General features: G+C 61.8%; 42 protein-coding genes (1 of these 42 running past the window's edge). 20 read left to right on the forward strand and 22 right to left on the reverse strand.

The annotated features are described in order from the left end of the window. Positions 1 to 651 (forward strand): O-methyltransferase (locus ATO7_RS16980; protein ID WP_206044958.1); only part of this gene is annotated, 651 nt, incomplete at its 5' end. Here the strand turns inward: ATO7_RS16980 and ATO7_RS15355 are convergent. The 4 genes from ATO7_RS15355 to ATO7_RS15370 all read right to left on the reverse strand — a co-directional run bounded on the left by ATO7_RS15355 (position 638) and on the right by ATO7_RS15370 (position 5,572). Beyond that, on the reverse strand, positions 638 to 1,543 hold the full coding sequence (locus ATO7_RS15355) for a glycosyltransferase family 2 protein (protein WP_083563299.1): 906 nt from the start codon (positions 1,541 to 1,543) through the stop codon (positions 638 to 640). The genes ATO7_RS16980 and ATO7_RS15355 overlap by 14 nt on opposite strands. Further along, positions 1,540 to 3,333, reverse strand: coding sequence for a sulfotransferase (locus ATO7_RS15360; RefSeq protein ID WP_083563300.1), 1,794 nt, complete (start codon positions 3,331 to 3,333; stop codon positions 1,540 to 1,542). The genes ATO7_RS15355 and ATO7_RS15360 overlap by 4 nt, the downstream gene beginning before the upstream one ends. Then, positions 3,326 to 4,267 (reverse strand): sulfotransferase, encoded by a 942-nt coding sequence (locus ATO7_RS15365; RefSeq protein WP_083563301.1) that lies wholly within the window; start codon positions 4,265 to 4,267, stop codon positions 3,326 to 3,328. Before ATO7_RS15365 ends, ATO7_RS15360 begins: the two co-directional genes overlap by 8 nt. A 183-nt stretch (positions 4,268 to 4,450) precedes the next feature. Further along, entirely contained in the window at positions 4,451 to 5,572 is a 1,122-nt protein-coding gene (locus tag ATO7_RS15370; protein ID WP_083563302.1) for a polysaccharide pyruvyl transferase family protein, read from the reverse strand. Between the two features lie 181 nt (positions 5,573 to 5,753). Between ATO7_RS15370 and ATO7_RS15375 the strand changes: the two genes are divergently transcribed. After that, the gene (locus tag ATO7_RS15375) at positions 5,754 to 7,691 is read left to right on the forward strand and encodes a hypothetical protein (RefSeq protein WP_146680395.1); all 1,938 of its coding nucleotides are present in this window, start codon (positions 5,754 to 5,756) and stop codon (positions 7,689 to 7,691) included. Between the two features lie 17 nt (positions 7,692 to 7,708). On the opposite strand, the gene ATO7_RS15380 is transcribed toward ATO7_RS15375, so the two are convergent. From ATO7_RS15380 to ATO7_RS15395, 4 genes are read right to left on the reverse strand one after another with little or no spacing between them, the layout of a single operon-like run. Then, positions 7,709 to 8,506: a sulfotransferase domain-containing protein gene (locus ATO7_RS15380; RefSeq protein ID WP_083563304.1), complete on the reverse strand. Its 798-nt coding sequence runs from the start codon at positions 8,504 to 8,506 to the stop codon at positions 7,709 to 7,711. Beyond that, a complete protein-coding gene (locus tag ATO7_RS15385; protein WP_158523234.1) occupies positions 8,507 to 14,605 on the reverse strand; it encodes a glycosyltransferase in 6,099 nt (2,032 codons plus the stop codon). Between the two features lie 40 nt (positions 14,606 to 14,645). Beyond that, positions 14,646 to 15,668, reverse strand: a complete 1,023-nt coding sequence (locus tag ATO7_RS15390; protein ID WP_146680396.1) for a glycosyltransferase family 4 protein — start codon at positions 15,666 to 15,668, stop codon at positions 14,646 to 14,648. Then, a complete protein-coding gene (locus tag ATO7_RS15395; protein WP_083563307.1) occupies positions 15,665 to 18,841 on the reverse strand; it encodes a glycosyltransferase family 2 protein in 3,177 nt (1,058 codons plus the stop codon). The genes ATO7_RS15390 and ATO7_RS15395 overlap by 4 nt, the downstream gene beginning before the upstream one ends. Positions 18,842 to 18,914: 73 nt before the next feature. On the opposite strand from ATO7_RS15395, the gene ATO7_RS15400 reads away from it, so the two are divergent. The 5 genes from ATO7_RS15400 to ATO7_RS15420 are packed head-to-tail and all read left to right on the forward strand — an operon-like array spanning position 18,915 to position 24,868. Continuing rightward, a complete protein-coding gene (locus ATO7_RS15400) occupies positions 18,915 to 20,525 on the forward strand; it encodes a glycosyltransferase (protein ID WP_146680397.1) in 1,611 nt (536 codons plus the stop codon). Then, positions 20,522 to 21,349, forward strand: a complete 828-nt coding sequence (locus ATO7_RS15405) for an ABC transporter permease (protein WP_083563309.1) — start codon at positions 20,522 to 20,524, stop codon at positions 21,347 to 21,349. The genes ATO7_RS15400 and ATO7_RS15405 overlap by 4 nt, the downstream gene beginning before the upstream one ends. 5 nt (positions 21,350 to 21,354) lie before the next feature. After that, positions 21,355 to 22,026, forward strand: coding sequence for an ABC transporter ATP-binding protein (locus tag ATO7_RS15410; protein ID WP_083563310.1), 672 nt, complete (start codon positions 21,355 to 21,357; stop codon positions 22,024 to 22,026). Beyond that, positions 22,023 to 23,129: a hypothetical protein gene (locus ATO7_RS15415; protein WP_083563311.1), complete on the forward strand. Its 1,107-nt coding sequence runs from the start codon at positions 22,023 to 22,025 to the stop codon at positions 23,127 to 23,129. Before ATO7_RS15410 ends, ATO7_RS15415 begins: the two co-directional genes overlap by 4 nt. Next, a complete protein-coding gene (locus ATO7_RS15420) occupies positions 23,126 to 24,868 on the forward strand; it encodes a polysaccharide biosynthesis/export family protein (RefSeq protein ID WP_083563312.1) in 1,743 nt (580 codons plus the stop codon). The genes ATO7_RS15415 and ATO7_RS15420 overlap by 4 nt, the downstream gene beginning before the upstream one ends. Here ATO7_RS15420 and ATO7_RS15425 read toward each other — a convergent pair. The 9 genes from ATO7_RS15425 to metK form a co-directional block, all read right to left on the reverse strand. Continuing rightward, positions 24,863 to 25,642, reverse strand: coding sequence for a glycosyltransferase (locus ATO7_RS15425; RefSeq protein WP_146680398.1), 780 nt, complete (start codon positions 25,640 to 25,642; stop codon positions 24,863 to 24,865). The genes ATO7_RS15420 and ATO7_RS15425 overlap by 6 nt on opposite strands. Beyond that, positions 25,639 to 26,571, reverse strand: a complete 933-nt coding sequence (locus ATO7_RS15430; RefSeq protein ID WP_083563314.1) for a glycosyltransferase family 2 protein — start codon at positions 26,569 to 26,571, stop codon at positions 25,639 to 25,641. The genes ATO7_RS15425 and ATO7_RS15430 overlap by 4 nt, the downstream gene beginning before the upstream one ends. 12 nt (positions 26,572 to 26,583) lie before the next feature. Beyond that, positions 26,584 to 27,657 (reverse strand): glycosyltransferase family 4 protein, encoded by a 1,074-nt coding sequence (locus ATO7_RS15435; protein ID WP_083563315.1) that lies wholly within the window; start codon positions 27,655 to 27,657, stop codon positions 26,584 to 26,586. Between the two features lie 96 nt (positions 27,658 to 27,753). Then, positions 27,754 to 28,692: a glycosyltransferase family 2 protein gene (locus ATO7_RS15440; protein ID WP_083563446.1), complete on the reverse strand. Its 939-nt coding sequence runs from the start codon at positions 28,690 to 28,692 to the stop codon at positions 27,754 to 27,756. Between the two features lie 5 nt (positions 28,693 to 28,697). Next, a complete protein-coding gene (locus tag ATO7_RS15445) occupies positions 28,698 to 29,078 on the reverse strand; it encodes a GtrA family protein (RefSeq protein ID WP_083563316.1) in 381 nt (126 codons plus the stop codon). Positions 29,079 to 29,085: 7 nt separating this feature from the next. Then, positions 29,086 to 32,157, reverse strand: coding sequence for a phospholipid carrier-dependent glycosyltransferase (locus ATO7_RS15450; protein ID WP_083563317.1), 3,072 nt, complete (start codon positions 32,155 to 32,157; stop codon positions 29,086 to 29,088). A 165-nt stretch (positions 32,158 to 32,322) separates the two neighbouring features. Beyond that, positions 32,323 to 33,147 (reverse strand): methylenetetrahydrofolate reductase [NAD(P)H], encoded by an 825-nt coding sequence (gene metF, locus ATO7_RS15455; protein WP_083563318.1) that lies wholly within the window; start codon positions 33,145 to 33,147, stop codon positions 32,323 to 32,325. Positions 33,148 to 33,232: 85 nt separating this feature from the next. Next, positions 33,233 to 34,648 carry an adenosylhomocysteinase gene (gene ahcY / locus ATO7_RS15460; RefSeq protein WP_083563319.1) on the reverse strand — a complete coding sequence of 472 codons (1,416 nt, stop codon included), beginning with the start codon at positions 34,646 to 34,648 and terminating at the stop codon, positions 33,233 to 33,235. A gap of 47 nt (positions 34,649 to 34,695) precedes the next feature. Continuing rightward, entirely contained in the window at positions 34,696 to 35,886 is a 1,191-nt protein-coding gene (gene metK, locus ATO7_RS15465; RefSeq protein ID WP_083563320.1) for a methionine adenosyltransferase, read from the reverse strand. Between the two features lie 160 nt (positions 35,887 to 36,046). On the opposite strand from metK, the gene ATO7_RS15470 reads away from it, so the two are divergent. Further along, on the forward strand, positions 36,047 to 36,601 hold the full coding sequence (locus ATO7_RS15470) for a thioredoxin family protein (RefSeq protein WP_083563321.1): 555 nt from the start codon (positions 36,047 to 36,049) through the stop codon (positions 36,599 to 36,601). Here the strand turns inward: ATO7_RS15470 and galE are convergent. After that, positions 36,588 to 37,577 carry a UDP-glucose 4-epimerase GalE gene (gene galE, locus ATO7_RS15475; protein WP_083563322.1) on the reverse strand — a complete coding sequence of 330 codons (990 nt, stop codon included), beginning with the start codon at positions 37,575 to 37,577 and terminating at the stop codon, positions 36,588 to 36,590. The two genes, ATO7_RS15470 and galE, sit on opposite strands and share 14 nt — an antisense overlap. A gap of 65 nt (positions 37,578 to 37,642) precedes the next feature. On the opposite strand from galE, the gene msrA reads away from it, so the two are divergent. From msrA to ATO7_RS15505, 6 genes are all read left to right on the forward strand, one after another. Further along, on the forward strand, positions 37,643 to 38,266 hold the full coding sequence (gene msrA / locus ATO7_RS15480; RefSeq protein WP_083563447.1) for a peptide-methionine (S)-S-oxide reductase MsrA: 624 nt from the start codon (positions 37,643 to 37,645) through the stop codon (positions 38,264 to 38,266). A gap of 155 nt (positions 38,267 to 38,421) precedes the next feature. Then, a complete protein-coding gene (tkt, locus tag ATO7_RS15485) occupies positions 38,422 to 40,419 on the forward strand; it encodes a transketolase (protein ID WP_083563323.1) in 1,998 nt (665 codons plus the stop codon). 34 nt (positions 40,420 to 40,453) lie between these two features. Continuing rightward, entirely contained in the window at positions 40,454 to 41,452 is a 999-nt protein-coding gene (gene gap / locus ATO7_RS15490; protein ID WP_083563324.1) for a type I glyceraldehyde-3-phosphate dehydrogenase, read from the forward strand. Positions 41,453 to 41,464: 12 nt separating this feature from the next. Further along, positions 41,465 to 41,842, forward strand: coding sequence for a four helix bundle protein (locus ATO7_RS15495; RefSeq protein ID WP_083563325.1), 378 nt, complete (start codon positions 41,465 to 41,467; stop codon positions 41,840 to 41,842). A gap of 5 nt (positions 41,843 to 41,847) precedes the next feature. Then, positions 41,848 to 43,023: a phosphoglycerate kinase gene (locus tag ATO7_RS15500; protein ID WP_083563448.1), complete on the forward strand. Its 1,176-nt coding sequence runs from the start codon at positions 41,848 to 41,850 to the stop codon at positions 43,021 to 43,023. Between the two features lie 126 nt (positions 43,024 to 43,149). After that, the gene (locus ATO7_RS15505) at positions 43,150 to 43,716 is read left to right on the forward strand and encodes an HNH endonuclease (RefSeq protein ID WP_083563326.1); all 567 of its coding nucleotides are present in this window, start codon (positions 43,150 to 43,152) and stop codon (positions 43,714 to 43,716) included. Positions 43,717 to 43,758: 42 nt separating this feature from the next. On the opposite strand, the gene ATO7_RS15510 is transcribed toward ATO7_RS15505, so the two are convergent. Then, a complete protein-coding gene (locus ATO7_RS15510) occupies positions 43,759 to 46,416 on the reverse strand; it encodes a hypothetical protein (RefSeq protein WP_083563327.1) in 2,658 nt (885 codons plus the stop codon). A 214-nt stretch (positions 46,417 to 46,630) separates the two neighbouring features. On the opposite strand from ATO7_RS15510, the gene ATO7_RS15515 reads away from it, so the two are divergent. The 3 genes from ATO7_RS15515 to ATO7_RS15525 all read left to right on the forward strand — a co-directional run bounded on the left by ATO7_RS15515 (position 46,631) and on the right by ATO7_RS15525 (position 48,777). Next, positions 46,631 to 47,302 (forward strand): TetR/AcrR family transcriptional regulator, encoded by a 672-nt coding sequence (locus tag ATO7_RS15515; protein WP_083563328.1) that lies wholly within the window; start codon positions 46,631 to 46,633, stop codon positions 47,300 to 47,302. Continuing rightward, complete coding sequence (locus ATO7_RS15520; RefSeq protein WP_083563329.1) at positions 47,295 to 48,191, forward strand: metal-dependent hydrolase; 897 nt, start codon at positions 47,295 to 47,297, stop codon at positions 48,189 to 48,191. The genes ATO7_RS15515 and ATO7_RS15520 overlap by 8 nt, the downstream gene beginning before the upstream one ends. A 70-nt stretch (positions 48,192 to 48,261) precedes the next feature. Continuing rightward, positions 48,262 to 48,777 carry a hypothetical protein gene (locus ATO7_RS15525; RefSeq protein ID WP_083563330.1) on the forward strand — a complete coding sequence of 172 codons (516 nt, stop codon included), beginning with the start codon at positions 48,262 to 48,264 and terminating at the stop codon, positions 48,775 to 48,777. A gap of 11 nt (positions 48,778 to 48,788) precedes the next feature. Here the strand turns inward: ATO7_RS15525 and ATO7_RS15530 are convergent, their stop codons facing one another. Beyond that, positions 48,789 to 51,386: a serine/threonine-protein kinase gene (locus ATO7_RS15530; RefSeq protein WP_083563331.1), complete on the reverse strand. Its 2,598-nt coding sequence runs from the start codon at positions 51,384 to 51,386 to the stop codon at positions 48,789 to 48,791. A gap of 36 nt (positions 51,387 to 51,422) precedes the next feature. Continuing rightward, positions 51,423 to 51,986, reverse strand: coding sequence for an ECF-type sigma factor (locus tag ATO7_RS15535; RefSeq protein ID WP_083563332.1), 564 nt, complete (start codon positions 51,984 to 51,986; stop codon positions 51,423 to 51,425). A gap of 125 nt (positions 51,987 to 52,111) precedes the next feature. Here ATO7_RS15535 and ATO7_RS15540 point away from each other — a divergent pair, with 125 nt between their 5' ends. Further along, entirely contained in the window at positions 52,112 to 53,044 is a 933-nt protein-coding gene (locus ATO7_RS15540; RefSeq protein WP_083563333.1) for a DUF808 domain-containing protein, read from the forward strand. Between the two features lies 1 nt (position 53,045). Here ATO7_RS15540 and recQ read toward each other — a convergent pair whose 3' ends face one another. Beyond that, positions 53,046 to 54,866, reverse strand: a complete 1,821-nt coding sequence (gene recQ, locus ATO7_RS15545) for a DNA helicase RecQ (protein WP_083563334.1) — start codon at positions 54,864 to 54,866, stop codon at positions 53,046 to 53,048. A gap of 127 nt (positions 54,867 to 54,993) precedes the next feature. Between recQ and ATO7_RS15550 the strand changes: the two genes are divergently transcribed. Both ATO7_RS15550 and ATO7_RS15555 read left to right on the forward strand, forming a co-directional pair. Beyond that, on the forward strand, positions 54,994 to 57,300 hold the full coding sequence (locus ATO7_RS15550; protein ID WP_158523236.1) for an efflux RND transporter permease subunit: 2,307 nt from the start codon (positions 54,994 to 54,996) through the stop codon (positions 57,298 to 57,300). A gap of 54 nt (positions 57,301 to 57,354) precedes the next feature. Continuing rightward, on the forward strand, positions 57,355 to 57,671 hold the 5' portion of the coding sequence (locus ATO7_RS15555; protein WP_083563336.1) for an AAA family ATPase. It continues 526 nt past the right edge of the window; only the first 317 of its 843 coding nucleotides appear in the window; it begins with the start codon at positions 57,355 to 57,357; its stop codon lies beyond the right edge, outside the window.

Here is a 57,671-nt window from a genome sequence, read left to right on the forward strand (position 1 = left end):
CGTGCCCTGGGTATGCCGGTGACGTTGCCAGCGCTGTTTGACGGCATGTTCGTGCTCGCTCCGCAGCACGCGCCGTGTCATCTGCGCAGTCTGATGCCGGCCTATGCGCTGGATCAGCTGCGTCGGTTCTTCGCCCTGCACGCACGACGCGAGGTTGCGCAGCTGCGCGTAGCCGAAATCGGTGCGGGCATCGGCCACACGGCCTATCTGGCTGCTCATCTGGGCATGGCGCGATACAGCATTTTTGATCTGCCCGAGATCAATGTGGCGCAAGGCTATTTTCTGATGGCCAGTGTTGGGGCCGACAAGGTTCGGTTGCTGGGCGAGCCGGCTGGTCCGGCGCTGGAAGTGCTGCCACCCTGGGCCTACGAGCCGACCTTGCAACAGGGTTACGATGCCGTGCTCAACATCGACTCCATGCCGGAGATCGCGCGTGATGCGACCCAGCGCTATCTTGAAGGCATGGCTGGCTGCGCGGACTACTTCTTCAGCCTCAATCAGGAGGCGCCGCGTCCCGACCCGGTGCAAGGCGAACGTGCCGCGGTGCGGGCCATGGTTGAGGCACACACCGATTTCGTGCCGTTACAGCGCAACCGCAACTGGTTGCGGGCTGGTTACGTTGATGAAGTGTTCGGGCTTAGGGCGCGTTAGAGCAATCGAGAAAGCGCCGTGAGGCCGGCGTAACACGTCCGAAGTAGCTCATCTCGCGCTGCACCGGCGCATAGTCGTGACCGCGCAGCTGGCGGTATTCGGCCTTGTATTCGGCCAGCGGATGGCGGGCGGCGGGTACATTAGTTGAAACGCCGCCGTGAAACTGATGAAAAGTGGCTTCGCCCAGCAGCATCACAGGTTCGATATCCGCTTGTTCCAGCATGCGGTTGTGCATGTCCAGGTTGACGAGGCCGCCACCGGAGCATCGAAAGCGTTCGTCGAATCCGCCCAGTTGCAGCAGGCGCTCGCGCGCCAGGGTGAAGAAATTGCTCTCGTTGATCGGTTGCAGGAAGCCGCCGCGTGATGAGCCGGCCGGGACCGCGATGTCGAACAGGCGATAACCATCCTGCATCCAGTCGGTGTCATCCAGCATCTGGTCTTCAACGCCCTGGTTGTAGCCCTCGCTGATCGACAGCGTTTGCAGTTTGGGCCCCAGATGCATGCCCAGCGTGCAAACCAGCGCATTGGGCATGGCTGCGAGCAGCTTCAGCGTGGCGTTCACAATGCCGGGCGAAAGAATACGCGCGCCGTCGATGGCGCAGGCCACGTAGCGTCCGCGCGCGGCCCGAATGCCGGTGTTCATGGCCTGACATGGGGTTGGCGCATCCGGGCTGACTCGCAGCAGCCGAAACTGGCCGGCAAGGTCCTGCAACTGGTTGGCCGGAAATGCCGGTGTGGAACCGCTGTCGACCACAATCACCTCGTAGTCGTGCGCCTGCACCCCGCGCTGATAACGGGTCGACAGTGAATACAGCGTGCGCGGCGCTTCACGGGCCATATTGTGTATGACCACAACCACACTGAGCTGAGGTCGACGCCAGCTGCGGATCATGCTTTGGATCCAGCAGATTGCAGGGCCACATAGCGGCCGGGCTCGATGAACTGCAGGCAGCGCGCTTTGAGTTCCAGGCTCATGCTCACACCGCAGAAGCGTGCCAGTTCACGCAGCAGGGCGTTGGGGTTGTTGATGGCTTTCTCGTAGGAGATGGTCATCAACGGGTCCTCGCAATCGAGGCAGAAGCGGGTCAGCTTGTCGTATCGCCGCTGCGCATCTTTCAGGGCGATTTTCAGATCGGTGCCGTCGGCGCGCTGAAAGGCTTGCGCCACGCTCATGGCATCCCGGTAGATCACCACGAAATGAGGGTTGCGCAGTTGCCCGTGAATTTTGCCCAGGTAGTCCAGCGTGTGCGGATACTTCCAGCCCCACAGATCGTGCTGAGCATTGCGCTGGTCGACAAGCTTGCGCAGCGCGGCGACATCGCGGGTATGAAAAGCCGGGTCTTCGTGGCTGCCAGCCGACAAGGTTTCGCCCATGCTGACGCCGAGCAGGCTGAGCAGGCCGGCAACCATGGAGGTGCCGCCGCGTGAAACACCCAGCACGATGAGTGTTTTCTGCGCCGTGCCGGTTGCGGGGGTGAGCGTTGAGCAGGGTTGCCGACTGGGGTGTGTGGCGGTATCTACCGGCTGAAGTTGCGGCAGCAGATAGGCATGTGGTTTGGGCTGGCGGGCCAGTTCGTGCTTCTTGCCGGTGTCCTGCAGGCCGCGCCGCTGACGGACTCGGCGCAAAACATCCTTGTAGATCTCTCGATCGTGGCGGATGAACGGCAGTATCAGTTCCTCATCGAAGTCTTCCAGGCGCAGCGGGTTTTCGCTCGGTGCCCGGTTCAGGCTGGGCAGTGCGGTGCTTTCCTGGGTGTTCAGCAGCGTTTTCAGCTCTTGGTTAAACACCTCGATCTGCTCAACCGCACCGACCAGATCGAAGGCGTCCAGCTGCTTGAATGCTCGGGCCATGCTGCTGTCATCCACATGGCTGGTGTTGCGCGGCAGCAGATAGCGGGTCTGACGATTGTCGAACAGGGTGCGTACGGTTGGGTCCTGGTCATCCAGGGCGGCGCTCAGCGCCGCGTTGTCACCCGGCTCGACCGCAGCCAGCCGTAGTGCCAGTTCGCGTACTTTGCCGGAATGGGCTTTGTGGAATTCGCTGTCCGGGTCCGAGCCGATATGGCGCAACCAGTTGATGTGTGAAAACAGATGCGGTTTGGGTTTGCGGAACAGGGTGACCCAGACGTGGTTCTTCAAGCCCAGCTTGCTGGCCACCGGTGCTTCGATATGCCCGGATACGAAGTCGAACTGGCGCGCATGCCCGCTCGGCCAGTCCCTGAACTGGGTTTCGATATGGGTGATGCCACTCAGCGGTGAGTACAGCCCGGCCATCATGTGATTGGCGCTGGTCCCAGCCGCTTTGGCGATGTGCATGAAGAACAGCTTTTTGACCGCCGGAATGTCGTAGTGGGTATTCCAAACCAGGGCTTTGGGACTGTTGCGCAGTTCGATCGGCGCCTGTCCGGGCTGAATCAGGCGCACGCTGACGATCTGGGTTTCGTTGCGCAGCGTTTCGGGGATCAGGTCGAGCGAGAAATTGAAGCCGCAGCACCCGCTGGGATGCAGGCCGCGTTGTTTGACGCCGGGGCGGTTGAGCGTGCCTTCACACTGCGCGACCGGCTGGCCGTCGATGAGCAGTTCGAGCTGTGGTGACCGCCGGTCCTCGGGACCATAAGACGCCCAGCCTACCAGCGTGTTGTCGCGGATTTCGTCGAGGATGCCGTGATTGAACTCAGCCATGGGTGTGGGCGGCTTCGCTGAGTGCGTCCAGCATGGGCGTGAGCGCGCTGTAGGTCGCCGGACAATCCTTGTTCAGATGATGCTTGAGGATGTTGAGCCAGTTGTCCGCGTAAGCGCGCACATCGGTGTTGGTTGCCGCGGCCTGCACCAGGTGGCGGGTGATATGCGGCATGGCATCCGTCCAGCGTTGAGCCAGAGCCTGTGCTATCGCCGGGTCAGAAAGATGCGTCTGTGGCGCGGCGGCAAGCTCGTTGAGCCAGGCGCTCAGCCCCGCCACATCAATGTCTGCGGCCCAATCTGGAGGCGTCTGCTTGGCCATCGCTTTGTGCTGGAAGTACTCGGCACGAAAGGCGCCCGCCGCGGTTTTGTCCGGGCGCACGCCAAGGACCTTAAGAACCCGGGCGTAGTCGTTCGGGTCAGTGGAAAAATAGCGCGTGTGACTGATCAGGCAGATCGGCTGGTCCAGCTGCGCCAGGCGCAGCAAAGCAATAAAGCATTCCGCTACCGCAAACAGGCCGATCTGGCCGCGCTGCCACAGGCTGTCCTTGGGATTGGCTGCGCGTCGATCCCAGGACTGCGCGGTGGCGATTGGGTCGCGATACAGGTGCAGAATCTGAGGCTGCATGTTCTCGCGCTGCAGCCGCCACAGGCAGAAGTAATAGCGCGGCAACTTGTTGCCATACAGCACAGGTGGACGGCTCGTGGCCAGCTTGTTGTTGAGCGCTTCGAGCGAGTTGTCCTGCGCCCGTGTGCGCGTGTCAGCATCGGCCAGCGCCAGAAAACTTTGCGGCGCGGCGAAGCCGGCGTAGTCGTAGGTGATCGGAAAGCACTCGATGCCGCAGAACAACTTCGGGTGAAGATTGAGACTGCGGGCGAACGCGCTGGTCCCGCTGCGGGGCACGCCGCTGACGATGAAGTCCAGTGCCTGATTCACCCTACTCGAGCGATTTGGTGTGAATGCTTGTGTAATGAAAGATCTAAGCGACATGGAGCATAGGGGTTGCGCCTGTGCGTGCGTTCAGTAGGTCGCTACGACAAGCATTGGGATAGACAGTTTGCAAGCTTACACAACGCCTGCGTAAGCGGAAGCTGTGCGACATACACCCGGATCGCCTATTCAGTTCAGCCGTGTCGGGAGTTTGTTGTCAGTTAAAAAACTCCGATATTTCTCGAAGTGAAGCGGGTATTTTTCAATCGCGGTGTCAAAGTCAGTTTCAGCGAAGGTTTTTTCCAGGTTCAGCGGTGTCTCCATGGACGCGACGGGAAGGTGAGGCAAACTGAACAGTTTGGCCATTTCCTCAGTGCGTGAATCGATTGTGATGAGCATTGAGGGCGTGCCGGCGGCGATGCCGACCAGGCAACCGTGCAGACGTGTCCCAATGACACCGTCGACGCTGCGCAGCGCAGCGATCCAGTCTTCGATGTCGTGAAAAACCCTGAACTTGTCCTGCCATGCGGGGCTACGTTTGGCGTCGAGGTATTCCTCCAGCTCAGTCAGCTCCAGCTTTTCCAGATTTTCCGTGCTTGGAGCGAGGCCAAGTGCACACTCCGGGCGTTCTGTTTGCGCGACAAAAAAGCTGCCTGGGCGCTGCAGTACTTCGTCGTATAGCTGGCGCTCAACGCGCAATTTGGCGTCCATGTCGGCGCGTTTGATTACCCGCTTGCGGTTGGCGTGTATGGCCAGTCTGAGGTGAGCGCTGTTGCCAGGTGCAGGGAGTGTTTTACGCGTGCGCGTATTGTTCAGAGTCCAGAAATACGATGGGCATCCGACTACTTGAACGTTGTGTATCCCGTGCGCTGCGATGACCTCAGCAGTGAATTCCCCCCGAACACCGATGCTGTGACTTCTCTCAGAGACAACTTTGAGGAAACGGATGCTGCCTTCCGGCAGCTTGGGACGGGATGTGGTGTCGAGCGATTGGGCACCCAAACCTGCAACCAGGCAAGGCAGTTTGCTGTCCTCAATTTTTCTGGCCAGATCGCCGAGGTTTTTATTGGATGAGGACAACCAATTTGCGGCGCAGATCGCTATGCTGTCAAACTGATCGCCAACTTGTTTTGGGTTTAGCAGAGAGCCGTTTCCGCTTTGGTTGAAGTCGAGTTGCCTTTCTAGCGACCTCATAAAAAACATATTGCCCGTGTTGCCGCCAGTTTTGAGCATGAGTTTTTTGACATCCAAAAATTCGTTTTTTTGAATTATTGGTTTATTGTAAAAATATATATTGGGTTTTTCTGGCATGGTGTTATGCGAAACGGTCGGGCTGTGTCACCGGGGCTGGCGAGCTCCGGCGGCTACAAATCCCTCAAATTATACACTTCGCGGGCAAGGCTTGTGTGCTTCGAGCTGCCAGATTGGTGTTGTGATTCAGCGTTGCCGGTTAATTTAATTTCGCGTTGTTAATAGTTATTTAAATTTTATTTTGAATAAATTTATTTTCATAAAATCGTCAAACTGGTCGTCCTACGAGTTGGCAATAAAGCGCGTGGAGGCTATTGGTCGTGACAGTCTTACTTTTTACCCGTCAGATATTCATGTCGAGCGTTGGGATGAGTCTTTAACGCTATTTGTGAGTTTCTCTCTGATATCCACAGCCCGGCGCGTTTCAGATTATGTTTGGCGATCGCCGGAGGCTCTACTGAGCTTTGATGGCTTTCCATATTGCGGATCATTCGAGCCGGAAGCATCTCGGGCGGAGATGATGTTGCAACAGTGGAAAAGTGATGAGCAATTGATCGATACCATGAGCGGCACGTGGGCTGCTCTGAGGCATGGCCGTGACGGCGGCAAGGCGCTCGGTGATTTCACCGGAATGACGCCACTGTTTTACGCTGCGAACGAGGAATATCTCGCCATATCGCCAAGGCAGATGTTGATCTCTAGCGTCACAGCTCGACGGTTGGATCTGAATCTTCAGAACTTAGCTTGGCTTACCGGGCAGGCCAATGTTATGGGCGAAGACAGCGTATGGGATGGTATCAAGCTGCTGCCGCCGCATTGGACATTGGCCTGGAGTGGCGATCGCGGTGATGTGACTCCGCGCTTTACCGAGCGAGAAATCTGGCAGGCCCCTGAGCACTTGGACGAAGCGCGCCCCAGCGAGATCGCACAGCGTTTGGTGGCTCAGGCGGATGCTCTTGAACGCCTGGATCTCCCGCCTTTCTCTATGGATATCACGGGAGGCCTGGATTCTCGTCTGGCCGCTGCCATCGTATGTGGTTCGCGACTGGCGGGCCGCGTTGAGCGTATGCAGACCCGTGGCCCGGAGAATGGCCATGAAATTCAGGTCGGACGAGAAGTCGCGCGGCAACTGGGAATGGATCATGTGGAAATTACACCCAGTCCAAAGCAACTGAATCCACAGCAGATCTTCACTGAACTGCGCAGCAGCATGTTCCGATACGAGGCCACCATCTGTCCCAGTGATGGCCTGACTGGGGCTGCCCAGATGTCGCGCTTTGTCGTTTCAGGGTCGGCAGGCGAGCTCTATCGCAGGCACTGTAAACCCCATATGAATGTGGAATTGCAGTCTATTGCTGAGCTTGAAACCCTTTTTGCAGACTATCATCAAACCACTGACCCACTGGGGATTGAGCGATCCGAAGTGCGCGATTTTCAGCGCCGAGATTTGCAGAATCGCGCCCTGGAGTTCCATCGCCAGGGCGCGGGTTTGAATGACGTTACGGATGTCTTTTTCCTGCGTTACCGCTTACCCCTGTGGAACGGGGTGCTGCAGAACAATTTGTTCAATCAGGTCAAAATTTATCCGTTGCTGGATTACCGCGCGGCATGCCGGGCGCAGAACTTTGACTACAAGGATCGGGTCGAGGACCGTTTGCACTTCGAGTTGATGGCGGAGATCAACCCCCGACTTTGCGAGCTTCCGTTTTACAAATTCACCTGGCCGCGACGCTTTAAGGATCTTCCTGTTGCGCGGCAGCTTGAATTGCCGGCGCATCCTTTCAAGACCGTTGGTGAGCAAAATCTCAGCCAGCTCAGTGTGGGCTCGAAGATGCGCGTGCTCATCGATCAGCACTGGGAACACTTACGCAGCTATATGCTTGACCCGGTGTCGTCCCGTATCTGGGAGGTGCTCGATCGCACCGCGGTTGAGCACTTGTTCGAGCGCAATCCAGCAACGATTCGAAAAGTCACAGAAACCAAACAAATCATGGCCATGCTAGGTCTGCAAGTGGTGCTGACCGGCGACATGCTGGCACGAATGGATGGCGCGCCCGGTACCCAGGTTCGGTTGCATGGAGCCGCAGCTCAGCAGATGTTTGGTCACCTGAACCCGCATAGCCGCTTGCCCGCTGTGTCCTTTCCGGATGTCTGTACTCGCCTTGAGTCGACCTTTTAAGGAGAGGCGTTTGGCCGTCAGTTTCGGGCCGTCGCGAAGGATAGGTTCGACCAGTCCGGAATGTCACGACCGAGCCAGCGTTGCAGATTTTCCACATCTTTGCGTAGCACACCGAGTATGCGGCTGAGGTCATCGTCTGACTCTGAGACTTTGGTGCGGGCAGCTGAGCCAGCGTTGTGTGTGGCAAAGTTTGGTGGCGTCTGTGGTGGAGACAGCTCGAGGAAATCCCAGACTTGGTGCATGTGGTGATGGGGTTGTCGTATGAACTCCTCAAAAACCACAACATGAAATTGGTTTGCGGGGAATAGCTCTAGATAGGCCTCAAGCTGATACCAATAGCGGCTGGTCAATATTGACCCCGGCCCTTCTTTGCTTGCCAAAAAGTCCGTGAGGGTGCCTTGGCAACGGCCCTTTGAGCGGCTGTGATGATAGTTGGAGAGTATGCGTTCGACCGGGTTGCGCAATATGTAGATGAAGCGCATGTCCGGGTTGGCGGCCTGCATGCGCTGCGGAATGTCCCACGCGCGGCTGCGTTGTCCGATGGTGTAATGGGTGGAGCCATCACCGAACCAGCGCTCACCCTGATAGCCCTGCAGCATGCGTTCGTGCAGCAGTTCGTGCAGCGAGGCGATGGGCTGCCCGGCTGTGTTCCAGAATGTACGAGCGCGCTCCTCACCCAGGAACAGGCCGGGCTCCTTGATCGGGCTGGACATGAAAATGTCCGGATGCACCTTCAAGTACTCATGCAGGCTGGTGGTGCCGGACTTCTGAGCGCCCATGATGATGAGATTGGGGCAGGGGGTCAGATCGTTCATTTAGTGCGTGGTGGTGTCGGCACGAAAAACCAGCATGCGACGGGTGTCGTAGCACACCGTTTCGCTGGCGTAGAGGGCCTCGTCGGTTTGTGTCAGACCATGTGCACCGAGCTGTTGTGACCAGTGCGCCAGAGCATTGCCATGCTCGCCAAGTATCAGCACCAGCTCGCCCTGCGGGCTCAGGACTCGGGCCAGTTCGGCGCAAGCCGACGGATGGTCGAGTACCGCGCAGTCCTGGATCACCACGAGCGACAGTGCATCCGTTGCGGTGTTCAGCTGGCCTTTCTGATCCAGTTCGCTGGTGATCTCGCCGTGATTCAGGCGCCGGCCCTGAAACGATTTGCTCCAGAACGCGTCCAGACAGGGGTGCGGGTTGATCCACAGCGCCGGCAGGCGGCGGTAGGTGAGCAGGCCTTCCGCCAGATAGCGGTACAGGCTGCGGTGCGCCGGCTGTGCACCGCAACTCGGGCAGCTGTGGTAATCCGGGTTGAGATGGCGCGGTGCGGACCATTCGCAGATGTTGCAGAAATGAATCTCGCGTTGGCTGATGGCATGCAGGCGCGGTAGGTCATCCAGGCGCGGCGGATGTATGACTTTGATGTGTTCATCAACCCGCGACCAGATGTTGGGCACGGTTTTGTTAAACAGCGCCAGCACGCTGTCGATCTGACCCAGCTTCCAGCCGCGGCTTTCCGCGTAGTAGCTGTACTCCACGTCGGTATAGCTGTGCGGTACCTGTTCACTGAAGCCGCCGATCTCGTCGTACATGGCCCGGCGCATGATGAACAGCCCACCCTGGACGTGCTTGAAGATGCGTTCAGGATGCTGTTTGGCGAAATCCTGATTGCGGAAATCGGCAAATTTGGCAATGCCATCTGGCAATTGCGCACCGGTCAGGTAGGTCGGGCTGTAGCCAGTTGAACCGGCCAGGCCGACCTCTGGGTGGGCGTCCATGTAGTCGGCCATGTCGCTTTCCCAGCCGTCGGCCAAGGCAAAGCCTTCCTTGCCGCAGACATAGATCACGTAGGGCGCCCGGCCCTGGTCGGCGGCGCTGTTGGTGCCGGGACCAACAAAGGTATTGTCGCCGCGATGGATCACGCTGACGTTGTCGCGCTTGCGCTGCAGGTCGAACAGGAACGCCACCACATCGGGCTCGCTGGCGTTGTCGCAGATGCTCAGGTGGAAGTTGCTGCGGGTGTGCGCGAACAGGTGCGCCACTATGGCCTCGAGCTCGGCCACGTTGTTCCAGCTGACGATGACGATATCGATCACCTCGTCACGCCACTGGCGCAACAGGTTGCGGGTCAGTCTGCGGTTGTCATGCCGGCGCAACACCGCGTTGCGGCCGTTCACGCTGAGTCCGAGGATCTGCTCGCTGTCGAGCCCGGCGAAGCGGCGTATGCCGTCGGCCAGTGACTGCGGATCATTGGCGTTGACCATCAGCCCGGTTACACCGTCCTGGACCAGGTCGGGAATGCTCGCGATCTGGGTGGTCAGCACCGGGGTGCCGGTGGCCATGGATTCCAGCAGCACCGTGGGAATACCGTCCATGTCGCCGCTGGCGGTGCGCACCGAAGGGCAGGCAAACAGGTCGTGCTGATCCAGCACATCTACAATCTCGCCGTAGCCATTCAAGGCGCCGTGCAGACGGCAGTTGTTCAGGCCCAGCTCGGCAATCAGGTTGCGCAGGCGCGGTTCTTCATCGCCATAGCCGTAGATGTTGATCTGCACCGCCTCATCACGCAGCAGGTCGGCTGCGCGGATCAGGTCGTGCAGGCCTTTTTTCTCGGTCAGACGGTGAATGGCGCAGACTTGCAACGGCTCGCCGTGCGGGCGCTGGCGCGGCGGGCGATAGCGGAAGCGGGTGGTGTCGATGCTGTTGGGATTGAGGTGCAGTTTTTCGGCCGGTACGCCGCGGGCCAGCAGGAAGTCGCGGTGGAAACGCCCCAGGGTGAAAACCGCTTTGCACAGCGGTGCGCGGGCGATTTCACCGACCCGGTTGAGGCGATCATTGTCGTATTTGAAGATGTCTTGCGCGTGGGCAATGAAGGTGAACGGCACATCGGCCTGCTCGCAGGCAGGCCAGACCATGTCGGTCACGGTCGGGTAGGTGAAATGGGCGTGCACCAGAGTGCGGGCATGAGCGCGCAACTGTTCGGCCAGCTCCTGCGGGTTGCTCACGCGTTGCCAGCTGATCTCGAAATCAGGCTTGAAGTCGGCATGCGGCGACTGGCGGCAGAACACCGTGACATCGACCCCGGCGGCGACCAGCTCGCGCAACTCGTTGAGGACAAAGGTTTCTGATGGCACCGGGAAATGCCAGCAGAAATATGCCAGACGCAAGGGGGCGGGCGTCTGCGGCGGATTGAAACGCGGCGCCGGCAGAACACGAGGCCAGGCCGGTGGTTCATGGGTTTGCTGCAGATGCTGGTAGGCCGTTTGCAGGGCCTGTACGCCGACCTCGCGCCCGTAGCGCGTCTGCATGGCCTGGCGCCCGGCTTCACCCATGCGCTCCAGCAGGCCCGCGGTCGTGCACAGCTGTTCCAGCGGCTCAATCGCATCGCGCCAGTGGCCGTGACGAATCACCCAGCCGTTTTCGCCAGGGGTAACCAGATCCTTGGCCGCGCCCAGGTCGTACACGATGACCGGACGGCGGGCGGCCAGTCCCTCGGCCACCGTGCGGCCGAAGGACTCGGCAAAATGCGACAGGTTCATCACCACATTGACCTGGGCCAGGGCTTCCTGCGGTGAGTCCTGGTAACCGACAAACTCCAGGTTGTTGCCCAGTTCGCCCGCTTGCTGGCGCGCCCGCAGCGCGGCGACTTCGTCGTTGTCCGGGCCGATCAGCTTGAAACGCAGCTGTGGCAGATGCTCTGCGCAGGCGGTGGCGAGCAGGGCGAAGTCCTCCAGGCCTTTTTTGGCGATGTTGCTGCTGATCAAGCCCACGCTGAGCGTGCCATCTGCGGCGCGCTGGTTAGGCAGGTCCAGGGCCTGCATGTCGAAGGTGTTGGGCACCACGAAGGTGGCGCCGGGCTTGTCGAATTCGGCTGCGCTGTGACGCGAGTTGGCAATGATGCAATCGGATTGTGCGGTGACCTTGGCCACGATCTGATCCGGCGTCAGGCCCACCATGCGGCTCAGCCAGCTGTCGTCGTGCACGCTTTCGCGCACATGTGTGGCACACGGTATGCCCAGTTCACGCGCCGCGATCAACGGCTCGCGCACGACAATGGTGTTGACATGAACCAGCGCGATCTTGTGCCGGATCATGTAGGCCTTGAGGCCATCGATGGCGGCGCTCTGCGGTGCTTCGCCACGGCGCCAGTAGCGATAAGGAATATGCGCGGTGTGGCAGCTTAGCGGGGCCAGCTGGGCGAGGTAGTCCGGGTTGGCGCTGGGCACCACCACATGCACGTTGTAAGGCAGCTCGGCGAGCAGGGCGAGGATGTCGATGAAGCTGCGCTCGCCGCCGAACAACTGACCATGGGCCGCATGTGCGCAGACCAGCACATGCGGCCAGTCCGGGTTGATATGGCGCTCGCCAGGCTGGCTGCTGATTGCGATGGGGCAACGCGCCGGCTCGATCTGTGGTGCAGGGGCGCGTGGTGCACGCCCTTCCTGGCGGCCGTATTCGAGGTAATGCCGGAACGCACAAACCGCGTTCTCTGCCACATCGGGGTACTCGTTGAGATACCAGCTGGAATTGAAGGCCGGCCCCGGATCACGCCCCTCATCCAGGCCGTGATACAAAAAATGCATCAGCGGGTTGGCGCCTGCCTCGCGCACATCCGGGTTGCGGGCCAGATACCAGTCGGTGTCGAACCAGGCGGACGGGTCCAGACCTGCTTGCCAGCCGCTGTGCAGGTAGTGGCCAAGAGGGTCGGGGGCATCGGATTTGCCGCGAGCCAGCTGGCGCCAATAGTGATCGGCTGCGCACACAGGATTGGGGTCCCGGCCTTCGAACTGGCCGTGCTCGACGAAATGACGCAGCGGGTTGATCTGCGCCTCGCGCACATCCGGGTTGCTGGCCAGATACCAGTCATTCCACAGCAGTGGTGAGGGATCGCGGCCTTCGCGCCAGCCCAGGCTCAGATAGTGGTCCAGTGCGCCCAGACCGGCGTCCGCTACATCCGGGTTGTGGTTCAGATACCAGGCGCCGTCGAAGTAGCGATTGGGGCTCAGGCCCTGGAACTGTCCCTCGCGCAGATAGTGTTCCAGCGCCGATTGCCCGGGCTTGAGCGCCGGGCCCTGCGCGCCATACCAGGCGGGGCTGAACAGCGCGCTGGGCGCGCGGCCTTCCTGATGGCCCGCCATGAGGTAATGCAGCAGCGGATTACTGTCGCTGGCGGCCACATCGGGGTTTTGCTGCAGGTACCAGTGCGGGTCGAACAGCCAATGTGGCGAACGGCCTTCGCGCCAGCCGACCAGCAACCAGTGCCACACCGGATGAGCGGCCGCTTCGATCAGGTCGGGCTGGGTGTCCAGGTACCAGGGCAGATCAAACAGCCCACTGACCAGCAGCTGGCGGGTTTGAGTGCGCAGCGCACGGCGCTGGCGCAGGCTGAGCTTGATTCCGCAATAACGCCGCGGGGGCAGCGCATCCTGGGCGAAGTCGAGCGCGCGATACATGCTGCCGCGGCGTTGCAGCAGGGTGGTGATGGCTTCGCGGCGTTGGCTTTCACGTTGCGTGGCTTGCAGCGCTTTATGCTGCTCGCGGAGCTGGCTTAATGCGCTTTGCTGCTGGCGGCTGGTTTGTTCAGCCTTGTGCAAGGCTGCGCCCTGCTGTGCATGAGCATCCTGCAGGCTGTTCAGCTGTTTTTGCAGGTGCTGTTCGCGACGGCGCAGTTGTGCCAATTCTTCACGCCGCTGCAGAGCCGCCTGCTCAAGGTTTTCGACCTTGCGCGCCCGTTCTTGGAGGTTTTGCCGCGTCTTGTTGAGCGATGCGGTGAGTTCGTCGACTTTCTCGATGCGGCCGCGCAGTTTGTCTTGGGACTCTTGCAAGGCGTCGAGTCGTTGCTTGGCCAGCTGCTCCAATGACTGGACCTTTTCGATCCTGTCCTTGAGTTTGGCCTGAACCTCGCCGATCTCCGCACGTCGTTGGGCGGCCAAAGTCTCCAGTGACTGCACTTTGCTGGCCCGTTCCGCCAGTTGCTCGCGCAGTTGGTGAGCTTCTTCTGCGTGCTTCTTCTTGAGCGCCATGCGCTGGCGCAGTTCGTCGCCAAAAGCGTGGCCGTAGCGAACATCGGCAGCATTGAGCGCAGCACGGATATCGTCCAGCGCGCGCTGCGCCTGCTCATCGTCTGGCCGCTCGATCAGACGTTTGAGCGCAGCCCAGGTGCGCTTGATGTCAGGATCAAGGCCCGGTTCCTGCTCCAGCGCCGCGTCGTCGGCTTTCTGATGCTGATGGGCCGGGTTGAGGAAAGCGCTGATCTGCTTGCGGACGGTCTCGTCTGCCGGTGCCAGCTCCAGATTGAGGGTCTGGTTGAGCTGCGCCAGCGCGTGCTCCCAGTTGCTCAGCAGCGCGGCGTAATCCAGCCACACACGGGGCAGACCGCGGCTGTGATACTCGGCATCCAGCACATGGCGCAGCCATAGCAGGCAGGCTTTGTCACGATGAAAACCATCGCGCCGGGTCAGCGAGCGGGCCACTTCCAGCGGGTGGCGCAACGGCAGCACGCAGCGGATGTCGGTGTCGAATTGCTTGAAAACCGGCTGCCACTGGGGCAGCAGGCGGCAGATGCGAGGGTCCTTGAGCACGAACAGCGAGGACTGCTCAAAATCCTCGCGCAGCTGAGCGCCGGCTTGTTTGCGCCATGTTTCAAGCGCACTTTTCGGAGGTGGGTGCTGGTCGAGATTGCGCCAGTCATCCCAGCATGAGCCTGAGGCCTGCAGCAGCTCATCGTTGAGCAGGCAGACATCGCGCGATTCCCAGAAACCTTCGGCGTTGTTGTCGGCCAGGGCCTCCATCAGATTGCCCGGCAGGCTGGCCCCCAGCAGATTCAGCCAGCGTGTGGTGGCGGAGGTCCCGCTACGGTGCATGCCCAGCACCAGCAGGCCTGTCCGGCGGGTCTTGGCTGACGAGGATACAGCGCTGTTCATCGCGCGCATTCTAACCAATTGATGGCGTGCACAGGCGCACTCATGGGCTGAGCAGGGTGTGCATCAGCGCATCCACCGCATCGTCCCAGCTCAGGCGGCTTCTGACCCAGTGCTGAATGCGCCGTGACTCGGCCTCAAGGGCAGCGCGCTGATCCTGCCAGTGCTGGATCAGGCGGCTCATTTCGCCCACGCTGCCGCATACCAGGGCGCCAAATTCAGGATGTGCGCCGGTGTCGAAGGCAAGGCTGGCGGTACCCTGAGCCTGCGCTTCCAGCAGCGGCAGGTTGCAGCCCTCCCACAGCGATGGCGAGACAAACACGTCGATTTCACGCAGATAGGCCTCGCGCTCGGCATCGCTGGCATTGCGAAAGACTTGGATGCCTGCGGCGGCGTAGCGGGCTTCGTCTTCGGCGTCACCGCGCCCCATCAGGCTGAAGTGCGCTTGCGAGCAGGTGCGGGCCAGTGCGCGATACAACTCGCCGCCCTTGTAGCGTTCCTCCCCGCGCCCCAAGCGCATCAGGCAACCCACCTGGAGTTGCCCCGCCTGAGCTGAAAGCGTGATGTCCTGGGTGGCCGTTGTGTCGTTTTTGAGCACATGTTCCCAGCCATTGCGTATGACCTGGGCGGCCGGCCAGCCAATCTGGTCGCGGATGAAATCGGAAATGGCGATGACCCCGTCGAGATTGGGGTAGACCGCGGTTTTCTTGCGCTGGATCTGAGCCTGACGTTCGTTGCGTGAGCGACTGAAGAAATCCGGGTCCGGATCGCCATGTTCCCAGGCCCAGGTGCTGACACCACGCAGCGTTGGCAGGACTTCGAAATACGGTGAGGCATGGGCGATGACATGGCTTGCGCCGAGCTTCTCGACCAAAGCACTCAGTTGCTCGCTGTCTGCCGCCACCCGGCGCACCGGTAGCGTGCCGAAATCCCCGCTCATCTCCTGGCAGCCCACGCTGACACGGACGCCGCGCGCGATCAGACGCCGACTGATCTCCTCGATGACCACAGCAACACCGAAGCCGGGCTGCATGCGTACGGTCAGGAACAGAATGTGCGGCATCATAGCCAGTGGGCCTCGATCCAGTTGTGCCAGCGACGCATCAGGCGGCGCCGGTCGGCCCAGTTTTCTTCGCCGATCTCGCGCGTGCCATTTTCGAAATGAATGATGCGCCCAACATGCTTGACCGCGCTGGCAAAGCCGCCGCGTGCTGCGGCCAGGCATAGATCCACGTCCTGGCACTCGGCGGCGTAGCTTTCGTCAAAGCCGCCGGTCACCTGTAGCGCATCACTGCGCGCCATCAGCAGGGCGCCGGTTACGGCCAGGCAGGTGTGCTGCTCGCCCGGTTCGAGTGTGGTCGGGGCATGTGCGCCGGGGTGGTGAACAAAGCCGCGCAATGGGCCGTGTTCGAAGGCGGCGATGCCCTGGTGCTGGACCGTGCCGTCCGGGAACTGCAACAGGGCGCCAACGATGCCGATGCCCGGCTCGGCATGCACGGCGCTGCGCAGCTGCAGCAGTGCACCGGCCGCATCGTCGAAGGCGATGTCGTTGTTCAGGAACAGCACGGTGTCGAGATCCCGGGCCTGTGCAAGCAACTGGTTGTTGCAGCGTGAGAACTGATAGGCCAGGCCGCTGACCAGGTGGCAACACGCCGGCAGGCTGCGGTACAGCTCCAGCACCGCCGGATCCTGGCTGCCGGTGTCGCCGATGATGATGCGCAGGGTCAGGCCACGGGCGGCAAAGGCCGGCTCCGCCGCGATCAGCGCGCGGGTCAGCGGCACGATGTACTCGGGCCGGTCCTTGGTCAGGATCAGCACCGCCAGCCCGGCTTGGGTGCCCGGCGCGTCCAGTTCGATCGCGCGCTGGGCTTGGCGCACCTCGGCCACGCGCTGCTGATTGTCATCCACATACCAGCGCAGCGGTGGGTGCAAGCCGGCCGGGCTGGGGGCGAGGCCTGTATCGATGCCCAGCAGTGGCCACAGCGCGGCGCGGCGGTTGCCCGGATAGGGCGTGAGCGGGCGGAATTTGCTGAGGCTGAGGTTGAGATTGTGAAAGGGGTCGCGAGCGATGGCGTCGGCCCAGCGCGACTGCATCCAGGCCACTTCGCGGGCAAAGTCGTCACCGCGACCGCGTGAATGGTCCTTGAGCGACACCGACTCATGGTGGATCAGCTGCACGCGTGGTTCGAGGCGGCAATACAGACCGTGCTCGCGCAGGCGCAGGCAGTAGTCCACATCGTTGAACGCGACACGCAGATTGCGCTCGTCGAGGCCGCCCAGCTGCAGGTAGATCTCCTTGCGGGTGAGCAGGCAGGCGCCGGCCACGGCGCTGACTTCATGCACATGATCCAGCGCCTCGGCGGGGACGCGCTGCGGCGCCACGGTGGCAAAGCGGTTGGCGGCAACGCCGCCGGGGCCCATCAGCACACCGGCGCTCTGGATGCGGCCATCGGGGTACAGCAACATGGCCCCGACGGCGCCGCAGTCGGGTTCACAGGCCTCATCGACCAGGCGGTCCAGCCAGTCCGACTGGCTGATTTCGATGTCGTTGTTGAGCATGCACAGCAGCTCGCCCTGGGCCAGGCGCGCGCCCACATTGCAAAGCTCGGAATAGTTGAACGGTCGATCCCAGCGTTTGACCGTGATGCGGCGGTCTTCGCCCAGCTCGGCCAGATAGGCCAGAGCCTCAGGATCTTGGCTGCCGTTGTCGATCAGCACGATGTCCCAGGCCGGGTACTGCGTCTGGCTGCGAATGCCTTCGATGCAGGTGCGCAGGTACTCAAGCTGATCGCGGGTCGGGATGATGATGCTGACCTGCGGCTGCTGAGTGCGCGGCGTGCGTGGGGCTGCTGTGCGGGGCTTCGCCTTGCGCTGCAGTCCAATGAAGGGGAGGTGAGCCGGCTTGGCCTGTTCAAGGCAGTCGCGCAGTGTGCTGGGCTGCTGCTGGATCAACTGCCGGGCCAGTGGGTTGTGCGGTTGCATCATCAGGGCGGCGATGTGCAGGGCGCCGCTGCGCGCCCGGGCCGGGCTCCAGTCGGGTTTGAAATCCAGCGTTTCGGCGTGCTCGCCGTCGGCGCTGATGCGCTCATCAAAGTACACGCTGGCGGCCGGATCGCGCTGCAGCCAGCACAGGCCTAGAGCGAGCGCGTCCTCGTAGACGCAATCCGCCTGTTCCAGCCACAGCAATGCATCGACCTCGGCCAAGTTCGCGGCTTCCGCATAGCTGCACAGCTGCAGATCCAGCGCCGACTCGCCGGCCTGTGAACGGATCACCTGCGGCGCTTGCCCGGCGGCGTGCACCAGCGCCACACGCGGGCGTTCCGGTGAGTTCTGCACGGCGCGCAGACGACGCTGTTCCTGGGTAGTCAGGCGTCCGAACAGCTGCCACCATTGTTCGGCGCTCAATGGCTGGGCGGCACCGCTGCGCTGGCGGGCACGTCCCGAGTCGAGAAAATCGATCAGCGGATTGATGCCGCGGTCGGCCACTTCGGGGTGATTCTCGCAGTATTCGTGGAGCGAGAACTCGGCGCATGGGTCGAGCCCGGCATCGGCGCCAACGGCGACAAAATGCTGCAACAGGCTGGGGCCGTCGTAGCCGCTCAGCTGCTTGCGGTAGTGGGCCGGATCAAACCAGGCGTTGGGCTTGAGGTCGTTGTGCTCGCCCAAGGCCAGATAGTGCGCCAGTACCGTGGCATGCGGGCTCAGATCCCGGTGCTGCTCGCGGTACCACGTGGTCTTGAGCAGCGGGTGCGGGTCGCGTCCTTCGGCATCGCCAAAGCGTGCATAGTGCTGCAGCGCCGAGGCCTCGAAGGCGGCGATATCGGAGTTGCGGTCGCGATACCAGTGATCGCTGAACAGCGGGTTGGGCTGGCGCCCCTCGCGGTGTCCGCTGGTCAGGTAATGAAACAGCGGGTTGACCCCGATGGCGGCCACGTCCGGGTTGTTGTCCAGGTACCAGCGGCTGTCGAACAGCGGGTGCGGCTGCAGGGCTTGCGCCGCGCCTTGACGCACGAAGGTGCGCAACGGATTGCCGTCGGTGGCCAGCTGCGGGTGATGACGGGAAAACCAATTTTCGTCCCATAAGCCGGAATCACGGATCAGGTTGATCTGATGGCGGGTCATCGGGGCCAGGCGCTGGCGCGTACGCAGCAGCCATCGCTGCATCGCGGGGCGATGCCGCGCTGGCAACAGTTGCAGGATGGCCAGGACCACGGCACGCAGGCGGGAACGACGTAACATGCCGCTAATTCTACGTTTATCCTTGTTCGATGAGCAGGTCTGATCGATTCCCCGCCACCCGTTGGAGCCGCTTTTGGCTGCGCTGATCGAGCGTGTGCTGGTGCCGCTGCGGGTGCACTGTCCGCGCGTGTTTGCTGGCTTGCGCTGGGGCTGGTGGCTGTTGCGCTGGCGGCGTCGGCCGCCGCGCGTAGGGCGTGGACTGGGGCAGGATCATGCGCGCTATCTCGAAGCCATGGATGCGGTGATTGCGCAGACCCTGCGCAAAGACCCGCCGCGCCTGCGTGCGCAGGCCTGGATCATCACCGATGAAGGCACCACGGCGCAGATGCTCGAGCGCACCCTGGCATCGCTGCGAGCGCAGTCGCATCCGCCACAGCGGGTGGCCTTGTGTGGTCCGTTGACGCGTCCCGGCTTGCCGCATGCGGCCCGACGTGAGGAGATGCATGCGCTTGCGGATGTGCAGATGCAGTTTGCCGTTCGCGCGGGCAGTGAGCTGAGCCGCGCTGCTGCGGCAGCCTTGGCCCACAGCTTTGAACGCTGTGAGGCAGCCTCGCTGTGTGTGGTGGCTGACCAGCGCCATGCGGGCCCGCAGGCGCCGCGTCTTGACCCGTGGCAACCTGGCAGCGGCCACAGTCCGGCGCTAACGGCCTGGCGTGGCGCGGCGCCTGCGCCTGAGCTGACGGTGGCGGCTCAGACAGGCGTGTTGGCGCATGTGGCTGCCGCGCTGGTCTGCGCCGAGCCGGCGCAGACGGGCATGTCGTTACCCCGGCCGTTGGCCAGCGAGGCGAGTATCAGCGTCATTGTGCCGACCCGCGACGGCGGCGACGTGCTGGCCAGGTGTTTGCGCGGTGCGCTGGCGGAACTGGCCGCACTGGGCGCGCAGGGCGAGCTGGTGGTGGTCGACAACGGCAGTCGTGATGCGCACACGCTGAGCGTGCTCAGCGAACTGTCTGCCGCCCATCCCGATGTGCTGCGGGTCCTGCGCTACGACCATCCTTTCAACTATTCGGCGATCAACAACTGGGCGGTTCGGCAGGCCAGTGGCGAGCAGATTCTTTTGCTCAACGATGACATCGAAACGCGGCAGCCCGGCTGGCTGCAGGCCTTGCGTGGCGAACTGGCGCGTCCGCAGGTGGCGGCTGTGGGCGCGCGTTTGCTGTATCCCAACGGGCACATTCAGCATGCGGGCGTTGCTCTGGGGCTGGGCGGCGTGGCCGGCCATCCCGGTCGCACGCTGGCCGCCGATGACCCGCGCTGGGCGCTGTGGCCGCATGATCAGCGGCGTCAGGTCAGTGCGGTCACCGGCGCCTGCCTTCTGACCACCAGAGCGTTATACTGGGCCGTGAACGGACTCAACGAACAAGCGCTGAGTGTGACCTTCAACGACGTGGATTTCTGCCTCAAACTGGGGCAGGCCGGTGGCATGGTGCTGTATACCCCCGACGCCACGTTGATTCACCATGAATCCATGAGTCGTGGCGCCGAGGACAGTGTGGCCAAACAGCGGCGTTTTGCCGAAGAGATCCGATACATGCAGCAGTGCTGGCCGCAGCCGATTGCGCATGATCCGTTTTACAGCGCACATTTGAGCCGCACGCTGGACGATTTGTCCCTGCGTGAGCCCAGCGCCTCGAGCCTGCTGACGCCGTATCGGCTTCCTGCTTTGTTTTCATCGATGTCATGAATGCCAGCCAAGACAATGACACTCTGATCCCGGCGTTGCCGGAGCGGCCGCTGGGGCGAACCAGCTGGCAGGTTTTTGTCGGCTCGATGCACGCGTTTCTGCTGCGCGAGATGATGAACCAGTTCGGGCGTTCGCGGCTGGGCTACTTCTGGGCTCTGGCCGAGCCGGCTGCGACGGTTGCCATACTGACAGGGCTTCACGCCGTGATTCGCGGTGGTCACCACGCCTTGTACGGCGAAAGCCCGATCGTTTTTTTTGTGTTTGGTGCGGTGCCCTATTTCTTGTATGCCAACGCGGTGGCGGCGGCGCAGGGGGTGTGTAACAGCCACAAGGGGCTGTTCAATTACCGACAGATCAAGCCCATAGACATCATGATCGCGAAAGCGACCATGGACAGCATCATGATGCTGGGCGTTGTGGTGGTGTTTTTGGCCGGCTGGTGGTGGTTGGACCATGATTTGCCGCTGTACGACCCGCTGCACTTGCTGTGGGCCCTGTTCTCGCTGTATGTGCTCGGTGTGAGCATCGGTCTGGTGTTCGAAGTGTTCGGCACCATTTACCCAGACTTACGCAAGATCATCGCTATGATCACCCGGCCGATGTTTTTCATTTCCGGGGTGTTTTTCACCATCGATATGATGCCGGCGGGAATTCGTGAGGTATTGGTCTGGAACCCGGTGCTGCATGGGGTTGATCTGACTCGCGATGCGGTGCTGCCGGAATACGAATCCCCAGCCAGCTGGCAGTACCTGTGGGGTTCGATACTGGTGCTGCAGTTCATCGGCCTGGCGGCCTACCGGCGTTACCTCTACCGATTGATCTGAGTGCCATGATTCGGGTCGAAAATCTCACAAAGTCTTATCCGCTCCAGGGTTTTGCACGCTATACCGTGTTCCGGGGGATCAGTTTCGAGTTGCCTTCGCGCACTCATGTGGGGATCGTCGGGCGCAACGGTGCGGGCAAGTCCACGTTGATGCGTCTGCTTGGCGGGATGGAGCTGCCTGACACCGGGCGGGTGACTTCGGACGGGTTGATTTCACCGCCCCTGGGGCTGTCCAGCGGCTTTGCTCAGAAAATACCCGGGCGCGACAATGCGCGCTTCATTTGCCGCATCAATGGCGATGACAACGCTGCCGCGCGTGAACGGGTTGAGTTCATTCGCGAGTTTTCTGAGCTTGGCGAGTTTTTCGAGCGCCCCGTCGAAACCTATTCCTCCGGGATGAAAGCACGCCTGGCGTTCTCGATCAGCATGTCGTTTCGGTACGACTATTACCTCATTGACGAGCTGACCGCAGTGGGCGATGAGAAGTTTCGCGAAAAGGCCAAGGCCACCTTCGCCGAGAAGAAAGGGCAGGCCAGTATCATCATGGTCAGTCACAATCTCCCGGCGTTAAAGCGCGATTGCGAAGTGGGTCTGTACATGAGCCCGCGAGGGCCGCTTTATTTTGATGATATCGGGGAGGCCATCGCGGCCTACAAGAAGGATCAGAACACTCGATGATTGAACGATTTTTCAGTCCGGCCATGCGCATGAAGCGCTATCTTGCGCTGGTTCTGGGGCCAACGGCGCTGGCGCTGTTGTACCTCGGGCTTCTCGCTTCCGACGGCTATGTCAGCCGGGCATCCTTCCTGATTGAGCAGGACTCACCATCCATGTCCGGTGGTGACATGGCTTTGAGCCTGCTTAACCTCGGCGGTGGCCCCAGTCGTCAGGACACGCTGGTGGTCGATGCCTTCCTGCGCTCGCGCACCTTGCTGGAGCAAATGCAGTCCAGTCTGGATTTGCGTGGTCATTTCTCCAGCGATGAGCGTGACCTGTTCAGCCGCATGGACGCCGAAGCCTCGCAGGAGGACTTTCTTGAGTTCTACCGCAAGCATCTGCACACGCTGGTCGACGAAGAGTCGCAGATCATGACGGTCGAGTTCACCGCGCATGACCCTGAATATGCTCACAAAGTGGTGTCTGAACTGGTCCGTCAGGGCGAACAGTTCGTTAACAAGATCAATCAAAGTCTGGCCGAGGAGCAGTTGACCTTCATCACCGCCGAGGTCGATAAAGCCGCTACGCGGCTGCGTCAGGCCACGGTTGAAATGCTCGCGCTTCAGCGCAAGAACGATGTGCTCAATCCGCAGCAGGAAACCGCGGCCGTGGCCCAGATTCTGGCCGGGCTGGAGGCTGAGTTGACCCGCCAGCAGACCGAACTCAAGGCGCTGAGCGGGTATCTCAATCCGAGCGCGCCAGACATTGTGGCGACCAAGCAGCGTATCGATGCCTTGCAGGCGCAGGTGGCTGAGGAGCGCCGCCGCATGGTGGGTGAGGGACGCGACGAGTTCAGCAAGCTGATGCTTGATTACCAGAATGCAGAGGTCAATCTGCGTATTGCCGGTGAACTGTACAAATCGGCACTGACCAGTCTGGAAACAACCCGTCTGGATGCGGTGCGCAAGGCCAAGTATGTGATTCCGGTGGATCGGGCCAATGTGCCGGATTCTGCCGAGTTGCCGCGGGTCGGCTACTGGACCGTTACCGTCTTCGTTCTTCTGAACCTCATGTATTTCGTCAGCGGACTCATCGTCGCGACCATCCAGGATCACCGGGAATGAGCATGTTCAAGCACTTTTTCAGGGCCGCCGCGATCATGGCCGTGGTTCTGCCGGCTGCAGCCCAGCAGAGCACCAGCGCGTTTGGCCAGCAGCAGCAACCGCAACCCAGCCCGTCGCCGGCCCCGCTGGTCGGTAACACGCCGATTCCGGTGACCGGTGCGACCATTCCGCCCAACACCGCTACTACCGGGGCCGCGCCGCCGATTCCGTCGGCTCAGTACCGTCAGGTTGAGCGTGAGGTGGATGAGAGCGTGTTCGGCTCCAATCTGTTTCTGGGCCGCTTTGCCGAAGAGTCTTTCCGCGCATTCAACCCGGATTATGTGGTCAGCCCCGGCGATCTGATCGACCTTAAGCTGTGGGGCGCGTTCGATCTGGTCATGCGCCTGGAAGTGGATTCGCAGGGCAATATCTTCGTGCCCAAAGTGGGCCCGGTGAAGGTCGGCAGCACCCGTAATGCCAACCTGAACGAGGTTCTTCGTCAACGCATCAAGGATGTGTTCCGCGAAAACGTTGGGGTGTACGCGGCTTTGGTCAGCGCCGAGCCGGTCAAAGTGTTTGTCAGTGGTGAGGTGCGCGAGCCAGGCCTGTATGGCGCTTATGCATCGGATTCGCTGCTGCATTTCATCGATCGTGCGGGTGGTATCGACACCGATACCGGCAGCTTCCTCGACATTCGCGTCAGGCGTGGCTCGCGCACCTTGGCGCGCATCAACTTGTACGACTTCCTGCGCAACGGTGATCTGCCGCTGATGCAGTTCCGCGACGGTGACACCATCGTGGTGGGGCCGCGCAAATCCACGGCCGAGGTGTCCGGGCTGGTCAAGCATGAGGCGCAGTTCGAGTTTGATGAGCGCATCCGCCTGTCGGCGCTGCTGAATCTGGCTGGTGTGGATGAACGCGCCACCCATGTTCAGGTCGTGCGCAATCAGACCCCGGTGCGTGAATCCGACTATCTGCCGCTGAGCGCCGATCTGGAGTCGATCTGGATTGTTTCGGGTGATCAGGTCAGTGTCTTTGCCGATCGCCAGATCGGCACCATCATCGCCCAGGTCGAGGGCGAGTATCAGGGCCTGAGTCAGTACGTTTTACCCTATGAGGCCAACCTGTCTGATCTGATCGGCAAGGTCGAGGCCACGCCGCGCTCCAATATGGACGGTCTGCAGCTGTATCGGGTGAGTATTGCCGAGCGTCAGCGTCAGGTTCTGGAGGAGATGCTGCAAAAGCTGGAGCAGTCGGTATTGACCGCTCGCTCGGGCACCCGTGAGGAGGCTGAATTGCGCACCCGCGAGGCCGAGCTGGTATTGCAGTTCATCGAGCGCGCCCGCGAGGTCGAGCCCAAGGGGCGGCTGGTGCTGCATCAGGGTTTTGATCCGAACCTGATCGATCTGCAGGACCAGGATGTGCTGCGGATTCCGCGCCTGACCCACACCGTGGCGGTGCAGGGTGAAGTGTTCTTCCCCAGCTCGTTTGTCTGGCAGGAAGACAAAAGCGTGGAGTACTACCTGGAGCAGGCCGGTGGCTTGACCCAGCGTGGTGATCGCAACCGGGTCTTCGTGATCCGGCCCAGCGGCGAAATGGTCGAAGCCAAGGGTGGCTGGGGGCGACGCGTCAAGGTTCAGGCTGGCGACGAAATCATGGTGCTGCCTCAGGTTGATCGCAAGACCTTCCAGTTCTCCAAGGATCTGATCCAGATCATCTATCAGCTGGCGTTGTCGGCCGGCGTGGTGCTGCGCCTATAGGGTTTTCTGCTGGCGCCGGTAGTTGTGGTAGGCCGGCGAACGCCACAGCCTGAGCAGGCTGCGCAGATGCCACACCAGGTGTTGGCGGCTGCTCAGGGTGGCGCGCCGTGCCGGATGCACGATGTGGCTGTTTTGGAGCAGCAGGCAGCGTCCCCCGCGCAGCTGGGCGCGCAGGCACAGATCGATATCTTCGGCGTACATGTAGTAGCGCGTATCAAAGCCGCCGAGAGCCTCGAAATCGGCCCGCCGCATGGCCAGGAAAAGGCCAGCCAGCCAGTCCACCTCGGCCGATGGTGCGTGCGCGAGACGACGTGTGTCGCGTGCACGGCCGAGTAGATAGCGCCGCAGCAGGCGCAGTGGTGTGAGCAGCGGCCGCCCGTTGTCTTCGGCCAGGCCTTCCGGAGTGCGCGCCTGTGGGCTGACAATCGCTGTGCTCGACTCGGCCAGCGCGGCATCAAGTGCATCGAACAAAGGCACCGGCAGGCGCAAATCCGGATCGACCATGAGGACATGGTCGCCCTGCGCGCCGATCAGCGCGGCATTGTGGTTGGCGCCGAAGCCGGCGGGTGTCGCGTTGGTTCTAAAACGGGTGCGGGCGCGTTGTTCGGCCGTGAGTGCGGCGCTCAGGGTGTCCTGCTCGGGTAGGTTGTGGGTCACCACGATGTGGTAGTCGCGGCCACTGAGGCGCTGATGCAGGTCGCCGAGGATGCCGAGCAGGCTAGCCCCATGGCCGTGGCTGATCACCGAAACCGTCCAGCTGGGCGGTGAGCTCATGCGCCGCTCCTGCGCGCGCACATGCCTGAGCGGGCCAGGCCATGCAGCGTGCCGCGCAGCATCTGCGCCAGTTTGTGCAGACGTTGTGGTTCAAAACACAGTGCCTTGATCGCCAGCTTGGCCGCACCCAGCCACTCGTAGGCCAGCCACGCCGGGTAGCGCCCGCCATAGCGTCGGCTCAGTACTATGCGGTTGCGGTTGATGTAGTAATGACGAAACGCGCTGTGGTGTGTGGGGTAGGTCTTCACACCGAGCAGCTTGCGCTGTTCAACCTCGCCCAGGCTGTGTTTGAGTTCGGCCTGCGGCATGGCCACCACGGTGTAACCGAGGCTGCGCAGGTAGAGGCAGTAGTCGGTGTCAACCAGATCGATGAACAACTCTTCGTCAAAGCCGCCATGGCGTTGCCAGACCGATGCATCAAGCAGCATGCCGGAGCCGATGGCCAGGTCGACCGGCTGGGGTGTGCTCATCTGGTCGGCGTAGACAAAGCGAAAGCGCCAGCGATTGCGGGCCTGCGGCCAGCGGCAGCGAATTTCCGGATGGCCGTAGCGTATGGCAGGCACCCGGATGGCAGCATCACCGGGCGTGTCCGGTTTGCTGAGCAAAGCTTTCACCATGCCGTGGCCGGGATGGCTGTCATGGTCCAGCAACAGCACATGTCTGGTCCCTTGCGCGTAGGCGTGGGCGATGCCGGCATTGAGCGCAGTGGCGATGCCGCGATTGGTTTTCAGGGCAATGACATGGATGCGTGCGCGCAGCGAGTCGGCCAGATCGTCCAGGCTGAGCGGCTGGTTGGAGCCGTTGTCGCACACCACGATACGGTCAACCTGCTGCAAAGTGGCCTGCAAGCGCGTGCTCAGTCCGGGTGGTGGGTTGTATGTGACCACCACCGCGCTGACTTTGCCGCTGCCTTCAGATCGCCCGTGCATCGGGCCGGCGGATCAGGACGGTTCCGGTGTGTGTGCGTTTTCCGGCCATTCGAGCAGGTGCGTGTAGAGCACCAGATACAGCGCGACGAAAGCCATGCTGCCGGAGACCAACACAGCTGTATGGCCGAAGCAGAAGGTTGCCAGTGCAGCCGGTAGTGCCGCCAGTATCAGCAGGCGCGGAGCGGATGAATGCCGCAACACGCCCGGCTGCCGACGATCCCGGGCAAAAAACAGATGGTGCAAATGTTCCACGTCGGGATGGAACAGAGATTCGTTGCGGCGGCGCCGGCGAATCATCGAGAACACGGTTTCCCAGGTTGGGTAAATGAGCAGCGTCAGTGCGTACCAAGGTGATACGTCCGGGCTGCCGGCTACGACCAATGCGGCCACAGCGCCGAGAGAAGCGCCATTGAAGTACGCCCCGCAATCACCCAGGAAGATCTTGCCAAACGGGTAATTGAGCAGCAAAAAGCCGATATTGGCGCCAGCCATGGTCAGGGCAAGCAGTCCCAGTGGCGCTTGATCGGTCTGAATGGCCACGTAAGCCAGTGACGCATGGCTGAGCGCGGCAACCCCACCACTCAGGCCGTTTTGGCCATCAATCAGATTGAACGCATGGGTCATGCCGGTGACCGCGAAAACGAAGAACAAGACGCCGAACACGCTGTGGCTCAGCAGCCAGTCGAACGGTGCGATCCCAATCTCGAAGATACCGACGCCGCCATTGGCCACGCTGAAGAACAGGGCGGCGAATGCGGTGCCGAAGTAGCGTGCCAGAGGAGGCAAATTGCGCCGGAAATCTTCGTACATACCAACCGCGGCGACCATCGACAGGCAGGCCCACAAAGACCACAGCAGCTTGGCCGAGGCATCGTCGATGAAATTTGATTGCAGAGTCAGGCAGATCAGGCCGGCAACAAACAGTGCACTACCGCCAAGGCGCGGCACTTCGCCCTGGTGTAGTTCGTGGCAGGCACCATCCTCGCGTTTGCCGCTGATGTGCACATGCCAGTGTTGTGTCGCGACCAGCAAAAAGCACACCACGAAGGCGATTGCTGTGGCCAGGCAAAAGATCAACGCAGTCATGAATCCGGGGCCCCCTAAAGCGACCCAGCTCCCACAATTCTTTTTTAGACCGGCAAGTATACGCGAAGGTATTAAAATTAAGAAGATACAGCGTTTTTATCGGGTGGTTTGTTCGATAATGAAACGCGGTCGCGCTTTGATTTCGGCATACATCTTGCCGAGGTACTCACCGATGATCCCGAGGCACAGAATCTGTACGCCACCGAGGAAGTACGTGGGTAACACTGTGGATGCCCAGCCGGGTACGGCGCTATCGCCCAGCAATGCAACGGCCAGTACCCAGGCGCTCATCGCTGAGGTGACACAGAAAATCGCCATGCCCATGATGCCGATCAGGCGCAACGGCACCATGGAAAACGAGGTGATGCCGTCCAGGGCGAAGCTGAGCATGCGCTTGAGCGGATACTTGGACACCCCGGCATGGCGCTCGTGGCGTTCGTAGAAGACTTTGCCCGAGGGGAAACCGAGTAGCGGGATGATGCCGCGCAGAAACAGATTGGTTTCGCCAAACTGCTTGAGATGCTCGATAGCGCGGCGACTGAGCAGGCGGTAGTCGGCGTGGTTATCAACCACTTCGGCGCCCATCAGGTGCATGAAGCGGTAGAACGCCAATGCGGTGTTGCGCTTGAAGGCGGTGTCGCTCTCGCGACCTTTGCGCACCCCATAGACCACGTCCTTGCCATTGGAAAAAGCGTCCAGCATCTCCGGGATCACGGCCAGGTCGTCCTGCAGATCAGCGTCCACGGTGATCACGGCGTCACCTTCGACATGCAGCAATCCGGCCAGCAGGGCGCGCTGGTGCCCGCAGTTGCGTGACAGTTTGATGCCGGCGGTGTGAGCATGCGTTGCAGACAGCTCTTCGATCAACGACCAGGTGGTGTCGGCGCTGCCATCGTCCACGAAGTAGATCAGGCTGTCGCTGCTGATGCGTCCAGCTTCGATCAATTGGCTGACAATCTCGAGCAGTCGCGTGTGCGTTTCGCGCAGCACTTCGGCTTCGTTGTAGCAGGGCACAACCAGTGCGAGCTGTTTCATGGTGATCAAACCTTGTGCGCCGCATAGGTCCAGCGGCGATTGGCGACAAAATTCCACACTAGCACCACGCCGGTGGCCACGATCTGGGCCAGCAGGTAGTGGGCGGTGGCTATGGCGGTCATTAAGTACATGATCAGCGTGTTCAGGGCCAAGCCAGCCATGGCGATGAGCATGAAGCGCGGCAGAGCACGGCGGTGTGGCACCCGACTGTCAAAGGTGTAGCGGTAGTTGGCCGCGTAGTTGAATACGGCGCTCAGACTGTACGCCGCCACGGAGGCTGCGACTGGCGGCGCACTCAGCCCTTCAACCAGCGCAATCAGCAGCAGGTACATCAAGGCGGTGGCAATGCCACCGACGCCGGCAAAGCGTACGAACTGTCCGAGCATGGCTACTTCACAACATCCACCAGCCGGGCAACCAGTGCAGATATTTGAAGTACCAGGCCGGCCAGTGCAATCCGGATATGGCCGGGAAGAACACCACGAACAGTGTGCCGGCCAGAGCCACGCTGGCCCAGGGCAGGTAACGTCCCCAGCGCGCATCGGCGGGATAACGCGCCAGCGTCACGCCAAGCAGCAGGATCAGAAAGGGCACCACCGGATAGTAGTGGTAGATAAAGCTGGCGCGTGCGATGCCGGCCCATGGCAGGTACAGCGCGGTGATGCTGCCGAGCAGCCAGATGCGGTCGCGGATTGGCCACTGCAGGTGGCGCCCGAACAGGGCAATTACGCCTGCCAATCCGCCCCACCACACCAGCGGGTTGCCCATCAGGGTGATGGAGCTGCGCAGCGGCGCCTGGGCATCGCTGACATACAGCCACAAAGGTTTGAGAATCAATGGCCAGGTGAAGAATGCCGACTGGAAGGCATGGGTGCTTTTCAGCTTGGCATGGTAGTCGTACATGTCGACCTGCGACTTCCAAACCTGGCGGGCCCCCTCCAGTGAAAGCCAGTCCGGTGCCTGCGACAGACAACGCAGAAACGGGATGTAGCTGGTGTAATAGACCGCCAGCGGTACAAGGCCCAAAGCCAGGCCGGCGGCCATGGTCATGCGTGCGCCGCGCTGCCATGGGTAAGCCTGTCTCAGCGTGGCCAGCAGGCTGATCGCGAAAAAGACGAAGACGCCGAAGCCGAAATACAGCGCACTCCATTTGGTTGCGATCGCTGCGCCCAGAAACAGACCGGCGAACAACAGCGATGGGCTCAGTTTCCAGCCGTCCAGCCAGTGCCGTTGCGGCTGACAGAATGCGCGCCACAGACACAGCGCAGCAAGCAGCAGAAACAGAATCAGAAAGTCATCAATGGTGGCGTAACGGCCCAGCGAAAAGCGTGAAAACTCGAACAGGCCCAGCAGTCCGGTGATCCACATGGCGCGGCTTGAGCCGGTCAGCAGCCAGGCGCCCCAGATCAGGGCCAGCACGGTCAGTGAGGTGGCGATGACGCCGGCCATGCGCATGCCCCACGGGGTCATGCCGAAATGATCGATACCCCAGGAAATCAGCCACTTGCCCAGTGGCGGGTGGGTGGTTTCGTAGATATCCAGGCGGTGCAGGTATTCGTAGGCCGTGCGCGCATGGTAAATCTCATCGAACTCGGTGCTGTTCAGATAGCCTTGATCGGGTATCCATGTGGCGGGTTCGTCAATCAACGCCATGCGTTGGTTGGCCTGCACGGCCTGAGGCACCAGCGGCTGGTTGTCCGCATCCAGCAAGGCAATCTCATTGATCCGCAGCGGCCGCGAGACCCGGGTGATATTGAAACGAAACACGCGTGCAGGTGGCGCATTTTTCAACTTCAGCTCGTACAGGTCGTAAAAGGTTTTCAGTTCCTCTTCCGCGCTGATCTTGATCCAGTCGTCACGGAACTTTTGCTCCAGCACGGCTTTACCCTGCCCCTCGCCGATGAACACCATCAGGCGTTTGGGGCTAACCGGCGTTTCAAATCGCAGGGTGATCTTTTCAGCCTGCTCGAAAAGACTGCCGGACACCGGATAATTCTTGTTGCCCAGTGCGAAGCTGCCGACCAGCAAGGCGGCGCTGCCCAATACGGCATAAGGCATGAGGTGGGCTGGCCTGAAAGCCTCGCGTTGCAGGGGTTGTTGCGCCACAGGCGGCGTGGTGCGGTACAGCGTGCGCAGCCAGTTGCCCAGGCGTTCAAGTTGCTGCGGCGCACGCCAGGCCATCAGGGAGAAGACCGTAATGACCAGGTTGTAGGCGGAGATGAAGCGCAGCAGGCCGGCATCTTTGGGTGCGATGCTGTCCAGGGTGACGTAGTGGTGGTAGACAAAGCCCATGTTGGCGAGCACACCGATGCTCCACAGCAGCACCATCCACTGTGCTTCGCGCCGCGACACCACCAGTGCCAGCATCGGGATGATGTTGAGGATGTAGCGTTCATGCATGCGCGGCGCAAACATGAAGAAGGCGATGGCGGTCATCGCCCAGGCCCAGCCGTATAGCTCGCCGCGCTGGCTGATGCTGAGACTCTGGCGGCCGGCCAGTCCGGTGCGCACGCCGATGGCAGTCATCAGGCCGCCGGCAATCAGCATGGCCCAGGTCTGCGCGGCCAGGCCCAGGAAGCTGCCGGGGTCGCGGGCCCAGTTCCAGCCCAGCAAAGCCCACAGGTTGTAGGCGTTGACGGTCAGGTAGTCGTAGGTTTCCGCCGTGCTGAAGTACAGCTTGAGAATCCAGTCCGGTTCCTGGTTGAGTGCGAACGGGGCCACCACAACGGCAAAGCTGATCAGGCCAAGTGCGGCTTGCGTGAGCGTGCTGCGTAGCGGTTGCGAAACCAGCACGCTGATGCCAAAGACATAAGCAAAGAACAGCGCCTGTGGCTTGAAGGCCACGGCCAGGCCGATCAGCAGGCTGGCGGCCCACAGACGCTGGACTCGCCAGTGCATCCAGCTGGCGATCAGCAGCAAGGCCAGTATGGGTTCAGTCTGCCCCCACAGCGCCGAATCGAAAATGATCGCCGGATTGAGCCAGTACAGGCTGGCCAGAAACAGCGGTGCAATACGCGCCCGGTCCTCGCCGGGAATTCCGCGGGTGGCGCGCAGCAGCAGCAGGGCTACAGCGGTATCGGCCAGCAGTGCGGGGGTTTTGATCAGGGCAACGAAATGCCCGCTGCTTTCCAGTCCGAAAAAGCGAACAAGCGCGCCGATCGCGCCCAGCACGTACATGTACAGCGGCGGATAATCGGCGAAGTAGCCGTCTTCGTAGATTTTCAGCGGCGCGGCCGGGTCGCTGAGCTTGAGCGCCCAGGCTTTGTAGGTGCCGATGTCGTAGTGAAAGCCGCCATCCCACAGCAGCGGCAGACGGATCAGCAGGCCCAGGCCGAGCCAGGCAAGGATCAGGGTGCCGTCGCGGGTCAGCCAGCTGGGGCCGTTGACGTTGTGCAGGCGATCCCGGGCGAAAAACAGGGCCAGGAAGGGAAGGCCGTAGAGCAGAATGAAGGCCTGCGGGCTCATGGCGAAGTCAGCGTGTTAGGAAGCCGGCATGATAAACGGAAGCGGTGGGCGGGGCGTGTAGCCGTTTGCAAAACGTGCTCAAGTACTCCATGTATCGCTTGTCATCGGCCGTCCAGGCCTCTGATAGTTTTCCAAAGGGCTACACGCGTACCTGGTCTGTTGCGCTTAGCCTAGCGCGTTCAGAATCCGGACGGTCGGTTCGGCCTTGTTCAAGCTGTAAAAGTGCAGCTCATCCACACCGCCCGAGCGCAGCTGCTGGCACAGGCGGGTGGTGACGGCGTGACCCAGTTCGATCAGCGCGTCCGTGTTGTCGCCGCCATCCAGGGCGGCAAGCTGCTGGCGCAACCAGCGCGGGATTTCGGCGCCGCAGGCGTCGGAAAAACGCGCCAGCTGGGCGTAATTGGTGATCGGCATGATGCCTGGCACGATGGGGATGCGGACCCCGGCCGCACGCGCACGCTCGACAAAGTCGAAATAGCCGTCGGCATTGAAAAAATATTGGGTGATGGCCACATCGGCGCCGGCTTCGACCTTGCGTACGAAATTGTCGAGATCGGCCTGAGCCGAGCGCGCCTGAGGGTGAACCTCCGGATAGCCCGCCACCGAGATATGGAAATGCGCCCCGTGCTCGGCACGGATGAAACTGACCAGCTCGTTGGCGTAGCGGAATTCACCCGGCGAGTGCATGCCCGAGGGGATGTCGCCGCGCAGTACGACCAGGCGCTTTACGCCGATGTCGCGGTAACGCTGCAGCAGCGTGTTGACCCCTTCACGGGTGGCCGAGATGCAGCTGATGTGCGGGGTGGCGTTGTGGCCGTCCTCGCTGATCGCCTTGACCGTGTCGAACGTGCCTTCCAGGGTGGAGCCACCTGCGCCAAAGGTCACCGAGAAATATTCCGGATCGAAGGCTGCCAGCTCGCGCCAGGTCTGACGCAGATTGTCGCGTCCTTTGTCGGTGCGCGGGGGGAAGAATTCGAAGCTGTATTTCATGGGGCGATATAGGTAGGAAGGATGCGTTGCGCACCAGCAAGCCGCGCCCTTGTGATGCAAGAGCGCGGCTCGTTACGGCAGCGGATCAGTAGCGGTAGTGATCCGGCTTGTACGGGCCAGCCACCGGTACGCCGATGTAGCCGGCCTGCTTGTCGCTCAGCTTGGTCAGCTTGGCACCGAGTTTTTGCAGGTGCAGTTCGGCGACCTTCTCGTCCAGGTGCTTGGGCAGCACATAGACGTTCTTGTCGTACTGATCACCCTTGGTGAACAGCTCGATCTGGGCCAGCACCTGATTGGTGAAGGAGTTGGACATCACGAAGCTGGGGTGGCCGGTGGCGCAGCCCAGGTTCACCAGCCGACCTTCGGCGAGCAGGATGATGCGTTTGCCATCGGGGAAGATCACATGATCAACCTGCGGCTTGATGTTCTCCCACTCGTACTGGTTGAGGCTGGCGCAATCGATCTCGTTGTCGAAGTGGCCGATGTTGCAGACGATGGCCTGATCCTTCATCGCTTTCATGTGATCGTGGGTGATCACGTGGAAGTTGCCGGTGGCGGTGACGAAGATGTCGGCCTGGCTGGCGGCATCATCCATGGTCACCACGCGGAAGCCTTCCATGGCGGCTTGCAGGGCGCAGATCGGGTCGATTTCGGTCACCCACACGGTGGCGCCAAGGCCACGCAACGACTGGGCGCAGCCCTTGCCGACGTCGCCATAGCCGGCGACCACGGCGATCTTGCCGGCAATCATCACATCGGTGGCACGCTTGATGCCGTCGACCAGGGATTCACGGCAGCCGTAGAGGTTGTCGAACTTGGACTTGGTGACAGAATCGTTGACGTTGATGGCCGGGAACGGCAGCTCGCCGTCATTGCGCATCTGGTACAGGCGGGCCACACCCGTGGTGGTTTCTTCGGTCACGCCCTGAATGCTGGCCAGGGTGCGCGAGTAGAAGCCCGGGTTGTCGCTTAGACGCTGCTTGATCGAAGCGAACAGCGCTTCTTCTTCTTCGCTCTCCGGATTGTTGAGCACGCTGGCGTCTTTTTCCGCTTTGGCGCCGAGGATCAGCAGCAGGGTCGCGTCGCCACCGTCATCCAGGATCATGTTCGGCGCGCCGCCGTCGTCCCACTGCATGATGCGGTGGGTGTATTCCCAGTAATCGCTCAGCGACTCGCCCTTGTAGGCAAACACCGGCGTGCCGGTGGCTGCGATGGCCGCAGCGGCGTGATCCTGGGTCGAGAAGATGTTGCACGAGGCCCAGCGCACGTCGGCGCCCAGCGCCTTGAGGCTCTCGATCAGCACCGCGGTCTGGATGGTCATGTGCAGCGAGCCGGCGATGCGTGCGCCCTTCAGCGGCTGGCTGGCGGCGAATTCTTTACGCACCGCCATCAGGCCCGGCATTTCGGTTTCGGCGATGGCGATTTCTTTACGTCCGAAGTCGGCCTGGCTCATGTCGGCGACGACGTAATCGTTTTTCAGTTGTTCAGCAGGAGTGCTCATATCTGGCTCCGTTGGTATACGTTGGTTTGGCGAGTCGCGACAGGGCTTTACAGCCCGGCGTCTGCGCGCAGGGCGTCAGCCTTGTCGGTGCGCTCCCAGGGGAAGGCGATGAAGGTGTCGTTGCCGTAAGTCATTTCCACCGGCTCGCGACCAAAGTGGCCGTAGGCGGCGGTGGCCTGGTACATCGGGTGCAGCAGGTCGAGCATGCGGCTGATGGCGTAAGGACGCAGGTCGAAATGCTGGCGCACCAGGGTTTCGATGCGGTCATCAGCAATCTTGCCGGTGCCGAAAGTGGTCACCGAGATGGAGGTCGGCTCGGCCACGCCGATGGCGTAGCTGACCTGAATCTCGCATTTGTCGGCCAGTCCCGCCGCGACAATGTTCTTGGCCACATAGCGCCCGGCATAGGCGGCGCTGCGGTCAACTTTCGAGGGGTCCTTGCCGGAGAACGCACCGCCACCGTGACGGGCCATGCCACCGTAGGTGTCGACGATGATCTTGCGCCCGGTCAGGCCGCAGTCGCCAACCGGACCGCCGATGATGAACTGACCAGTCGGGTTGATGTGGTACTTGGTTTCACCGCTCAGCAGATCGGCCGGCAGCACCTTCTTGATGATCAGCTCCATCACCGCTTCGCGCAGATCCGATTGCGAGATGTCCGGGTTGTGCTGGGTCGACAGCACCACCGCGTCGATACCAACCGGCTTGCCGTCGCGGTAGCGCAGGCTGACCTGAGATTTGGCGTCGGGGCGTAGCCACGCCAGTTCGCCGGATTTGCGCACCTCGCTCTGGCGTTCGACCAGACGATGGGCGAACTGCACCGGTGCGGGCATCAGCGCGTCGGTTTCGTTGCAGGCGTAGCCGAACATCAGGCCTTGGTCACCAGCGCCCTGATCTTCCGGTCGCGAGCGGTCCACGCCCTGGGCAATGTCCACACTCTGCTTGCCGATCAGGTTCATCACCGCACAGGTGGCGCCATCAAAGCCGACGTCAGATGAGGTGTAGCCGATGTCGGTGATGACTTTGCGCACCAGATCTTCCAGATCCACCCAGGCTGAGGTGGTGATCTCGCCGGCCACAATCGCCACGCCAGTCTTGACCAGCGTTTCGCAGGCTACGCGTGCGTGCTTGTCCTGATCGAGGATGGCGTCCAGGACCGCGTCGGAAATCTGGTCGGCAACCTTGTCGGGATGACCCTCGGACACCGATTCGGAGGTGAAGAGATAATCTTGGGACATGCGCTTATATCTGTTTATCCGGATAGAGAGATAATCATGTCCCGCTCGGGCCATGAATGCAAGTGTTTTTGGTTGCCGGGGCGCTCCACAGGCTCAGCCTTTGACCTGTGACAGGCAGCGCGCGAGACTGTGCACCTGTTCCGAGCGAAACTTGTAAGCCATGGTTTTGACCCCTTCGCGCATGATGCCTCTGGGCACGCAAGCGCCTGATTTCACCTTGCCGGATACGCTATCGGGCCAGGATGTCAGTCTTGAGTCGGTCCGCGGTGAAGTGGCCACGCTGGTGATGTTCATTTGCAACCACTGCCCCTATGTCAAACACATCGAGGCGGAGTTGGTGAGGCTTGGTCAGGACTACGCTGGCCCGGGCGTCGGTGTGGTTGCGATCAGTGCCAACGATGCCGAAAGTTACCCGGATGATGGCCCCGAGCGCATGGCCGAGATCGGCCGCCAGCTGGGCTACGAGTTTCCCTACTTATACGACCAGAGCCAGCAGGTGGCGCGGGCCTACGGCGCTGAATGCACGCCGGATTTTTTCATCTTCGATGCCGAGCTGAAATGTGTGTACCGCGGCCAGCTGGATGACTCACGCCCGGGCAATGGCGAGCCGGTCAGCGGGCGTGATATCCGTGCGGCGCTGGATGCGCTGATTGCTGGTGAGGCGGTCAGCGGCGAACAGAAGCCCAGCGTCGGCTGCAACATCAAGTGGAAGTAAAGCCCGGCCCCTGATGCCAGCGCCAGGCGCTGCGCAGGATGGTGTCCAGGTCGCTGTGCACGCAATGCCAGCCCAGAATCTGGTTGGCGCGGCCCGGGTTGGCGATCAGCGTGGGCGGGTCGCCGGCGCGCGCCGGGCGAATCTGGCGAGGGATTTCGCGCCCGACCACAGCCTGCGCGGCTTCCAGCACTTCAAGCACGCTGTAGCCGTGCCCCAGCCCGAGATTGAACACATCACTGTGGCCGGCTGGCAGGTTGGCAAGATGCTCGGCCGCGCGTAGATGGGCGCTGACCAGATCCTGCACATGGATGTAGTCGCGCACGCAGGTGCCGTCCGCTGTGGGGTGCTCGGTGCCGAACAGTTGCAGCGTGAAATCGCCCTGCGCCATGGAGCGCAGAATATTCGGAATCAGGTGGGTTTCCGGCTCATGCGCCTCACCGATCAGGCCAGACGCATGTGCCCCGGCGGCGTTGAAATAACGCAGGCTGGTGGTGCGCAGCCCATAGGCGGCCGCGTAGTCGGCGATCATCTGCTCCATGAACAGCTTGGTGCGCCCATACGGCGAGATCGGCCGGGTTGGCGCGGATTCGTCAATCGGCACGACTTCGGGGGTGCCGTAAACCGCCGCGGTTGAAGAGAAGATCAGGCGGCTGCAACGGTGACGGCGCATCGCCTCCAGCACTTGCATGGTGCCGCTCAGATTGGTCTGGTAGTACAGCTGCGGGTTGCTCAGCGATTCCGGAATGATCGACTTGGCGGCGAAATGGATGACCACGTCGGCCTGTGAGGTTTCCAGTGCCTGGTCCAGCGCAGCGGGGTCCAGCAGGCTGCCCTCGATCAGTAATTCGGCTGGAATGGCGCCCCGATGACCGGTCGACAGATCATCCAGCACGCGCACCTCGTGCCCCTGATCGAGCAAAAGCCGCGTCATGTGCGAGCCGATGTAGCCCGCGCCGCCGACGACCAGCGTTTTCATTCAGAACCTTGGCATTTGTTATGGGTTGTGCATTATGGCCATTGCATGCCAAACGGTACAAAACCATGTTGTGTGAACTTCCTCCCAAAGATGTGCTGACCGCAGCCGACGCGTTTCCTGACCCGTTGCTTGATCAGGTGCCTGAGGGTGAGCAGGAGATCGTGCTGGCCGGCGGTTGCTTCTGGTGCGTTGAGGCGGTCTACCTCAAGGTGGCGGGAGTGATCCGGGTTGAATCGGGCTACGCCGGCGGGGACCCCAGCCGGGCCGACTACCGCAGTGTGTGCACCGGGCTGACCGGACATGCCGAGGTGGTGCGCATTCGTTACGACTCGACCCGGACTTCGCTGGGCCAGTTGCTCAAGGTGTTCTTTGCGGTGGCTCATGATCCGACCCAGCTCAATCGGCAGGGCAATGACCGCGGCACTCAGTACCGTTCGGCGGTGTTCTTTGCCAACGATGAGCAACGTCAGGTGGTGCGTGCCTACATTGACCAGCTGGATGCGGCGGGCAAGTTTTCCAGCCCCATCGTGACCACCCTGGAACCGCTCAAGCAGTTTCACCCGGCTGAGGATTACCACCAGAACTACGCCGCGCTGAATCCTGGCCAGCCTTATATTCAGGCGGTGGCGTTGCCCAAGGTCGACAAGCTCAAGCAGGTGTTTGCCGACAAGTTGAAAGGGTCGGATTGAATCGAGCGCGTGGTGCCTGCCTGAGCGCGCTTTGACCTGCGCTTTGGGCCTGCGGCTGCAGCTAACCCATCGGTCAGCTTGCCGAAAAACGCCGATTTCAGCGACAATACGCCCCCATTCTGTCGCGTGCCAGCGGCATAATCTCAGAGAAATCAATGACTTCCAGAACCACTCTGGCCAACGCAATTCGCGCATTGGCGATGGATGCGGTGCAGAAAGCCAACTCCGGACACCCCGGCATGCCGATGGGTATGGCCGACATGGCGGAGGTGTTGTGGAACGACTACCTCAAGCACAACCCGAGCGATCCCAGTTGGCCTGACCGCGACCGCTTCGTGGTCTCCAATGGCCACGGTTCCATGTTGCTCTATGCCTTGCTGCATCTGAGCGGCTATGACCTGCCGATGGAGGAGTTGAAAAACTTCCGGCAGATGAACTCCAAGACCCCGGGCCATCCTGAATTCGGCATCACTCCGGGCGTGGAAACCACCACCGGCCCGCTGGGGCAGGGCCTGGCCAATGCCGTGGGCATGGCCCTGGGTGAGCGCCTGATGGCGGCCGAGTTCAACCGTGACGCGCTCAACATCGTTGACCACTACACCTATGTGTTCACCGGTGACGGTTGCCTGATGGAAGGCATCAGCCACGAGGCCTGCTCGCTGGCCGGCACGCTGGGGCTGGGCAAGCTCATCGTGCTTTACGATGACAACAACATTTCCATCGACGGTGAAGTGCCGGGCTGGTTTGCCGACGACACCGGTGGTCGCTTCGAAGCCTATGGCTGGCAGGTGATCCGCAATGTCGACGGGCACAACCCGGAAGAGGTCAAGCTGGCCTTGCAGAGCGCTCGCGAAGACGCCGAGCGCCCGACCCTGATCCAGTGCAAGACGCTGATCGGCTTTGGCAGCCCCAACAAGCAGGGCACCGAGTCGACACACGGCGCACCGCTGGGCGATGACGAAATCGCGGCGACTCGCCAGCACATTGGCTGGCCGCATCCGCCGTTTGAAATCCCGGCGGACGTCAAAACCGGCTGGGATGCGCGCGAGCGCGGTGCAGCGGCGCAATCGGAATGGCAGGGCCTGTTCGATCGCTATGCCAAGGCTCATCCGGAACTGGCTGCGGAATTCCGTCGTCGCATGTCGGGTGAACTGCCGGACGATTTTGGCGCCGCCTGCGAGGCCGAGTTGCAGCGCATCCAGGATGCGGCCGAGACCGTTGCCACCCGCAAGGCATCATTGCAGGCCCTGAACGTGCTTGGCCCCAAACTGCCCGAGTTGCTCGGCGGTTCGGCTGACCTGACCGGTTCCAACCTGACCCTGTTCAAGGATGCCAAGGGTGTGACCCCGGATGATGTATCCGGGCAGTACATCTACTACGGCGTGCGCGAATTCGGCATGTCGGCCATCATGAATGGTCTGGCCCTGCATGGCGGGTTTATTCCCTACGGCGGCACCTTCCTGACCTTCTCCGACTACGCGCGCAACGCCGTGCGCATGGCCGCGCTGATGAATCAGGGCAGTATCTTTGTCTACACCCACGACTCGATTGGTTTGGGTGAGGACGGCCCCACCCACCAGCCGATCGAGCATGTGGCCAGCCTGCGCCTGATTCCCAATCTGGAAACCTGGCGGCCCTGTGATGCGGTGGAAACCTTTGCCGCCTGGCAGCATTCCATTGCACGTCGCAATGGCCCGGCCGCGCTGGCCCTGACCCGTCAGAACGTGCCGGCCAACGAACGTACGGCGGACCAGCTGGCGGCCATCGAGCGCGGTGGTTATGCCCTGGTTGACGGCGGCGAGACGCCGCAGGCCGTGATTATGGCGTCCGGCTCCGAAGTGGAACTGGCGGTCAAAGCGGCGGCTCAGCTGGGTGAAAAAGGCATGCCGGTGCGGGTGGTTTCCGTGCCCTGCCTGGATCGTTTCATGGCCCAGGACAAAGCCTGGCGCGACAGCGTTATTCCGCCTTCGGTCAAAGCCCGTCTGGCCATTGAGGCCGGTGTACCGGACAGCTGGTGGCGTCTGGTCGGTGATCACGGCGACGTGGTCGGCATGACCACCTACGGCGAATCCGCCCCGGCGGGTGAACTGTTCAAGCATTTCGGTTTCACGGTGGACAACGTCGTGAGCCGCATGGAATCCCTGCTCGGCTGAGGCCGGGCGATACGCGATACGAAGGATTGAAGAGATGACAGTAAAAGTCGGGATTAACGGTTTCGGCCGCATCGGCCGCAATGTGCTCCGCGCGGCGGTGCAGAACTTTGGCGACATTGAGATCGTCGGTATCAACGATCTGTTGGAGCCGGACTACCTGGCTTACATGCTGAGCTACGACTCGGTGCATGGCCGCTTCAAGGGCGACGTGTCGGTTGAAGGCGGTCATCTGGTCGTCAACGGCAAGACCATCCGTCTGACGGCCGAGCGTGACCCGGCGGCGCTGAAGTGGGATGAGATCGGCGCCGAGGTGGTGATCGAATCCACCGGTCTGTTCCTGGATGCCGACTCGGCAGGCAAGCACCTACAGGCCGGCGCCAAGAAGGTCATCATGTCGGCACCGTCCAAGGACGGCACGCCGATGTTTGTCTACGGCGTCAATCACGACACCTACAAGGGCGAAGCGATCATCTCCAATGCGTCCTGCACCACCAACTGTCTGGCCCCGGTGGCCAAGGTGCTGCATGACAAGTGGGGCATCAAGCGTGGTCTGATGACCACCGTGCATGCTGCCACGGCTACCCAGAAAACGGTCGACGGCCCGAGCCAGAAGGACTGGCGCGGCGGTCGCGGCATTCTGGAAAACATCATTCCTTCGTCCACCGGCGCCGCCAAGGCCGTGGGTGTCGTGATTCCGGAGCTGAACAAGAAGCTCACCGGCATGTCCTTCCGCGTGCCGACCTCCGACGTTTCGGTGGTTGATCTGACCGTGGAGCTGAGCAGCAATGCCAGCTACGAAGAGATCTGCGCCGAAATGAAAGCACAGAGCGAAGGCGCTCTGGCCGGTGTGCTTGGCTACACCGAAGACAAAGTCGTGGCGACCGATTTCCGCGGCGAAGTCTGCACCTCGGTGTTTGACGCGGATGCCGGCATCCAGCTCGACGAAACCTTCGTCAAGGTGGTGAGCTGGTACGACAACGAATGGGGTTACTCCAACAAGTGCCTGGAGATGGCCCGCGTCGTTGCGGGTTAAGACCCGCATCCGATGACCGACAAACGTCGTCACCACGACTTCGCGGCCTGGAAGGAAGCGATGGAGTTGGTGACGGCGGTTTACCGTCTGACCGATCAGTTTCCGCCGACCGAGCGTAACGGGCTGGCGGCGGATCTGCGGCGCACGGTGACATCGGTGCCTTCGCTGCTGGCTGAAGGCTCCGCGCGGATGACGCGCGGTGGTCTGGTGACCTACGTGGATGCGGCGCGTGGCGCACTGGCTCAGGTTGAAACCCAGTTGGCCATTGCCTACCGGCTGGAGTTTGCCCCGCCCAATGCCGATATCGACCAGCGCATTCCGCATCTGTTCGAGAAACTCGCCAGCATGATCAAAGTCCTGCAAGCCGAGCAGGCCAACCGAAAAACGTGAACACCATGCCCATACTGCGCATGAATGATCAGGATCTCGCTGCCAAGCGCGTGCTGATTCGTCAGGACCTCAACGTACCCATTGCCAACGGCAAGGTCAGCTCCGATGCGCGGATTCGCGCGTCCCTGCCGACCCTGAAGAAGGCCCTGGATGCGGGCGCTGCGGTGATGGTCGCCTCGCACCTCGGTCGCCCCAAGGAGGGCGTGGTCAGCGAAGAACATTCGCTGGCGCCGGTGGCCGCGCATCTGTCCACCCTGCTTGGTCAGGAGGTGCCGTTGATCAAGAACTGGCGGCAGGGCGTGGATGTGGCGCCGGGGCAACTGGTCATGCTCGAAAACGTGCGTTTCGAGAAAGGCGAGAAGGCCAACGACGAACAGCTTTCGCGTGATCTGGCGGCGTTGTGTGACATTTACGTCATGGATGCCTTCGGCACCGCGCACCGTGCTCAGGCCTCGACGCACGGCGTCGCGCGTTTTGCGCCGGTCGCCTGTGCCGGACCTTTGCTGGCGGCCGAACTGGAAGCGCTGGGCGCGGCCCTGAAAGCCCCCAAGCGACCGCTGGCCGTTATCGTGGGCGGCTCCAAGGTTTCGACCAAACTGGAGTTGCTGGAAAACCTGGCCCAGGTGGCCGACCGCTTGATTCTGGGCGGTGGTATCGCCAACACCTTTCTTGCCGCCGCAGGTCACAAGGTGGGCAAATCCCTGTACGAGCCCGATCTGATCGGCGCGGCCAAGCATGTGATGCGCGTGATGCAGAGTCGCGGTGCGGAAATCCCGCTGCCGGTGGACGTGGTTGCAGCGGTCGAGTTTTCCTCTGAAGCGCATCCGGAGATTCGTCCTGTGGATGAGGTTGAGGACGACGAGATGATCCTCGATGTGGGGCCAAGAACCCGCGAAATTCTGGCCGCCACCCTGGATGGTGCCGGGACCATCGTGTGGAATGGCCCGCTGGGCGTGTTCGAGATCGAGCAGTTTGCCGGCGGGACCGAATCGCTGTCGCGAGCCATCGCCGAGAGTGCCGCATTCTCCATCGCCGGTGGTGGAGACACCCTGGCGGCGATCGACAAGTACGGCATCAAGGATCAGGTGTCCTACATTTCAACCGGTGGCGGTGCGTTTCTGGAATTCATGGAAGGCAAAACGCTGCCAGCGGTGGCAATTCTGGAGGAGCGCGCCGCTTAAATCCGGCTCGCTTTTCCATTTTGACCCTGCGCTGTCCCGCAGGGTAGCTGCCGCTCGTATTGAAACGGTCACAAAATCAAGCCATTATGCTGTTCGTGTTTGACTGCTACGGCGTGACACGAAACCATGACCGGTGCGATTCCCAAACTTCTCAAGCTCAGCGCAGGCGGACTTCCCGTCGCCTGGATCGACTGGCAGCGCGCGGTGTGTCTTTACATGGAAGACAAGGTGCTGTGGGAGGCGGGTGAGCAGGAAATCGTCATCCGTGGCGGTATCAATCGCGCGACCGGGCAGCAGACCCTGTTCAACATGTCCTCGATCATTGCGGTCAACGATCGCTCGCGGATCTGGGAGAGCGGTGGCACGTTCGCCCTGACCCGACGCCGGCTGTATGCCCGCGATCGCGGTTTGTGCCTGTACTGCGGGACCCATCTGTCCGAATCCAGCATGACCATGGACCACGTCAAGCCGCGCGCGCAACGTGGTCATCATTGCTGGGAGAACGTGGTCTCCTCGTGTCGCGCGTGCAATCAGAAAAAAGGTTGCCGCACGCCGGAGGCGGCCAGCATGCCGTTGCTTGCGGTGCCGTATGCGCCGAATGTTGCGGAAATGCTGATTCTGTCGGGCCGTCATGTGATGACCGACCAGATGGATTATCTGGAGCGTTTCCTGGATCTGAACAAGGTGGCCTGAGGCAAAGGAAGCGGCCGGCATGCGCCGACCGCTCCCGCCGTGTCAGTTCTCGACCCAGTAATTCAGGACCTCGAAACTTTGTCCTGAGCTGTGTTCGTCGTAGATGTAGGCGAACAGGCCCCAGTTGTAGTCATCTCCTGCGTCAAAGGCTGCCTGTGAAATGTTGGCTACAGCGCCCTGGTAGATGGTTTCACTGCCATGGGTTGTTTCCAGTGCATCACCGCTGCCGCTGCCGACCGAGAAACCGCCGATGACATAGGCGCCCGCGCCACCGGTGGCGCGCACATCGAGCGACCAGGCAGTCTGGTAATCCACACCGGTCGAGGTTGAATTGAACTCCTCGATGGTGGCGGTGGTCTGTCCACCGCCCTGGCCGACCGAGGCTTCGGTCGATTGCAGGCCGGTGTAACGGTTGAGCAGGGCATTCTTGTCGGCCCGGCTGGGGTAGCTGGTGACGTCGCCACGGCTGTGGTCAAACACGTCGCTGCCAATGCGCAGCGAGGCCTGATCGACAATCTGGTTGTAGTACTCCAGCGTTACCAAAGCGGTGATCGGATCGCGCGACAGATTGATGTGCACCTCCTCGCCGACCAGGGTCGGGTCGGGATGGCTGAGCAGCGTGTAGGTGTAAACATCAATCGGTACCACCGTCAGGATCACCGAATCTTCCAAGGGGCCGGTTTCGTACACCAGCGAGGTGCGCAACGAATAGGCCGTGCTGGTCCAGCGGTTGATGGTTTTGGAAATGCTGGCGGTGACTTCCAGCGAGTTGTTGGTTACCGGTGCGCCGGCGCCAAAACCGGCAAACAGGCGGCCGGTGACCGTGGTGCTCTGGGTGCTGGTGGTGCCGGAACTGACCGCGCGACCGAAGGCGGTGCGACAGGAATCGCTGAGGTTCTGGCCCAGATCTTCGGCGCAGGGCGCGCCGGCCAGTGCGGCGATCAGCAGCGGTTGGGTGAACACCAGCTGGTGGCTGCCCTCGCTGTACTTGATCGCCACCGTGCCATCGTCCAACTCGCTATCCGGTAACAGCACCTGCGGGTGATAGTTGGGTGATCCGCCGATGCTGAAGCGTTTGTCGGTGCGGATTTCCTTGATCAGGCTCCAGCCGTTGACCTGATCATGCCCCCACACCATCAAGGCCTGGTATTCGTTGATCGTGCCGGCTTCGCGCTGGCTGTACATCACGATGTTGTCGCGTCCATCCAGGGTCACGTCACCGGCAGCCACGGCAACCGAGCGCCAGTTGAAGTTGAAGTTGTCTTCGCGGTCGTAGGCATACCAGTACAGCGAGGCAATGGTCGACGGGCCGTTCTCGGCATCGTCATCATCGTCGTACAGGGTCAGCGTATCGGGCGTGCTGCGCAGCGACTGAAACAGACGTTGATTGACCAGGAATTCGGCCGCGCCATCACCGTCCACATCGGCAGTGACCAGCGCAACGTAGTTGATCGCCTGCTGGGTCCCGGAGCCTTCGTTGTAGTGCTCGCCATTGGGCGGTAGTTCGGCATCCTGCAACACGGCCGGCTCAGAGCCTGCGGCGAGCAGGCTGAAGTTCTGCTTGGCATCGTCGAGCACCTGGATGGCGTGCCGGAAGCTGCTCACCGGTGCGTTGCTGTTGACCCCACCGATCTGGTTGAGTCCGGCCAGCACCACTTCGTCCAGGCTGTCGCCGTCCACATCGCCAAGGGCCAGATTGCCGAACACGGCACGCTGCGTGCCGTTGCCGTTGTCATATTCGATCTGGCCGGATTCAAGCGTGCTGAACTGGGTGCCGGCATCATCCACGATGAGGTAGCGGTGCTCCGCGCCGGACAGCGCATTGTTGGTTGAGGTGAGGTTGCCGGCATTGACCAGCACAGCCAATTCCTCGGCCCGGTCATAGTCCAGATTGCCGGCTTCGATCACCATGTGGGCAATGTTGTAGGTGCTCTTGGGCAAGGACAGCGACAGACCGTTGAAGCTGAATGCGCCGGCCTCGTTCTGCAGCATTTTGAGCTGTGCATCGCCATTGGCGTTGATCAGCCCGAGGGCGAGATCCGCATCACCGTCACCGTCGAAATCCCCGGCGCCGATGAACAGGGCGCTGTAACTGCCGTTGTCGACTGCGACAGGATTGCTCAAAGCGAAGTTCTGCGCCGCATCCTGCTGGATGACCAGCTCCACATCGCCGTCGTCCTGATACACCACCACGGTCTCATCCAGGCCGTCGCTATCGATGTCGGCCACCACGGCGCGGCGTTTGGCCTGCAGGTTCATCCACGTCGTGCTGTTCGCGCTTGCATCGTGGAGCACCTCCCAGTTGTAGCTGTTGTTGCTGCCCGGTATCAGATTGGTCAGCGTCATCTGGTTCTGTGTGGCGCTGTTGTCGACCACGCCGGCATCTTCCAGCGGCACGCCGAACAGCATGACCTCGCGGTATTTATTGATGGCCATGGCGCTGCCCATCGGCGCGAAATCGTCGGGCAGGGCATCGCCATCGTTGTCGACGCGTGCGCTCGCGGTGGTGTCGATGCCGAGGTCATCCAGGACCTCTTGCACCGAGTTGTTGGCGCTGTTGCCGCCGCCGGGTGCAGCGGTCGGCGCCGGGCTGTTGCTGGGCTGTGGCGTATCGCCACCGCCGCCCCCACCGCCGCCTCCACAGGCAAGCAAAGAGGCCCCAAACAGGGCAATGGCGGCGGACTGACTGAGAATTTTCATGTGACTCCCTCCCACGGATAGTGTTTTGGCGACGCATAAACGCGTCCCTGTAAGCACAAGCAGGGAGTGAAGGATTTTTTGCCCATCGTGATCCGCCGTGCCGCGTCGGTGTGCGTCACCGGTGCCGAATCAAAGAACTGTTGACAGTGTTAAGTTAACAGTGTGAACATTATTCCGCCATCATGATTTAGCCGTACTTGCTCAGGAGTTTGCGTTGGCCAGAAAACCCTTATCGGATGATGCCCGCAGCCAGCGTCGCGAGGACATCCTCGACAGTGCCATGGCCGTGTTTGAGCGCGACGGCGGCCTGGATGCCCTGAGTTTTCGCAAATTGGCCACCCATCTGGGTCTGAGCTACTCCGCGCCGTACCGTTACTTCCGCAACAAGGACGAACTGGTCAATGCCTTGCGGGCGCGTGCCTATCGCTGGATCGAATCGGAGATGCGCAAGGCCACACAGGACATCGACGACCCCGCCGAGCGTCTGGTGGGCCTGGCTCAGACCTACATCAAATCAGGTCTGACCCGCCCGCAGCGTTACGCGCTGCTGTTTTTCAACCTGGACAACACCGATGTGGCGCGTCATTCGATCGAGTTTCGCCGGGCCAAGCACGATGCCCTGGATATCTGCACCCAGGTCATCGCCCAGGCCCAGCGCGCCGGTCAGTTGCCCGCGCATATCGATCCACTGAGCGCCAGCCATCTGTTCTGGATCGCCGCGCACGGTTTGGTGTCGCTGGAAGTGTCCGGTCAGTTCGGCATGGGGCGCGATGTGGCGACCTTGACGCCGCTGGTGATTCATACCCTGCGTGCCGGCATGGCACAGCCATACGATGCGGACGCCGTGATGAGCAGTCCGCTGAAGGAGACCACACGACATGCATAAGCCATCCCAGGGGCCGATGCCTCAGCCGCGCAAAATCCCTTTCGAGTTTCCGGATGATCTGAACCCGATCTGGAAAGCCGACGATCCCGAATTCTGCGCCATGGTCAATGGGGCCTCCATCACCATGCCGTTTCTTGAACCTTTTCTGATCAAGACCGTGCGTGAGGCCACGGCCGACATGGACGAGGGGTACGTCAAGGATGCCGGGCGTGCATTCAACACCCAGGAGCAGTATCACTTCACGGCGCATCGCCGTTTCAACGAGTTGCTCAAGGCCAAGGGGTATCCGGAACTGGCCCTTATCGAGCAGGATCTGAAGCGCCATTACGACAAGCTCAAAGGGCAGCCGCTGCGCAAGCGCATGGCTTACACCGCCGGTTTTGAGGCCATGACGCTGGGCGTGACCAAATGGCTGGTTGATCAGCGGGTCGAGCTGTTTGGTGGCTCGGACACGCGGGTGGCGTCGTTCATTCTGTGGCACTTCGTCGAAGAGTCAGAGCACAAATGCGTGGCTCATGATGTCTATCAGACGGTGTTCGGCGGCAGCCTTGGGGCCTACTTTGCCCGCGTGCTCGGGGTTTTTCATGGCTCCGGCGCGGTGGCCTGGTACTCCATGCGCGGCTACAAGGCCATCCTCAAGAAAGACGGGCGCTGGCGCAATGTGCGCTCGCGCCTGCGTCTGGCACGTCGTCTGTGGGGCTTTGCTCGCTATGTCGTGCCTTATCTGCTGCGCGCGGCTCTGCCCGGGCATGATCCGCGGCATGAAAAGGAGTTGCGCTGGGTCGAGGAGTGGATTGCGGGCTATAGCCAGTGCCCCGAGGATCAGGTGCCATTGCTGGACACCCGCGACCCGAATATTCCGGTGCCGTTTGTGGCGCGCGCGGCTTAGCCCGAACAGCCTGTATACCAAGCAAAGTGCGGCGCGGCATCGCGCGGCAAACAAAAACACGAGGACAAACATGCACAATCAATTGTGGGTCAAGGCATCAGGTGGTTTTACCGATCAGGTCAACGGCAAATTGCTGGTGCACTGTTTCGTGATGATGTTTCTGGGCTTTTTTGGCGGTTTCGCCTGGCTGATTTCGCTGGCCGACAATGTGTTTCACATCCTGCCCATGCCGCGCATGGAAATCCCCGTTCCGGATCAGAAGGAACTGCTGCGCAACACCCACACCGGGCCGATCATGAATGCGATGTACGTGATGACCGTGGTGCTGCTCAGCCCGATCCTCAAATTCACCGCGCGTCAGGCCAAGTGGGTCTATTACGCGGCGATCATCACCTTGTGGGGCAATGCGCTGGGTTACTCTGCGGCGGTTTATGCGCCGGAGCGCGGCCTGCAGCCCATCGGTGACTGGCCCAACCTGCTGTCTTACGCCTCTTTTTATGTGGCGGTGGTGGGTGTGACCGCCTTCACCGCGATCTGTTTGCACAGCGCCCTGCGCCTGGCCCGGGCGCGCCCGCTTGCGGGCTAACAGGCGGGCCCTCAACCGTCACGCAGGGCCTGGTAGTAGGCAAGCTGTTCGGCGTTTCCACGTGCGCTGTAAAAACGAATCAGGCGACTGAGCGCGTTGCTGGTTGCGCGGTCTTCGGGGCGCGCTGCGGCCAGCACGGGGTAGGCCTCACGCAGCAGCGTCTCGGCGGCCTCGGGCTGGTCTTGCAGGAACAGGGTTTCGCCCAGCACGCTGCGTGCGCTGGCCGCCAGCCAGTGCCCTTCAGGCAGGGCCTTGGCGCAGATGTCCAGCGCCCGCCGTGCAGCCTGCTCGGCCAGTGATGGCCGCCCCAGATCGATCAATGTGCCGGCATAGGTCAGGCTGGCCGAGGCGATGTAGGGGTGATCATCCGGCACCGCACGGGAGTAGATTTCCAGCGCATGGGCGGCCAGATCATAGGCTTCCTGCGGGCGCTCCAGCTGGTGCAGCAGATTGGCCAGGTTGATCATGTCGTAGGCGGTGTAGGCGTGATCCGGGCCGCGTACGCGATGCACGTGCGCCACCGCGGCGCGCAGAAAATGCTCGGCTTGTTCGAACTGCTGCATGTCGGAGTACAGGCGCCCCAGATTGGTCATGGTGGCGTCGGCGTCGACGTAGTCCTCGCCCAGCAGGTCGCGCTCCAGATCCAGCACCCGCAGGTAGATCTTTTCCGCTTCGGGGTTGTGGCCGCGTTCGTGCAGCAATGCGGCCAGGGCGTGCATGTAGGCCAGGGTGTTGCTGTTGCGTTCGCCGACACTTTGCAACGCGTTGTCCAGCGCCTGGCGCAACAACTGCTCGGCCTCGTCAAAGTGACCCTGGATCTGCAGGCTGACGCCCAGATCGTGCTGTGTTTTGCTCAGCGACTCAATGCCCTGCTGCGGAAAGCCTTCGAGGATCGCCAGCGCTTTGCGATTGTTGCTGTCGGCGTGGGTGTAGTCGCCCTGCGCGAACTGTGATTCGGCCAGATCATTCAACATCGTGGCGCGCTGTACGGCGTTGTCGCCGGGGTCGGCTGCGAGCAGGCTGAGGGCCTGTTCATGGCTGGCCTGCGCCCTGCTCAATTCACCCTGCTCGAAAAGAACCCGGCCCAGGCCGGTCAACCCTCTGGCCTGCATCAGCGGATCACCGAGCTGCTCGGCCAGGGCAATCATCGCCGTGAACTGTTGGCCGGCCTGCGGGTACTGGCCCAAGTGGCTGTAAACCGTACCGATGCTGTGATTGAGTTCGCCGCGGATGCGTGGCTGGGCAAACAGGCCTTGCTCCAGGCGCTCCGCCCCGATGTCGAGGATCTCCCGCGCGGTAACGTTGGCGCCGTCGGTTTCATCCGGGTTGGATTGCTTGAAGATGTCAATCAGAAAACCGGTTACAGCCTTTGCTCTGGCCGCTTCAAAACGGGCCTGATCACGTTCGCTGGTGACGCTGTGATTGTGATAGACCAGCGCGGCGACACCGAGCAACAGGGTGATGCTGCTGGCCGCGACTGCCAGCGCGTGGCGGCGCATGAATTTGCTCGCCAGGTAGCGCCATTGTTGCCCGCGGGCCTGCACAGGGCGGCCCTCGAGATGACGCTGAATATCTTCAGCCAGCGCTTGTACGCTGGTGTAGCGGTGCTCCGGGTCGCGATGCATGGCTTTGAGCACCACCGCATCCAAATCACGCGACAGGCCGCGCAGCTGGGCAGTGGCATGCTCGCTCGGGCGTGTCGGTGTGGTGTCGCAGACCAGCTGCTCCATCTCGGCCGGGCGCAGGCCCTGCAGCTGGTAGGGTCGCTGGCCGCTGAGCATTTCATACAGCAAAACGCCCAGGGCGTAGACATCGCTGACCGTGGTCACGGGCTGGCCGGTGATCTGCTCCGGGCTGGCGTAGTCCGGCGTCATGCGCTGCACCGTGACGGTTGCGGTGTCCGGGCTGTCGGCCATCAATTTGGCAATGCCGAAGTCGAGCAGCCTGGGGTTGCCGTGGTCGTCGACCAGGATGTTGCCGGGTTTGATATCGCGATGTACCACCAGGTTGCGGTGGGCGTAGGCGACCGCCTCGCAGACCTTGAGGAACAACTGCAGGCGCGCATCCACGCTGAGCTGCTGGGTCTGACAATGCTGCGTCAACGGCGCGCCGGTCACATATTCCATGACCAGATAAGGGGTGTTGTCGCTGAGCGCGCCACCATCCAGCAAGCTGGCGATGTAGGGGTGCTGCATGTGCGCCAGAATCTGCCGCTCGGTGCGAAAGCGGCCCAGCGCATCGGCATCGGCCAGGTGCGAGCCCATCAGCTTGATGGCCACGTCCTGCTCGAACTGTGCATCGGTGCGTTCGGCCCGAAACACCGCGCCCATGCCGCCGGTGGCGATGCGCGAAATGATTCGGTAGTGGCCGAGCTGACGGCCGATCCAGGGGTCATCCACGCTGCTGGCCATGGCCTGCAACGAGGCTTCGATCGGGGCGTTCAGGCGTGCATCGTCCTGATCGTCGGCGGCCAGCAACTGGGCGACCTGACTGGCCAGGGCCGCATCCTGTTGTTGCATGCTCTGCAACCAGCGCTGCTGGGCTGCGGGGTCCAGTGTGGTGGCCTGCTCGAAGGCCTCTTCGACGCGTTTCCAGAATTCCGGTGTCATATGTCTAGTAGCCGGAAAGGCGGCGCAGTATGCCCATCAGGCAGAGGCGCTTAGTGCGGTCTTGAGCCAGGCCCGGGCAAGCCTGAGTTCGCGGTCCAGGGTGCTGGACGACAGGCCGGTGACATCGCTCATCTCGCGAAAGCTCAGGCCGGCGAAGTATTGCAGCTCAATCAGCTCGGCCTTGCGTGGATCGAACGTGGCCAGCTGGGTCAGGGCCTGATCAATCGACAGCACATCATCGAACGAGGCGTCCTGGGCGGCCAGGTCGTCGTCCCAGGTCAGTGGTGCGATACCGCTGCCGCGCTTGGCCGCATTGCGTGACTCGGCGTGGTTGATCAGCAGGCGCCGCATCATGCGTGCACACAGGGCGTAGAAATGCGCCCGGTCCTGCCAGTCGACCTGCGCATCGACCAGCCGGGCAAAGGCTTCATGGACCAGCGCGGTGGGTTGCAGGGTATGACCGGCGTTCTCGCCCGACCAGGCGCGCCGGGCCAGGCGTTGCAGCTCGTCGTAGACCAGAGGCATCAGCCTGTCGCGCGCCTGAGAATCCCCGCCGCCCCATTGCTGAAGCAGCACAGTGATGCTTTCGCTGTCGGGCATGCTGTGGTCCTGGCGGCAGTGCGTTTGGGCGGTGCGGGGAGGGTGCGGGCAATGTAGCACAGGCGTCATAGGCGCAAGCGCGCGCTTTGGCCATAATGGGCGCCCCTTCATCCGAGCAAAAACCTATGGCCGGTGCCAGCCTGTTGACCCTGCTTGACGACATCGCAACGGTGCTTGATGACGTGGCGCTGATGACCAAGACCGCGGCCAAGCAGACTGCCGGGGTGCTCGGCGATGATCTGGCCCTGAATGCTCAGCAAGTGACCGGCGTGCGGGCCGAACGTGAGCTGCCGGTGGTCTGGGCGGTGGCCAAGGGCTCGTTCGTGAACAAGCTGATCTTAGTGCCTGCGGCACTGGCGATCAGCGCTTTTCTGCCCTGGCTCATCACGCCATTGCTGATGCTGGGAGGGGCCTTTCTGTGCTTTGAAGGCTTCGAAAAAGTCGCCCACAAGCTGCTGCATTCAGCCGATGACCAGGCCAAGGCCCATGCCGCCCTGAAAAAAGCGGTGGCTGATCCGGCGGTGGACATGCGTGCCTTCGAACGCAAGAAGATCCGGGGCGCGATTCGCACCGATTTCATACTTTCGGCAGAGATCGTGGTGATCAGCCTGGGCACCGTGGCGCAGGCGGATTTTGCCATGCAGGTTGCGGTGCTCAGCGTGATTGCCGTGCTCATTACGGTGGGGGTTTATGGCCTGGTCGCAAGCATCGTCAAGATCGATGACGTGGGCCTGCATTGGGTCGAGCAACAGGGCCGTGCCGGTTTGCAGGGCATGGGGCGTGGGCTGTTGTGGTTGGCGCCGCGCCTGATGAAGGCGTTGACCATCGTAGGCACTGCGGCGATGTTTCTGGTCGGCGGCGGCATCCTGGTGCATGGCGTGCAGGTGCTGCACCACTGGGCTGAAGGCGCCGCGCACGCCGCCGAGCTGGTGCCCGGCGTGGGCGTGGTGCTCAAGGTTTTGTCCGGCATGCTGTTCAATGCCGTGGTCGGCATTGTGTCCGGTGGACTGATTGTGGCTGTGGTCAAAGGCGCTGCGCGTTTGCGTGCGAGCGAGTGACTCAGTTCACATCGGCCTGGATCAGGCTGAGAATCTCGTAACCGTAAGCATCAAGCTTTTTCGCCCCGATGCCTTGCACATGCTGGAGCGCCTCGATGCTGTCGGGGCGGTCTGCGGCAATGGCGGCCAGGGTGGCATCGTGGAAAATCACGTAGGGCGGCACGCCCTGTTCCTCGGCGGTGTCCTTGCGCCACAGGCGTAAGCGTTCGAACAGATCCTGGTCCTCGGTCGAAACCAGCGTTTGTGCGGCGCTGGCCTTGCCGCGACTGCGTCGCCCGCCGGCGCTGGGTTCACGCAATTGCAGGCTGCGCTGACCGGTGAGGACGGCTTTGGCGTCGCCGCCCAGGCGCAGGCCGCCATAGCCGGACAGGTCAACCTCGAGCAGCCCCATTGCCACCAGTTGGCGAAACAGGCCGCTCCACTGGGTTTTGTTGTATTCCTGGCCACAACCGAAGGTTTTCAGCGCGTGATGGTCGAAGCGACGGACCTTTTCGTTGTCATCGCCGCGCAGCACATCAATCAGGTGTGCCACGCCAAAGCGCTGGCCGGTGCGGTAGACCGCCGACAGGGCTTTTTGAGCGGCCACCGTGGCATCGAAGGTTTTCGGAGGCTCGAGGCAGGTGTCGCAGTTGCCGCAGGGCTGGCTTTGCTCCTCGCCGAAGTAGCGCAACAGCGTTTGGCGGCGGCAGGTGGTGACTTCGCACAGGCCGAGCAGGGCGTCGAGCTTGCGGCGTTCCAGCATCATACGTTCGGCGGGGGTGTCGCCACCTTCGAGCATCTGCCGACGCCGCACCATGTCTTGCAGGCCGTACAGCATCAAGGTGTCGGCCGGAGCACCATCACGACCGGCGCGGCCGGTTTCCTGATAGTAGGCTTCGATCGACGAGGGCATGTCGAGGTGGGCGACAAAGCGGATATCCGGTTTGTCGATGCCCATGCCAAAGGCCACCGTTGCGACCATGACCAGGCCATCCTCCTTGAGGAAGCGCTGCTGATTGAAGCTGCGTGAATCAGCCGACAGGCCGGCATGGTAGGGCAGCGCGCGCACGCCCTGGGTGTTGAGCCACGCGGCCAGCGTATCCACGCCCTGGCGTGACAGGCAGTAGACAATTCCGGCCTGGCCTTCGTGGCCTTCCCGGATGAAGCGCAGGATCTGTTCGCGGCCACTGCGTTTTTCGGCGATGCGATAGCGCAGGTTGGGGCGATCGAAGCCACCGATAAAGCGTGGCGAGTCGCCCAGGCCCAGGCGTTCGCAAATTTCCTCTCGGGTGGGTTCGTCGGCGGTCGCCGTCAGGGCCAGGCGCGGGACCGACGGGAAAAGCTCGGTCAGGCGGGCAAGATCGCGGTACTCGGGGCGGAAATCGTGCCCCCATTGCGACACGCAGTGGGCTTCGTCGATGGCAAAAAGCGCCGGCTTGGCGCTTTGCAGCAGGTTCAGCGTGCGCTCCTGCAACAGGCGTTCCGGCGCGCAGTACAGCAGATCAATGTCGCCCTGCATCACCGCTTGCTCGATGTCCTGCTGCTCCTCCCGGCTGAGGCTGGAGTTCAGGCAGGCCGCGCTGACCCCGTTGGCACGCAGCGCGCTGACCTGATCCTGCATCAGCGCGATCAGCGGCGACACCACCACGGTGACGCCGGGCAGCAGCAGTGCCGGGACCTGATAGCACAGCGATTTACCGCCGCCGGTGGGCATGATGACCAGGGCGCTGTGGCCTTGGGTGACAGCCTCGATCACGGCCGCCTGCTCGCCGCGGAATTGCTCGTAGCCGAAAACTTGCTGGAGAACGGCTTGCGGATTGCGGTAGGCGGGGCGCGCGGGCATGCGGGACATCGGCGGGGTAAAACGGGCGCCTATCTTGCCTGAGCCTCCCGCCCTTGTGCGTGTGGCGTTAGATACCAACCGGTATGTATCTTGCGGTAGACTGGGCTTTTTCTCACCCCCACCAATCATGTTTTCTGCTCAAACCTGGGCGGACCTGCTGGTCCGGCTGCGCTATCCGCTGTTTGTCTTGGGGCTGGCTCTGGTCGTGGTCTGTGCGCTGGGCGCACAGCGTCTCGTTTTCGAGAACGACTACAAGGTTTTCTTCACCGACGATGATCCTCATCTGGTGGCCCACGAGGCCATGGAAGATGCCTACACCAAGAGCGACAGCATCTCGTTTCTGATTGGGGTGGAAGAGGGCGATCTGTTCACCCCGCAGCGCTTGCAGGCGATTGCCGATCTGACCGAGCGCATGTGGACCTTCCAGCGCGTTATCCGTGTGGACTCGGTCACCAACTTCCAGCACACCGAAGCGCAGGGCGACGATCTCACGGTCTACGCCCTGTTCGAAAATCCGCAGGCGCTGTCGGCGGCCGAGATCGCCCGGCGCAAGGCGGTGGCACTGAATGAAGTCACTCTGGTCAATGCTGTCATCGCAGCCGACGGTCGCGCCACGGTGGTCAATGCGCGGCTGGAGATGCCCACCGGCAGCAGTCTGGAGCGTGGTGAAGCCACCGCTTCGATCATGGCCGATGCGCGCGCTCTCAGGGACGAGTTCGTCGCCGAGCATCCGGATTTCGAAGTCCACCTGATGGGTGTGCCGGCAATCGATCAGGCCTTCAACGATTCCACCGTGCGCGACATGGAGACGCTGGTGCCGGCCATGTTCGCGGTGATGATCGTGGTCTCGGCCTTGCTGCTGCGTTCCTTGCTGGCGACCTTCGCCGTGGTGCTGGTCATCGTGACCACCTTGCCGGCGACCATCGGCTCGGTGGGCTGGCTGGGTTTTGCGCTCAACCAGATCAACGTGTCCTCGCCGGTCATCATCATGACCCTGTGCGTGTGCGACGCCATCCATATTCTGGTCAGCCATCTGCAATTGCAGCGTCAGGGCATGGAGGTCAAGGCGGCGCGGCGGCGTGCGCTGGAAATCAACATGCAACCGGTGTTTTTGACCAGCCTGACCACCGCGATCGGCTTCTTGTGCCTGAACTTCAGCGATTCCCCGCCGTTTCGTGAGCTGGGCACTTTTGTCGCCATCGGGGTGATGTTCGCCTGGCTACTGTCGCTGTGCCTGTTGCCACTGTTGATGGGCGGCATGCGGGTCAAGCCACGTGCCGAGGGCAAGGCCTCGCTGGCCAACCGCCTGGGTGACTGGGTGCTGGCGCATCGTGGCGTGCTGTTCTGGGGCGGTCTGGTGGTTGCGCTGTTCGTGATGGCCTGGGCGCCACGCAACCAGCTCAGCGACAGCACCTACCAGTATTTCGATCCGGGTGTGCCGATCCGCGATGCGGCCGAGTTCCTGGAGCAGCGCTTGACCGGCTTCGACACCATTGCCTTTTCGTTGCCGGCCGGTGAGTCCAACGGGGTCACCGATCCGGTCTACCTGAACCGTCTGGATGCCTTCACCCGCTGGGCCCTGGAGCAACCCAATGTGGTTCACGTCAACGCGTTCAGCGACGTGATGAAACGCCTCAACCGGGATATGCACGGTGGCGACCCCAACTGGTACCGCATTCCGGACGACCCGGAGCTGGCTGCCCAGTACCTGCTGCTGTACGAGTTCTCTCTGCCGTTCGGGTTGGACCTGAGCAATCAGCTCAATTTCGACAAATCCGCCACGCGGCTGTCCGTCACCCTGCGTCACGTCAAGGCCGATCGCATCGTCGAGTTCGAACAGCAGGCTCAGGCCTGGCTGCAACACAACGCACCGAGCATGGCCGCGCCGGGTTCCGGGGTGACGGTGATGTTCGCGCACATCGGCCAAAACAACATCCGCAGCATGCTCAGCGGCTCGCTGGTGGCCCTGATCAGCATCTCGCTGACCCTGATGATCGCGCTGCGCTCATGGCGCCTGGGCCTGCTCAGCCTCATTCCCAATGCGTTCCCGTCGCTGATTGCGTTCGGGCTGTGGGGCTTGTTGGTGCAGGAGGTCAACCTGGCCGTGGCGGCGATCTTCAGCATCTCGCTGGGTATCGTGGTCGACGACACCGTACATTTCCTGTCCAAGTATCTGCGCGCCCGGCAGGACCACGGGGATTCGGCCGAGGAAGCGGTGCGTTACGCCTACGGCACGGTGGGCACGGCCCTGTTGGTCACCACCACCATACTGGTGCTGGGCTTCTCGATACTTGGCCTGTCCGACTTCGTGGTCAACGAAATCACCGGCCTGCTCACCGCCCTGACGATCTCGATTGCGCTGGTCTACGATCTGCTGTTCCTGCCAACCGTGCTGCTGCGTCTGGATGGCTGGCTCAAGCTGCGCCGGGCCTGAGCGATGGCAGGCGCCATGTACAATCCGAATATCCACTGAAGCACAGAACATCTCATGAAATTTGAAGGCACCGAACGTTACGTCGCCACGGACGATCTCAAGCTGGCCGTCAATGCAGCCATGACGCTGGAGCGGCCGCTGCTGATCAAGGGCGAGCCGGGCACCGGCAAAACCATGCTGGCCGAAGAGGTTGCGCGCTCGATGGGCAAGCCGTTTTTCGAATGGCACATCAAATCCACGACCAAAGCGCAGCAGGGCCTGTACGAATACGATGCGGTGTCACGTCTGCGTGATTCCCAGCTCGGTGATGGTCGCGTGGGCGACATCAGCAACTACATCGTCAAGGGCAAGCTGTGGGAATGCTTCGAGCA

The sequence above is a fragment of the Oceanococcus atlanticus genome, assembly GCF_002088235.1.
In the GTDB taxonomy this organism is placed as follows: Bacteria; Pseudomonadota; Gammaproteobacteria; order Nevskiales; family Oceanococcaceae; genus Oceanococcus; species Oceanococcus atlanticus.

Coding starts and splice junctions, on each gene's coding strand:
- ATO7_RS15430 (WP_083563314.1), bottom strand. CDS start 26,571: ATGCACGGGCGATCTGAAGGCAGCGGCAAAGTCAGCGCGGTGGTGGTC.
- ATO7_RS15405 (WP_083563309.1), top strand. CDS start 20,522: ATGAATGCCAGCCAAGACAATGACACTCTGATCCCGGCGTTGCCGGAG.
- ATO7_RS15395 (WP_083563307.1), bottom strand. CDS start 18,841: ATGTTACGTCGTTCCCGCCTGCGTGCCGTGGTCCTGGCCATCCTGCAA.
- gap (WP_083563324.1), top strand. CDS start 40,454: ATGACAGTAAAAGTCGGGATTAACGGTTTCGGCCGCATCGGCCGCAAT.
- ATO7_RS15410 (WP_083563310.1), top strand. CDS start 21,355: ATGATTCGGGTCGAAAATCTCACAAAGTCTTATCCGCTCCAGGGTTTT.
- ATO7_RS15510 (WP_083563327.1), bottom strand. CDS start 46,416: ATGAAAATTCTCAGTCAGTCCGCCGCCATTGCCCTGTTTGGGGCCTCT.
- ATO7_RS15495 (WP_083563325.1), top strand. CDS start 41,465: ATGACCGACAAACGTCGTCACCACGACTTCGCGGCCTGGAAGGAAGCG.
- ATO7_RS15550 (WP_158523236.1), top strand. CDS start 54,994: ATGTTTTCTGCTCAAACCTGGGCGGACCTGCTGGTCCGGCTGCGCTAT.
- ATO7_RS15440 (WP_083563446.1), bottom strand. CDS start 28,692: ATGAAACAGCTCGCACTGGTTGTGCCCTGCTACAACGAAGCCGAAGTG.
- ATO7_RS15505 (WP_083563326.1), top strand. CDS start 43,150: ATGACCGGTGCGATTCCCAAACTTCTCAAGCTCAGCGCAGGCGGACTT.
- metK (WP_083563320.1), bottom strand. CDS start 35,886: ATGTCCCAAGATTATCTCTTCACCTCCGAATCGGTGTCCGAGGGTCAT.
- ATO7_RS15385 (WP_158523234.1), bottom strand. CDS start 14,605: ATGAACAGCGCTGTATCCTCGTCAGCCAAGACCCGCCGGACAGGCCTG.
- msrA (WP_083563447.1), top strand. CDS start 37,643: ATGTTGTGTGAACTTCCTCCCAAAGATGTGCTGACCGCAGCCGACGCG.
- ATO7_RS15370 (WP_083563302.1), bottom strand. CDS start 5,572: ATGCCAGAAAAACCCAATATATATTTTTACAATAAACCAATAATTCAA.
- ATO7_RS15360 (WP_083563300.1), bottom strand. CDS start 3,333: ATGGCTGAGTTCAATCACGGCATCCTCGACGAAATCCGCGACAACACG.
- ATO7_RS15380 (WP_083563304.1), bottom strand. CDS start 8,506: ATGAACGATCTGACCCCCTGCCCCAATCTCATCATCATGGGCGCTCAG.
- tkt (WP_083563323.1), top strand. CDS start 38,422: ATGACTTCCAGAACCACTCTGGCCAACGCAATTCGCGCATTGGCGATG.
- ATO7_RS15420 (WP_083563312.1), top strand. CDS start 23,126: ATGAGCATGTTCAAGCACTTTTTCAGGGCCGCCGCGATCATGGCCGTG.
- ATO7_RS15415 (WP_083563311.1), top strand. CDS start 22,023: ATGATTGAACGATTTTTCAGTCCGGCCATGCGCATGAAGCGCTATCTT.
- ATO7_RS15445 (WP_083563316.1), bottom strand. CDS start 29,078: ATGCTCGGACAGTTCGTACGCTTTGCCGGCGTCGGTGGCATTGCCACC.
- ATO7_RS15530 (WP_083563331.1), bottom strand. CDS start 51,386: ATGACACCGGAATTCTGGAAACGCGTCGAAGAGGCCTTCGAGCAGGCC.
- ATO7_RS15435 (WP_083563315.1), bottom strand. CDS start 27,657: ATGACTGCGTTGATCTTTTGCCTGGCCACAGCAATCGCCTTCGTGGTG.
- ATO7_RS15535 (WP_083563332.1), bottom strand. CDS start 51,986: ATGCCCGACAGCGAAAGCATCACTGTGCTGCTTCAGCAATGGGGCGGC.
- ATO7_RS15525 (WP_083563330.1), top strand. CDS start 48,262: ATGCACAATCAATTGTGGGTCAAGGCATCAGGTGGTTTTACCGATCAG.
- galE (WP_083563322.1), bottom strand. CDS start 37,577: ATGAAAACGCTGGTCGTCGGCGGCGCGGGCTACATCGGCTCGCACATG.
- ATO7_RS15540 (WP_083563333.1), top strand. CDS start 52,112: ATGGCCGGTGCCAGCCTGTTGACCCTGCTTGACGACATCGCAACGGTG.
- ATO7_RS15470 (WP_083563321.1), top strand. CDS start 36,047: ATGGTTTTGACCCCTTCGCGCATGATGCCTCTGGGCACGCAAGCGCCT.
- ahcY (WP_083563319.1), bottom strand. CDS start 34,648: ATGAGCACTCCTGCTGAACAACTGAAAAACGATTACGTCGTCGCCGAC.
- ATO7_RS15500 (WP_083563448.1), top strand. CDS start 41,848: ATGCCCATACTGCGCATGAATGATCAGGATCTCGCTGCCAAGCGCGTG.
- ATO7_RS15425 (WP_146680398.1), bottom strand. CDS start 25,642: ATGAGCTCACCGCCCAGCTGGACGGTTTCGGTGATCAGCCACGGCCAT.
- recQ (WP_083563334.1), bottom strand. CDS start 54,866: ATGCCCGCGCGCCCCGCCTACCGCAATCCGCAAGCCGTTCTCCAGCAA.
- ATO7_RS15355 (WP_083563299.1), bottom strand. CDS start 1,543: ATGATCCGCAGCTGGCGTCGACCTCAGCTCAGTGTGGTTGTGGTCATA.
- ATO7_RS15450 (WP_083563317.1), bottom strand. CDS start 32,157: ATGAGCCCGCAGGCCTTCATTCTGCTCTACGGCCTTCCCTTCCTGGCC.
- metF (WP_083563318.1), bottom strand. CDS start 33,147: ATGAAATACAGCTTCGAATTCTTCCCCCCGCGCACCGACAAAGGACGC.
- ATO7_RS15390 (WP_146680396.1), bottom strand. CDS start 15,668: ATGATGCCGCACATTCTGTTCCTGACCGTACGCATGCAGCCCGGCTTC.
- ATO7_RS15520 (WP_083563329.1), top strand. CDS start 47,295: ATGCATAAGCCATCCCAGGGGCCGATGCCTCAGCCGCGCAAAATCCCT.